The sequence below is a fragment of the Legionella cardiaca genome, from assembly GCF_029026145.1.
Classification (GTDB): Bacteria; Pseudomonadota; Gammaproteobacteria; order Legionellales; family Legionellaceae; genus Tatlockia; species Tatlockia cardiaca.
The window spans coordinates 2,642,501-2,699,057 of sequence record NZ_CP119078.1 but is presented as its reverse complement, the minus strand read 5'-3'; the positions used below and the strand labels follow the sequence as shown (position 1 = coordinate 2,699,057).

Here is a 56,557-nt window from a genome sequence, read left to right as displayed (position 1 = left end):
TTCGCCAAATAATAAGGCAAATTTTTCGCGATCTGACCCGAGCTATCTTAACGGCATTAGGTGTTAAGAAAAAACGTTAATGGCTTCAGGCGCGTTCCACGACCCGCGTCATCCTGAGGAGTTTACGACGAAGGATCCCCTGAATGTGGCATTATCTTTGGGTAAAATACCTATGCCATATTCAGGGGATCCTTCGCTTCGCTCTGGATGACGTGAGTCGTGAACGGTGCCAACAATCAACCACCTCTATTAGGTTAACGCACAAGCAATAATTTTAGCGTTGATGCTAAAACGTCGGCGATGTGTTTAACAGATTGACTATCACCCATCAGTGCTTGGTTATTCTCTACTTCAAATCCTAAATAATCATGTTCATTAAATTGCATGCGCAAGAAACTGGTAAAGCCATCAGTAATTCCGCGATAGGGATAATTCAGTCGAATACGCAAGTCTGGATGTTGTTGTTTAAGATGCAACTGCCATTGTTTCGCTAGCTGCCTCTCACCAAGGCGTCTGGGATCATAAAGCAAACCGATGTCTGCATTACGAATAAGATTATTCATAATAGGAGTGAAGCTATGAATGGATAAATGCCAGACTTGATATCCTTCCTTGATATATTTGCTGATGAGGTTGATTACCTTTTCACGAAAAGGAACATAATAGGCCTGGATAATGGCCTGCTTCACGGTGATTGATAAAGGAGAAGTAATTTCTGAAAAACAATCGGGATTTGTGAGGCGACGATTACAGTCAATTAATAATCTAGTTGCCTGTGCTTGCACAAAATCACAATTAAACACGGTGCTTAAGTGTTTAGCAACGGCTTGTGCCCCGAAATCAATTCCACGGTGAGTATGTAATAATTCCTCATGCCCTTGAAAATATTTTCTATAAACTGGCGGGACGGTGTTTACAGCATGTTCACAACTTAAAACAAGCACCCAAGGTTTCATGCTGGATTAAACATCTGGTTAGTCAATAAACAATGGGAAAGCTGTCGGTAAACATGGAGCAATGTAGATTGCTGAATATCATTACCGCAAGCACTTAAGAGACGTTCACTTAAACTCCCCTGACTTAAAATAAATTCCAATACCCGCTGCGTGTCACGATCAAGCTCGCTACTTACTCTTTCAAGCAGGGATGACCAAACATCGCGACTGGTCATTGTACGTCTGGGCAGCTGCCACTGTTTACATAATTCACTATCGTCAATGGGTACGGTGAAACCGCTCTTAACAACTTGATCATACACGCCCTTTAAGCGTTGAGTTTCACAAGGATTATCTAAGTAATAAGCAGAATTATTTTGCCAATATTTTAAGATAGCATGAATGGCCAAGGCGATAGCAATGTCTGCCTGGACACATTCTTGAGAATCAAGAATACGAATTTCAATGGCTTTGTATTCAAATTTGGGTATCGCTGCTCTGGAGTTGAGCCATTCATACTGCAAAATTCCCTGTGGATCGAAAGCGCTAATTGCTTGATACATTGGCGCCAAAATATCCTGGCGATATTGGGCTTCGCTGCGAATAAATTCGGGGATAATATCACCACTGATAAGCGGAATACTTTGCTGATTTTTCCCGTAATAATATAAACGAGAATCCTTCAGGCCTGTTTTTTTACCATCCAGAAAGGGCGTGCTAGCGGCTAAAGCCGGCAATAGTGGCAAAATTAAACGAATAGCATTGTGTAACTGGCTAAATTCCTCATCATTAGCAAAAGGCAAATTAACGTGCATACTCTGTAAATTTGCCCAGCCATGACCTTGGCAATTAAAAATAGTATCAAATTGCTGATAAATATCACGATTACCATGCGGCCAGCGTTTTGTTTCTTTAAGTGGATCCATCCACGGATGTGCCCCCGTTGGTAGCAACTGTAGGTCATGAGCATTCAGTATAGGCTGAAGTTGTTCTATGGCATGTTGAAATTGCTTGGCAATTGGGGCATTGGGTGGTTTGGGACCGTTATTTTTTAATTCAAGTACATGCATTACCAATTCATTACTGATAGCAATGTCTTCCAATACTATCTCATTTGCGAGTTGACCACCTAAGGCCTGTAGAATCAGATCACTTCGTGGTTGCACGTTTAAATGATGGCGATCCACCAGCATGTATTCAATTTCAATTCCAAGTACAGAAAAAATAGGGTAATTAGACATAGCCATGCTTCCTGCGAATACGTTGCAAAAATACACTCATGACATGTTGATAGAGGGATTCGCCTAGAATTTTATCTTCAATACCAAAGTCAATATTGGGATTATCATTGACTTCAATTACATAATGCTTATCACCTTGGCTTTTTATATCAACCCCATATAATCCATCACCAATCAAGCGAGTACATTTTAAGGCTGTTTTTATTATGGCTTCAGGAACATCGTGAAGAGGAATGGTTTCTGTTGCTCCTTCGCGTTTATCTTTTATGGCATCCCAATTGTAAATTTGCCAATGGTTTTTCGCCATATAGTAGCGACAGGCAAAAATTGGTTTGTTATCTAGAATGCCAATACGCCAATCGTATTCAGTTGGAATAAACGGTTGAATTAAAACTAAATCAGAAATTTTAAAAAATTGTGTCAGTGATTTTTGTAGTGCCTTACTGTCGTCAAGTTTAATAACACCGTGAGAGAAAGCACTATCAGGTCTTTTTAGCACACAAGGGAATTTAACATCAGGTATTTCTTTGTCAAACTTGCTAATAAAGATTGTTTCTGGAGTTAAGATTTGATGACTACGCATCAATTCAGCCAAGTATACCTTATTACTGCATTTGATAATTGATTGAGGGTCATCGATAACCACTAGATTTTCTTGTGCGGCACGTCTTGCCATGCGATAAGTATAATGATTCACAGAAGTTGTGGCTCGAATAAACAGGGCGTCATATTCAGCAAGTGATTTCGTGTCACATTTTTCAATGAAATCAACATTCAACCCCATTGCTTCCCCCGTATTTGCAAAGATATCCAATGCTTTCTTATTCGAGGGCGCATTAGGTTCGCCTGGATCAATTAAAATAGCCAGATCATGGAAGCGTTGTTTTTTACGCCATTGATGGAAGCGTTTTTTAGATAGGTAACTTTCGGCCGCTTGTTGCATGAATTCCCGATGATGCTCAGGAATTTCAGTTAGGGACAAAACGTGTAATGTTTTGATTCGCCATTGTTTTTTCTTTTCTAGAGTAAACCGCATTAAAGGTAAAGGAAATAAACCATGCAGTTTTTTGGCGAGGTTTGAGTGGCATTTCGCCATATTTTGTCCGAAATATAAGCTTAAAACAAATTCTTCCGCTTTAATATCATTCAGACTATGTTGAATTTCTTCATCGACATCCTGAGAAATAAATTTAGACAATTCTGCATTAAGTGCATCTTGAATGCTGTGTACCGATGGAATAGCTTTATGATCTCTGGCATGTGCAAGTAAGGATACATAATAGCCAATTGTTTGGTGATTATAAGATTGACAAAGGTTAATAACTCGGATGGATTTGCTCTGATAGTAATTTTCATTTGATAAGTACTCTGAGGCCTGGACAATGGCGGCAAGAGGACTTAAAAATTCCCAGCCAGAGGGATCATCCGTAACAATTAATGTTTCCATTCAGCGCTCTTTTGGTTGAATTATTATTAAATTGGCATCATAGGTTAAGACTCCAACCATGATGGCGTTAATTAAACGATTACTGCTTACCTTATAATAATTATCTTGAGAAATTGGGTTTTCTCGATGTGGGTCTGCAACAACGACTAGTCGTTTTTTATCATCATAGCCACATAACACAACAAAATGTCCGCAAGGGGTACCGCGAATATCATCATAAATTGCTTCGCTATTCACATAGCGCTCACGAGAGCTACGGTAAAGATAGGTGGCACTTAGTCCTGTTAAAATAGGAATCTTCTGTGAAAAATAGTCTTTGAGTAGTTGCACACTCAAAGTCCGGAAGCGTACTTCTCCCCCTAATTCAAGAAAATCCAGATAAGCTTGGCTTGCCTGCAGAATACCTTTGGTTTTTTTATGTTTCATTTGAGCATTTAATTTAATGCGCAGTAAATGTTGACAAGCCTTTCCTTGTTCGAAGTCAAACCAAGTTGGATCAAAGATATTTAGATTATTGATGTAAAGAATCACTTGAAACCCATTCAGTAAGGCATGCTTTCCTAGCATAGGAGCCAGTGTGCCGCCAGAAAGCGAGCGCTCTACATTTTTTATTACATCAGGAAGATCCAGATTCAACCCATAATAACGATAAATTGCATGTAAACTGGTAGGACCACAGGTTTCATCGTCTGGCTGGGTATGAATGGTCAAATCAATCATGGTTAGCTTAAGTTGAACAAAAGTAATTATCTGCTATGGGTTTAACGTTAGACCTCGAACAGAGATTTGTCAATCATCATTTTAGAGTATAAAATTAAAAAATTATTTGTTTTCAATAGGTTAATTAGACCAGTCAATATCAAAAAGTCGGCCGATAAAACTAAGAATGGGAACTAAAAGCCCAAAACCAAAAATAATGCTAATAATCGGTAAATAGTTGAAGTTTGTATGGCGTGGGGATTTCCTTTGCATTTGAGTTGCTTTTTGAGTGCCAAGAAGGTAGAGATGAATGAATAATCCATAGAAATAAAATGAATTTAAAAAGAGCTTGCTACTTAACGTTAACATTTTTTTGCTTGAAAGATAGTCCATAGGAAAATTAAGTAGAAATAAACTCATGAGCCATAATAGTTTGGCCTTATTGTTCCCCTCTTCACTAAAAATAATACTCCAAGTAAATGCCAGCGAAAAAATTAAGAGTGAAAAATAATAAAGCCAACCAAAAGGGCTTAGAAATAACATCATGGCTAAAGTTAAAGCAAAAGACTGTTTAACCATAACTGGGGTTTTAATAAGGGTTTTTAAGTACCACAAAAGAAAAACAATAAATAAAACGCCATAAAGTAAGTTAAGCCATAGATGACTTTGCATTTTATCGTTAGCGTCCATAAATACACGAAAGAGAAAGCCATAGAGCGATGCGTTCCAACTATCGCCATACCACATTACTTCAGCCATCATTGAAAAATAATCTTGATAAATAGCTTTACCGTAGAGCAATAAAGGAAAAATCGACAGCAACAACGTAATGAATAACGTGAATGCAAAAACTTTATAGCGTTTTTGATGCAGCGCGTAAAGAAATAATAATGCTGGGAAAAGTTTCATCGCGATGATTATTCCCCATAGTAATCCTGCCAAATAATCGTTTTTTCTAAGATAGAAATGATAGCCGAGCATAATACAGAAGAATAGTAATGCGCCGAGTTGTGTAATAGCTGTATCCATCATCGTGGCAAAAAAGGATAGATAGAGAAGATAAAGAGTAGCCCGATTTTTTTTTAAAAAATCCGGTGAAAAAACATGTTTGAACGTAAAATGAGCAGCAATTAATCCTAAAAATAAGGAAACCAGCCACCAAATTGTTAGGGCAGTGTTATAGTCAAATTGTACTAAGGGATTAAATAAAATTAATACAATTGGAGGATTTAAATTAGCTGCAAGTTTTTTAGCGACAGGTAAATAAGTGGCAAATAAAGTCTGATAAGGGTTATTCCCTATTGTTAGTGTTTGCGAGGCTGAGTAAAAGGAAGCGAAATCAATCCCTTGTTGAAAGGTCAAAATAAAATAAAATAACAGACTGTAGGTAAACAGCAGAAATAAAAAGGCAGCACGTTGCCAATAGCCCAAATTCATTATTAAATTCTTTATAAATCAGAATCTCATTTTATTTATAAATTAATCATGATTGCAAATTTATGATTATTAATTAATAGAGAGCAATGAATGTGCTTCAACTTTAACTTGATCATTTCTGGAGGTCGCGAGCCGCGGCACGTAGGCGACGAGAATAAATTGTCAACCCGTCCTAATCGTAATCGCAGACTATAACTTCAATTTGCGCGTCAGCACTACCTGTAGGCTTAATAGAAAGAAGACAGCTTATTTCCTCTCCAGTATTACTAAGTGTTAATAATAGACTACTGGATGTTTTCGATTCGGCATTTATACGCACTTTGTAATTATATGGGTTTGGCGTTTTTCCTAAAGCATTGCCAACACATCGCGACAAATCAGCATTGAGTTCTTTTTCTTGATCATAGCATTGTTTAAGCACTTTTTTTATGGAATCAATATAATCATTAGCCCGTGAATTAACAAAAGAATGGGCGAGTACATAGCTAAAAGGAGTAATAATCAATGTGACTGCCAAAATATGTCTTAAAATAAACATATTTTTTCCTTAATTATTGATGGCGTAAATATAGTTTAATCCATTCTGGTAATTTTGAATGCAAGACCGTCTGTAAGCGTATGTTATCCGCGAAAGCAAAGCGCTGATTTTTTTGTTCTAGATAACTTTTACAGAGAGTTCCAGAATAAAATTGGCTACCTCTTCAGGATTGTCGGAGTAATGAATAACCGCTTTAATTTCTATTGGTTTATTAACGCGTTGTCCTGTCGCTTTTGATTCCTCAATCATTGCTTTTACAAGTTCTCCTTGAGCACAAATAAAATAAACATCTGTTTCTGGGCGACGTAAAAATTGAGCCTGAAATGATTTAAAAGCAACAGATACCTTTAAATTAGCCTGTTCTGCATGATAAAAACTATGCATGCCACCTGCAAGGTCGGCACCTACTGCCAAGGCGCCAAAATACATCGAGTTAAGATGGTTTTTGCTGCGTCGACTTAAAGGAAGTTTTACGACAATTTCCTGCGCGTCAAGTTTAATTAATTTTGGTCTTAAATGGCCAATCAGAGGCACTTTAAAATGTCCAAAAGACCAGAGAAATAACTTAAAGCGCGTGAGAGTTTTCATGAGGCTTCCTTGTCAACTTGTAACCTTGAAATAATTTTTTTAACGCCACGGATTGCCGTTACTCTTTTTATAATGGCACTGATGGCTTTTTCTTTCTTAAGATTACCAGATAAAGTTACAGTTCCATTGCTGGTTGTGGCATTAATACCGACTAAGGGAATTGATTCATCATCAAAGACTTTTGCCTTTAATACAGCCGCCTCTACTTTAGCGGTAATGTAGGCATCTGTAAAAGCAGTATTCACTTGTTTAATGATTAATTCATCCGCATCGACTTCTTTAACTCCCTTCGTCATTTTGGCAAGTCGCAATGCATCGACAAAGGCTTGACGATCTTTTACATGACCTTTTAAAGTCACGGTTCCATCTTTAGTCGATACATAAATTTTTAGCGGATTCAGATTACGATTTTTAGTAAATTTAGCAGTAATTTTAGTGGTGATAACAGAGTCACTAAATTCTTGCTCAAAGTCTTTTAAATTACTCTCAGCGTGAGCACAGGCAACCGCTATTGTAAGAAAGATACTGATAAAAAAATTAAGTATTGCTTGCATGCTAAGTTTACGTTAAAAAAACATGGCAAGAGTATATCATTTTAATTTTGTGTACCAAGATTTTTGCCGATCAATTTACAGAATCTTGAAAATTGGAGAGTAGGATGCCCCATTTAACGCTGGAATATAGTTCCAATATCGGTGAAAAAAAATCACTAAGTGTTTTTTTCGCACAATGTCATGCTATTTTGGCGTCAGCTTTACCGACAAATTTGGCAAGTTGCAAAAGTCGTGCGATTTGTCACGATATTTACTACATTGGCAATGGTCATGTGGCCAATGCTTTTATTCATCTTGATATAAAAATAATGACAGGAAGAAGTGATAATGTGTTACAAAAAGCGAGTGAACAAATCTTTCAACTTCTAGATAGCTATTTCTCTGAGTCTAAGAAGAATCTTTCTCTCCAACTTTCAGTCGATCTTCACGAATTAGGTAAACATTATCTTAAAACATCAAATTCCATGATGACTTGAATTGTATAAGCTTTTTATTTTAGAAAGTTATCGATTAATTTCTTATCATACTTAAACTTTGTATGAGATAGGGAGGATCATTTCCCTTAATCACCAGAACGACAATATTTAAGGTAGAATTTAACTCAGGAATAATAAAAATCTGGTTCACTCGCCAATATTGAATACCAGATGTAACACCTTGCTCAATCAATATAGGCTGAGTAAAGGGTTGAGGATGTAAAACCAGTTTCTTATTCTTTACGTCCGTAATTTTGTCGCTAAAAAAAGTCTCTAGTGCTCCCCAGGCATTCAAGGTATAGCGCTTTCGCATAAGAGCAAAATCATTGGGAGTGGTTTTATAGCTAATAGCTAAAGTAGACAACAGGGTTTCTTGAGTCCACGACAAGACATTTAACTCCTTATCATCTGCATAATGAGTTGAGGGTAAGAAAAAACAGATGAAAAGAATAAAAGGGAGTAAGCGATCGTGCTTCATGACAGTTCCTTGTCTCTTATCACCTTATGATGGGTGATGTCCCTAAAGAATCGTTTGTTTAAAAAGTATAGCAGAGCTATAATTTGGTTTTTTTTGAATCAAATGGCCCATGCACTACATCAGTATTCGCGGCGCGAAAACGCACAATTTAAAAAATATTGACGTTGAGATTCCTCGTAATCAATTAACTGTGATTACCGGACTTTCAGGTTCTGGTAAATCCTCTTTAGCATTCGATACCTTGTATGCTGAAGGACAACGTCGTTATGTTGAGTCGTTATCGGCCTATGCACGTCAATTTTTATCGATGATGGAAAAACCTGAGGTGGATTCTATCGAGGGTTTATCTCCGGCAATATCCATTGAACAAAAAGCAACCTCGCATAATCCGCGCTCGACAGTAGGTACGATTACTGAAATTTATGATTATTTACGTCTTTTATTTGCTCGGGTTGGCGAACCTCGTTGCCCTAATCATGGTATAAGTCTCCATGCACAAACAATTAGTCAAATGGTCGATCAGGTTTTAGCCTTGCCTGAGGGTGCTAAAGCCATGATTCTTGCTCCTGTCATTCGCGAACGTAAAGGGGAGCATGTGCAACTGCTACAACAATTGCAGGCACAGGGCTATGTACGAGCGCGTATTGATGGTGAAATTTACGAATTGGATGAACCGCCGAAGCTAAGTTTACGACAAAAACATACGATTGAAGTGGTTATTGATCGCTTTAAAGTTCGCAAGGATTTAGCTCAGCGTCTGAGTGAGTCGTTTGAAAATGCTTTAAATCTCGCCGATGGGTTAGTAATTGTTTCTGCGGTAGATAATGATTTTAGCGAGCTTGTTTTTTCATCGAAGTTTGCCTGCTCTGAATGTGGCTATAGTTTAAGCGAATTAGAACCAAGACTCTTCTCTTTTAATAATCCGATGGGAGCTTGTCCTTCTTGTGATGGTTTAGGGGTTAATCAATTTTTTGATCCGGAGCGAGTTGTTCATGATGCAACAGCAAGTTTAGCCAATGGTGCTATTCGGGGTTGGGATAAAAAAACAACCTATTATTATCCCATGTTAGAGTCTTTAGCTCGTCATTTCAATTTTGATATAGAAACCCCATTTTGTGATTTACCAGATGCTATTCAGAAAATTATTCTCTATGGTAGCGATCAAGAAGTAATCGAGTTTCATTATCAGCGGCCGCATGGCGGCTTTATGTCAAAAAGACATAGTTTTGAAGGCGTTATTCCCAATATGCAACGACGCTACCGCGAATCGGATTCATCGATGGTGCGGGAAGAATTAGCAAAATACCTCTCGTCACGCCCTTGCGAAGCCTGTCAGGGTACAAGGCTTAGAGAAGAAGCGCGTCATGTTTTTGTCGCTGATAAAAATTTACCTGAGATTACTGCCTATCCCATCGAACAAGCGCATGATTTTTTTAAAAATTTACAATTAACCGGTTACCGGGGTGAAATAGCTGCCAAGATTAATAAGGAAATTGTTGAGCGTTTGGGCTTTTTAGTTAATGTGGGACTGGATTACTTATCGCTTACACGAAGCGCCGAAACCTTATCAGGAGGAGAGGCTCAACGTATTCGCTTGGCTAGTCAGATAGGTTCAGGTTTAGTGGGGGTCATGTATATTCTTGATGAGCCTTCAATAGGTTTACACCAACGAGATAATGATAGGCTGTTAAGAACTTTGTTGCATCTTCGTAATCTAGGCAATACTGTCATTGTGGTCGAACACGATGAAGATGCAATTCGCGCTGCTGATTTTGTGTTGGATATTGGTCCTGGTGCTGGCATTCATGGTGGGCAGATTGTGGCTCAAGGAGCGCCCAAGGAAATTATGGCAAATAAACAATCATTAACAGGTCAATACTTAGCCGGTATTCAATCGATTCCTGTGCCAGAAAATCGTTTTCCTGTAGATAAAGAGCGTTTACTTCATTTGATTGGAGTAAGGTGTAATAACCTACACAATGTTACGGTAAGTATTCCTTTAGGGTTGATTACCTGTGTTACCGGCGTTTCTGGTTCTGGGAAATCCAGTTTAATTAATGATACGCTTTATCCAATTGCGGCTAATAAATTAAACCGTGCAAGCCTTCTTACCCCTGGTGCTCTGCAGGAAATTAAGGGATTAGAACTTTGTGATAAAGTGATTGATATTGATCAAAGTCCAATTGGACGAACACCCCGTTCAAATCCTGCAACCTATACAGGTCTTTTTACCCCTATTCGCGAGTTATTTTCAGGTACACCCGAGGCAAGGGCACGTGGTTATCAACCCGGACGCTTTAGTTTTAATGTGCGAGGTGGACGTTGTGAAGCATGCCAAGGAGATGGTCTGATTAAAGTGGAAATGCATTTTCTTCCAGATATTTATGTAGCTTGTGATGTCTGTAAAGGAAAACGCTACAACAGAGAGACTTTAGAAATTCAATATAAGGGTAAAAATATTCACGAAATTCTAGATATGACTGTTGAAGATGCACGTGTTTTTTTCGATGCAATCCCTATTTTGGCGAGAAAATGCCAAACGTTAATAGACGTCGGACTTTCTTACATTCGCTTGGGGCAGAGTGCAACAACGCTATCTGGCGGTGAGGCGCAACGTATAAAACTAGCTCGAGAGTTATCTAAAAGAGATACAGGCAATACGCTTTATATTCTAGATGAACCAACAACAGGCCTCCATTTCCATGACACTAAACAGTTATTGAGTGTTTTATTCCGCTTACGTGATCAAGGGAACACGATTATTATCATTGAGCATAATCTTGATGTTATCAAAACAGCCGATTGGATCATTGATCTGGGTCCTGAAGGAGGTAGCAAGGGCGGGCAAATCATTGCAACGGGAACGCCGGAAGAGGTTGCACGTTGTCAGAACTCCTATACGGGGCAATTTTTAAAGCCGCTCCTTGCGAAATCATGATGCTAATACTATTTAGGAAGCTTGCGAAAACCAACTGCCAAACGATTCCAGCCATTTATGGTGACAATTGCCAGGGTTAAGTCAACCGCTTCTTTTTCAGAAAAATGTCTTATAACATCTTGGTATAGTTCATCGGGAGCATGCGTTTGAGAGAGTAGGGTAACAGCCTCTGTCCATGCCAATGCTGCCCGTTCTCGTTCGTCAAAAAAAGGTGTTTCTTGCCATACTGCGATGGCGTTGATACGTCTTTCCGTTTCCCCCGCTTTGAGAGCTTCCTGTGCATGCAGGTCAACACAATAAGCGCATCCATTAATCTGGGAGGCCCGAAGTTTCACAAGATTTAACAAGGTATTACCTAAACCTGAACTCTTAATAAACCGTTCAAGCCCCATCATGGCATTAACCGCATCCGGCGATGCTTTATAAAAATCGACACGAGTGCTAGACATAAAAGTCCCTTTAAAATAGCTGAGTCTATAATGTATCGCTTATTTTTTTAAATTCATAGCGATGGCTGGGTTATCTATTCTTTATAGGCAACATATCAATCATGTAGGAGATGTGGGCACATCTTGGTACGGCAAAGCAAATCAATCTTAGCTAACTAACATTCATGTTAATAAAAGGGTAATAATTATTAAGTATAATTGTATTAATTTAGTAGAAAATGGAAATTAAAATGGCTAATTTTACAGTTAAAAAACCACATCAATCTGGTCAAGGGTTACGAATTGCTGCACGTATCTTATTCCCTCCGATTTTACTTTGGGATCTTTTAAAGTTTGGAACGAATAAGTTAGCAGGACAATTATTAAGTAAGATGGTTCTTCCAGCTTCGCAATCTGACTTTATAACTACAAGTACATTTGATGGTGGTGGCTTAACGCATGAACATCACACAATTCAAACGCATGATGGTGCAAAGTTAGACACTCTTGAAATAACTCATGATTCACAAAAAGATCTAAAAAAAGAGCATCAAAAATACATTATCAATTTTGTTGGTAATGGGATGTCTTATCATCAAATTGTCGATGAAATGCAAGACGATGCCAGAGAATTAGGGGTTAATGTCATTGGTTTTGATTTGAGGGGAGTTAATCGCAGCACAGCAGAAGATGAGAGCATTGAATTCATTAATGAAGGTGAACCAAAACCGAAAAAAGTGGCACAGTCTAAGGATGAGTTAGTAACAGATGGTATTGCGCAAGTTCAACGTTTACTAGATGAAGGGGTTTCCCCAGAAAACATTACCTTAAAAGCGCATTCTCTTGGCGCAGGTATTGCCTCGTTAGTTGCCCTGCATTTTCATGAACAAGGTATACGAATTAATTTGTTCCATGGCCGCTCCTTCTCCTCAATAACTAATAATGTTGTAGGCTGGCTTCGTACGGGTCTAGAAACTGGTCATCTTGAGTCAACCGGCGGGAAGGTATTAGGGTGGATAGCCAAGCCTTTCATTAAATTAGCCCTTACCCTGGCAAATTGGGAAATTAATGCAGGTGATGCTTATAGAGCGATTCCAGAGGCCTATAAGGATTATATGCTGGTTAGAACTGCAAAAGCTGATAGAACTGAAAACGTGCCCGATGATCCTGTAATTCCCCATTACGCCTCTCTTCATGCATTCCTGAAGAGTGATCGTCAGGCTAAAAAGGCTGAACTGGACCGCCACATAGAAATTGCTGAAAAGCTTGGTGAACCTGTGGAGGTTTTGAAAGAAGAGCGTGAACATTTCAAGAATAGAAAAATGCATACCAGCTGGCAAAGCAATGGTCACGTTGAGCCTATGAACTATTTAGAAAATGGCAGAGGAACAAGTGGACTAAATTTCTTTAGGAATTTTGTTAAAAGAGCCGACATGGATCATGGTGTAACTGCAGAAAAAAACACTAAACATGGTGTAATGGAAGAAACAAACCCTATGGAAAAAAATGCTATTACTAAGTAAGTATATAGTCGCAAGGGTATAAATGGTTTTTGCCTCAAGCAAAAACCATTTATATTTGAACTTATAATGCCTTCATAAACGTCGTTAAATCGTCCTTTTCTTGCTGTGTGAGTTGCAATTGCAAAATTAAATTGAAGAATTCAACCGTATCAGCCAAAGTCAACAGGCGGCCATCATGAAGATAGGGAGGAGAGTCTTTAATTCCACGCAAGGGGAACGTTTTGATGGAACCATCACCGATAGCCTTCATGTTATTGATCATAACAGGATTAAAGAAGCGCTCTGTTTTTAGATTATGCATGGTGTTATCGGTATAGTAAGGAGGCGTATGGCAGGTGGAACATTTTGCCTTACCAAAAAATAGTGCCTCACCCCGTAACTCGGCCTCAGTTGCCTTTGCTGGATCTAAGTGGCCATCGATAGCTAATTTAGGTGCTGGCGGAAAATCCAATAACTCCTGGAATTCTGCCATAAAATGAACCTGGCTACCGCGTTCAAGAATATTCACCCCTTTTTTTGTAGCAATCACGGGATCTCCATCAAAATAGGCTGCACGTTGCTCAAATTCGGTAAAATCCTCGACATTTTTCAGCGCGCGTTGTGACCCAAATAAACGTTGAATATTAACGCCTCGTAAGCTTGGTGTATCAATACGATGGCGAATTTCCTGAGGTCTGATATCACCAACAAGATGGGTTGCTGCATTTGTATGACCATTTGCATGACAATCAAAACATGCAACACCGCGGCTTGGGGTTTTGGTACGTCGATCATCTGTCTGATTAAATTGTTGTTGTGGGAAAGGAGTGACCAGTAATCGTAAACCTTCCAATTGTTTTGGGTTAAGAATGCCATTAAAGAGTTCGAAATAATTGTTAATAGTTACCAATTTCCCTTGCGAAACATCGCCAAGATCAGGTCTGGTTGTTAAAAAAATTGGTGCAGGGAAAGGTGGAAGGAAGTGGTCCGGTAAATCAAAATCCAGGTCAAAGCGAGTTAAATCGCGATTTTCCTGCTTATTAATTTCATCAATGGCAAATTTTGGAAAAAGCATTCCCCCCTCCGGATGATTAGGATGAGGTAATGGTAAAAATCCTTGGGGATAGAGTCCTTTTTGTTTGATTTCGTCAGGTGACATCTTGCCTAACTCTTCCCAGGTTACACCATTTGGTAATTTAACACGCACGCCTTCTTGTACAGCTTTGCCGTTTGACATTTTAGTATCGGTAGAGGGTTTATTACTTAAGTCATAGCGTTGGTTTAATAAATCTTTTTGGCGATTATTAATAGCATCTTTTTCGCCCATCATTCGTTCCATAATAGTCTGAAATGTCTCTTTAATAACGACGGGCATATAGCTGGAGGGAGGTGGTGTTGTCGCTGATTTTGCTGCGGGTGATGCGTCGGTTGCATTTGCAAGTGAGGCAGCGCTGCAGGAAAAAACGGCGAGCCAGAGGGCTTTTTTAAGCATGATAAAGTCCATTTTTTAAAATGATAGTCACTGTCATCATAAAATAACTGCCGGGATCATTTCAATATACAAAAATGCTTGTTTCTCCATCATTTTTCCTGAAAATCAAGGCTTTTGCGTAGAACTTTGCGATACCCGCCGATAATTTAAATACTCTCTTCAGCCGCGTTCATTAGGGGTATTTTTGTTTTCTATCTAAAACTATTCTACTCTTATTCATAATGGCTAACTCAATGTCTTTCTTATAGTTTTTCCTGTGAGGAAAACATGAATAATTATAATAAACATTCATTCTTTTCAAAGAAAATTGTCATGATAGGGTTTGGCAGCGTGGGACAGGCTGTTCTACCTTTGCTATTTCGTCATATTAAACTTGAGCCATCACAAATAATCATTTTAACGAAAAACGATAATGGTGCGGAAATAGCGCAAGAATTTAATCTTAGTTTAAAGATTGCAACGATAAACAAAGAGAATTATGCCCATATAGTAGGTGATCTTCTCAATGAAGGGGATTTTTTATTAAATTTATCTGTTGATGTTGCAAGTGTGGACCTTATTAAATTGTGTCAGGAAAGGGGGGCTCTTTATCTGGATGCGAGTACAGAACCCTGGAAAGGTGGTTATACTGATAGTGCTTTGTCACCCTCATTGCGCTCAAACTATGCGTTGCGGGCAGAAGTTTTAAAACTTAAAACAAAAAAAAGTCCAACCGCGGTCATCACTCATGGTGCTAATCCTGGTTTGGTCTCTCATTTTGTTAAAAAAGCATTGTGGAATATGGCTGGTGATATGAAATTAAGTTTGCAGCCTCCTGAAAATGCCGTTGAATGGGCCGCACTTGCGAAATTACTTAACATTAGAGCGATTCATATTGCTGAACACGATACACAAGTAACAGAAAGAGTAAAATTGCCTGGGGAATTTGTAAATACTTGGTCAGTAGACGGTTTTATTGCTGAAGGAGGACAGCCTGCTGAGCTAAGTTGGGGGACTCATGAGCGTTATTGGCCCGATGATGCTCATCATCATAGCTTTGGTAGTCATAGTGCTATCTATTTAAATCGTCCAGGAGCAAGTACTAAAGTACGCTCATGGACGCCAGACTTAGGTTCATATCACGGTTATTTAATTACGCATGCAGAATCAATTTCTATCGGTCACTATTTAACTTTAAATGGGGAGGACCTTTATCGGCCTACGGTGCATTATGCCTATCTTCCTTGTCCCGATGCGACGCTTTCTTTGCATGAATTTCAGGGAAATGAATGGTATGAGCAGGAAAAAAAACGGCTTCTTTTTACTGAGATTTTAGATGGTAAAGACGAGCTTGGTGTCTTGCTAATGGGCAATAAAAAAGGAGCTTATTGGTACGGTTCGCAACTTTCAATTCATGAAGCTCGTAAAATGGCTCCGCATAACAATGCAACTAGTCTTCAAGTGGCGGCCGGTATTTTAGGGGGGATCCTTTGGGCTCTGCAAAATAGCGAAGCTAGTATTGTGGAGCCGGAAGAAATGGATTACCAAATGGTTTTAGGCGTCGCTTTGCCTTATTTAGGACAGGTTGTTGGTTGTTATACTGATTGGACTCCTCTTAAAAATAGAGAGCGATTGTTTAAAGAAAAATTAGATTTGGATGACCCTTGGCAATTTTTAAATATTCGCGTCTAGTTATGAAAGACTTAATTGTTTCTGGCTATAATTAAAAATGGATGGATTAGGGAGTGTGTTATGAAGAATAAAAATGTTGGAATCTCCACCTTGATAATTATTATCCTTGTGACCATTATAGGCTTTGTTTATTATCATCATGTCTCAACCCCAGTTACAAAAGCAATCGATTCTACCCCTGATATACCCGTCGAGGTTCCGGAACCTAATACAAATCCACAGCAATAATTGTCTGAAAATTTTTCACTGTTTAATTTAAATATTGAGTCTCCTGACGTACCGCGGCTTGTCTGCGGTTCTAAGCAGTTGGAGTGGTGTGCCAGTATCTTTCTAAACCACAACACGTAGGCATCTATCTCACCAGTAAACAGCAGCCTAATATTTTAAAGGCGCTATTTATATCTTTTTAATAAATCAAAGAAACTTAGCTTGAAAATTGCTAAGATTAGCTGCTTGTAGCCAATGATTTACTAAATATGAAATATAAGACGCTTTCTATTGCAGGGTTTGATGGTTCTGGAGGAGCTGGTATTCAAGCTGATCTGAAGACTTTCTCTGCGTTGGGTTGCTATGGAATGACTGTATTAACGGCGTTACCCATACAAAATACTTGTGGTGTTAAATCTTGCTATGAAATACCGGTAAAGGTTGTACAAGAGCAATTAGAAGTAATTTTTGCTGATATAAGGCCAGACAGTATTAAAATCGGTATGCTCTATAGTGCGGAGATTGTGGAACTGGTAGCTCATTTTTTAAGTCAATATGCTAAAGATATTCCTGTTGTTCTTGATCCTGTCATCATTGCGAAAAGCGGTGCGCCCTTACTTTTACCTGAGGCAATCAGTGTTTTAAAAGAAAAGCTAATGCCATTAATAAAAATTATCACGCCCAATTTGCCAGAAGCAGAAACTTTATTGGGTTCAAAAATCAGTACTGTCGCCGATATGCCAGTATTAGCAAATAAATTGTTAGCCTTAGGGAGCGAAAATGTTTTATTGAAAGGTGGTCATTTACAAAATGACCATTCAAATGATTATTTGCTTGAAGGCACAGGAAATTATCATTGGCTTGAAAGCCCGAGAATAAGCTCTAAAAATACCCATGGAACAGGGTGTACTTTATCGGCGGCCATCACGGCAGGTCTTGCTTTGGGGCTTCAATTAAAGGAGGCTTGCCAACTTGCCAAACGCTATGTGTTCCAGGCAATTGCAGCGGCAAAAAATGAAAAATTGGGTTTAGGCCATGGGCCTGTTCATCACTTTTATCATTTATGGCCAACGATAGATAAACTCGCTTAAAAAGTACTTGAATGATTTGCATTTTTCTCCAATTTAGGACTATAAATTAGAGGAAAACTAACAACAGGGAATAGAAAATGAGTACCTTTCTCATTACCATTTTAATCATCGCTGCACTGATCTTTTTCTGGTCAATCGGTATCTTCAATACTTTAATTGGAATGATTGAAGCTGTTAACAATAATAAGCGGCAGATTGATATTCAGTTAGATCGCCGTTTTAAAGTATTTGAGTCATTGATTGAGACGGTTAAAAAATACATGGATTATGAGCAAACTACGCTTAAGGATGTTGTTGCACTTCGTAACCAAGCACAAGCTGCAAAAGCCGCTGGTGATGAGAAGGCTCGTATTGCTGCAGAGAATGGAATTTCGCAGATTGCTTCTGGTTTAAATGTGGTTTTTGAACAATATCCTGATTTAAAGGCCAACACTAACGCGTTGCAATTACAAGAAGAAATAGTCAATACTGAAAACAAATTGTCCTATGCTAAACAAGCATACAATGATAGCGTTGAGCGTTATTATGCGAAGAAGAAATCTTTCTTTGAAGCCTTTATTGTTCGCTTATTTCCGGGTCAACTAGATAAAGCATTCGAATACTGGTCTTTACCCGAGGAACAGATCAAGGCACGTGAAGACTATACGGTTAAATTCTGAGTTCTATTATGGCCCTAAGCGATTATCATGCATCAGTTGGCAATTGGCGAGAACAATTGCAGCGGAATGAGCGAAAAACACGTATAGTCATTGGGATTTTTTTATGGCTATATTTTTGTGGTGGTTTATTAGCCGATACCGTTATCTTGGATTATTTAAACCCTCAGGCATCAATTGAGCAATGTTTCTTAGCACTTATCACGCTTAAGGTGGTGCCTTATGCAACACTTTTTATGGTTGGTATTGCTATCCTTTCACTACTCATTACCTACAGTCTGTATGACCGGATTATGCTATTGGGAACTGACTATCGTGAAATAACACCAGAAATGGCAAAAAATCTTGAAGAAAAGCAGCTCTATAATGTGATTGAGGAAATGAAAGTGGCGGCGGGTTTGAAGTATATGCCGAAAGTTTTTTTGATAGAAGCCAATTATATGAATGCTTTTGCTAGTGGATATAGCGAAAAGTCAGCAATGGTAGCGATTACCCGTGGTTTAATGGAGAAATTAAATCGCGCCGAATTGCAGGCGGTTATGTCTCATGAGCTAAGCCATATTCGCCATCATGATATTAAATTAACCCTTACTGTAGCCGTATTGAGTAATATTCTTCTAATTATGATTGATATCTTATTTTATTCCATGCTTTATAGACGTGATCGTCGTAATGATAACAATCGTTTGTTTATGGTTATTATGCTTTTGCGTTACCTTTTGCCTTTAATTACGGTTGTTCTAGCCCTTTTCCTAAGTCGGACTCGTGAATACATGGCCGATGCAGGTGCTGTTGAACTAATGCGAGATAATGAACCTATGGCGCGAGCGTTATTGAAGATTAGTGAAGACCATCAACAACATGCTGAGCAATATATGCAGGAATATGGCGAGACCCCCCATGAGCAAGTAAGACAGGCATCTTATTTATTCGATCCTTCAAGTATCGATCCCATCAAATCACTGCATAATGCATTTTCTACGCATCCTAGCCTGGATGAACGGTTACGTTCTTTAGGGTTTAAACGCAAAGGAAAATCTTAATTTATTGGATTCAAAAAAATTCTCCTATTACTTAGGCTGTAAAAGATTGGCTTCGCGTTCCGTAGGTGGGGCGGAGCTAAGTATCGTTCCGAATAACATCACTATAAAAATAGTGATGGATACGTAAAAGATAAGTTTGGCAATATAGACAAGCGTGGAGGGAGGCCTCCTAAAGGCAAAGATTGCAGCTACAGCGGCTATGATTAAAAAAATTAGACTCCATATTAACATTTATTTTTCCTTAAGCGTGATAACCATTTTCTTATCACAGTAAATGCAAATAGGTTATACTTATAACATTTACAATCACTGAGAATAGCTATGTCAATTTTTCAGCGGTTAAAAAAATTTTATAATGCTTCCTCAGAAAACAAAACACAGATTCGTGTGTTTCTTGGTTTTGTCATTGTTCCTGTTATAGGAATGACCCTGTTGTATATTTATGTAAATATTTTTTGGTTATAACTTCTTTGATTAGGCGACACGGGTGTTGCCACAGCGAAAAATGCTACTTATAACCATTTCTTATATTTAAAAAATTTATAAGGTAATAAGGCCGATAACAGCATCGCAAAAATTACTATCCAGTATCCCCATTTATAATCCAGTTCAGGCATCCATTTAAAATTCATCCCATAGATGCTTGCAATTAAAGTAGGTGGCAGAAAAATAACTGCAGCAACAGAAAAGATTTTAATAATGGCATTTTGTTCAATATTAATCATTCCTAAGGTTGCATCGAGAAGAAAATTGACTTTACTGGAGATAAAACTTGCATGATCACTTAAAGAATTAATATCTTTACTTTGTGTAGCTAGTCTTGCCTGGTCATCTGCGTCAAGTTGCGAACCAGCTGATTGACCAAAAAAAGTAATTAAACGACTGAAGGTCACGAGGCATTCTCGCGTATTGGTATTCAAATCCGCATGAATCCCTACATTTTGAATAAGTTGTTGGTAATTTGGTTTTTCCCCTGTTGGTGAATTTTGCTCCGAGTGAAAAATAATTTTTGATAATTTTTCAAGATTATGGGCAACTGTTTCAAGAATATCAGCGAGTCTATCCACCGTTGCTTCCAACAAGGAGATGAGTAAAACGGCAGGATTACCTTGCTCAAAATCAAATTGATGTAGTTGCTTAATAAATAATTTAAATGCTGAGGGTTCAATATAGCGAATAGTAATTAGTTTTTCTTTAGTAAGCACAAAACTGACTGCCTCGTGTTTAGGATCAGGTGAGTCAGATTGCGCTATCATATTCGCTGTCATAAAAAGGGCGCCTTTCTTTTTATAAAGGCGGCTGGAGAGTTCGATTTCAAGCATTTCTTCGCGTGTAGGAATATTTAATCCTAACTTATGCTCGAGCATTTTTTCTTCATCCTCTGTAGGACAAAGTAAATCTATCCAAATTGCCTGCTCTACCAAAGAAAGATTAGCTTCTGTAATTACATGAGCTTGTAAAGTCGCATGATCCAAGTAAGCGGTTATCATCCCCAGCCTCATATTGCCATCAATGACTTAAAGTAACTTACTTGGCGCCGATAATCTAGAGCAAGTTTCCTCGCCTTGGTAACGCAGAGTGAGTTGAATATTCAAAGCTTGCCTTATTTTTTAATAATCTCAGTAAGCGAACAATTTTTAGCAATAGCCTCGTGTACCCACTGGCCCACTTGATGATGAGCATCTCGAAAAGGGATACCTTGTAGTACCAGGGATTCAAGAACATAAGTTGCATCCAGGTAACCACTATTCGCCTTTTCTTGCATACGTTCTGTATTAAAACGAAGACTTTGCAAAAAAGGAGTAATGATGCCAAGGCATGCATGCAGGTTATTTACCGTATCAAAAAAACCCTCCTTATCCTCTTGCATATCTTTATTGTAAGCGAGAGGTAAGGCTTTCATAACGGTTAAAATACTCATTAAGTGCCCATATACGCGCCCTGTTTTGCCGCGAATAAGTTCTAGCACATCTGGATTTTTTTTATTGGGCATAAGTGAGGAACCCGTTGCAAAGGCATCATCAAGTGTCAAAAAATTAAATTCTTGCGTTGCCCAAAGAATAAGATCTTCACATAATCGTGATAAATGCATCATGATTATTGAAGCGATACCGCAAAACTCAATAACAAAATCCCTATCGCTGACGGCATCAAGTGTATTTTCAATAATTCCTTTAAAACCCAGGGTTTGAGCAACCCAATTTCTATCCAAAGGCAAACGGCTACCAGCCAACGCTCCAGCCCCAAGAGGGGAGTAATTCATTCGTTCCTGCCAATCGCTGATACGGCTTATATCCCGCTTAAACATGGATAAATAAGCATTAAAAAACCAGCTTAATAGAATAGGTTGCGCCTGCTGTAAATGAGTATAACCAGGAAGACTATTCTCCTCATGTTTCTCTGCAAGAACTTGTAACGTAGCAGTAAGTTTTACCAGCAAAGTATTTGTCTGCGTAGCAGCATCCCGTGCATAAAGTCTAAGATCAAGGGCAACCTGATCATTACGGCTTCTACCCGTGTGTAATTTTTTACCGGTCTCGCCAATTTTTTCGATGAGCAATTGCTCAATAAACATGTGGATGTCTTCACTTGCATTGTCGAAAGAATGTTGACCTTGTTGCAGTTCGAAAGCAATTTCTGCCAAGCCATCATGAATCGTTTTCTCCTCCTCCCTGCTGATTAATCCTTGGCGCGCAAGCATCTTTGCATGAGCTTGACTCCCACTAATATCATATTGATAAAGGACATGATCAAACGCTAAAGAGGCATTGAATGCCATCACTTCTGGAGCAAGTGGTTTTTTAAATCGGCCTCCCCATGTTTTATTACTCATAATTTTCTCCATGGACCATGCCATAGACTTTGGCTGATAAAGAAAAAAGATTAATGAAGCCTTCAGCATCTTGTTGATTGTAAACGCTATCCTCTTCAAAGGTGGCTAATGCTGGATCATGTAAACTAAATGGAGAATGCATGCCACAAGGAATAAGATTTCCTTTAAACAATTTTAATGTAACAGTCCCTGTTACATAAGTTTGGGTAACATTAATAAACGCATCAAGCGCTTCTTTCGCTTGTGAAAACCAACGTCCTTCGTAAATAAGATTTGCATAAGCCTGTTGCATAGATTGCTTAAGGTGCAATAGTTGGCGATCAAGACATAAACTTTCTAACATTTGATGTGCTTTATAAAGTACGGCTGCAGCTGGCGCCTCATAAATACCCCTTATTTTCATGCCCACCAGGCGATTTTCAACGATATCACAAACACCTATTCCATGAGCTCCTGCTTTTTGATTGAGTTGCTTTAGCAATTCTATCGCTGTTAAAGGTGTCTCATTGATTGCTACGGGAACCCCTTTTTCAAAATGAATGCTTATTTCCTCAGCGAGATCAGGTGTTTGCTCAAGTGGTGTTGTCATTAATAAAACATTCGTTGGACATTTATTGGCTGGGTTCTCAATGGCCCCGCCTTCATGTGAGATATACCACATATTGTGATCCCTTGAGTAGGGAGATTTGGGGGTGACAGGAACTTCTATGCCATGCTGCTTCGCATAATTAATGGCCTCTTGACGCGATTTAATTTGCCAGGTTCGCCATGGAGCAATAATTTTTAATTCTGGAGCCAAGGCTTTGATTGTATATTCAAAACGTACTTGATCATTGCCTTTTCCTGTCGCGCCATGAGCGACTGCTTCGGCTTTTTCCGCAAGCGCTATTTCAACTAATTTTTGAGCGATAAGGGGGCGTGAGATAGTTCCCAGGACATATTGATTTTCATAAAGAGCACCTGATTTCACTAATTGCCATAAATAGTGGGTGGCGAACTCTTCCTGCACATTGATAACATAAGCTTTTGCTGCACCGCTACGAATAGCTTTTTGCTGGATGGTTTCTAAGTCTTCCTGTTGTCCTACATCGCAAATGACAGCAACAATTTCGGCTTGGTAATTTTCTCGCAGCCAGGGAATCATGACTGAGGTGTCAAGACCACCTGAATAGGCTAGAGCTATTTTGGTGATAGATTTGCTCATTAAAAAGTCTCCTGATAATAATTTTTCAACTCTTGAATTGGATGAATTAAATTTTGCGGTTTGACATCAGCAACTAATTGTCCACGCTTGAGAATAAGCAAGCGATCCGCCAATTTTGTAAGGAAATTCAAATCATGCGAGGCGATAACCATAGTTACACCTAGAGCTTTAACTGAATTTAATAAGGCAATTACTTCATCAATGGAGGCGAGATCTAAACCGGAAGTCGGTTCATCGCAAAGCAAAAGAGAAGGATTCATCATTAAGGTACGCGCCAAGGCAACTCGTTGTTTTTGTCCTCCTGATAATTGATGCGGATAAGACTCTTCTTTCTCGTGTAGGCCTAATGTTCTTAATAAGTGTTTTGCCTTCAACTCATGATTCGCTGTTTTATTTTTTAATCGAGGGGCATAGACAAGATTTTCTAATACTGTCAGGTGAGGAAATAATTGAAAATCCTGGAACATAAACCCACTTGTTCCCTTAAATTTAATTCCACCGGAATTCAAACTATCTAATTTTTGAATGCACCTTAGCAGGGTTGACTTTCCACTTCCTGATGGTCCAGCAAGACCAATGATCTGATGGGGTTCAATGGTTAAATTAATATTGGTTAATACTTGCAATGGGCCAAACGTTTTGCAGGCATTATTAATTTGCAGCATAATGACCTCCTTCAAATTTTTTACCTAAGTATTCAATTAATAAAACAAGACCATAGTAATAACAGCCTGCAATGCAAAGTGGTAAGAAATAGGTAAATTGCTCGGCAGCAACCGATTGCGCCTTACGCATTAAATCCATGCCGCCAATGGTTGATATTAAAGCAGTTTCTTTAAGAAGTGCTATCATTTCATTAGTCAATGCAGGCAAAATATTTTTGAAAACCTGTGGCAGTATAATATCTTTCCATAGATAAAAATCAGGAATTTGTAGTGTTTTTGCGGCTTCAAATTGTCCTTTAGGTATACTTTCAATACCTGCCCTTAAAATCTCAGCAATATAAGCAGAACTATTAAGTCCAAAGGTAAAGATTCCTGCAACTAAAATATTTGCTCTTAAACCAAGTAGTGCTGGAACGGCAAAATAAATAAAGCTAAGTTGCAAAATTAAAGGGGTACCGCGCATAACAGAAATGAAGCGGTTAATAATTATTTTAGCCATCTTTTTATGACGTAAAATGGCGAGGACCATCCCTAGCAATAGGCCGATGAATAAGCCACCGGCTAAGAGTTCCAGAGTAAGAACAATACCCTGAGCAATAAATAAAAGCATTTTTGATAACTCTGTCATTTTGCACCTATTAACCATTTCTTTTTAAGTCGTTCAATTTCGCCATTCGCTTTGAGCGAATTCAGTGCGCGATTAATTTTAGCTATATCAGGGGAGTGTTTTTTAAAGGCAATGCCGTAACCATCTTTCGATTTGGTGATAATGGCATAGTCAAGAGTAGGATTTTTTTCGCTGAAAATCGCACCTTGAGGTCCGTCCATTAATACAACCTCAACATGACCGGCTTTTAAGGCTTCTATGGCTTGATTATTATTATCCATGGCAGTGATGATTGCTAATTCAGGGTAATTATTTTTTAACCAGATTTCCATAGTGCTCCCCAATTGACAGGCTATTTTTTTTCCTCGCAAGCCGGTCGTTGTCGTTATAGGCGTATTTTTGGGAAATACCGCGGCCATAGTTTCAAAGTAATAGGGAGTGGTGAAATCAAAATTTCGTTGGCGTTCCTCAGTAATCGTAATAGTTGAGATTGCTGCATCGACTTGCCCTGTGGTTAACGCAGGTAAAATAGTACTGAATTGCATATTATGGAATACCGCTTTCTTTCCTAAATGCTGAGCAATTAAATTGGCTAAATCAATATCAAAACCTTTAAGTTTACCCTGTTCTTGATATTCAAAAGGTGGATATTCCCCGGCGGTAGCAAAATGAATTTCATTGTTCTTTTTTTCTTGACTGCAGCCACCTATCGCAAGTAACAAAATGAAAAAAAGTGTGAGCATGAGTCTGTTCATGGTTTTGTATCCAAAATTTATGCATTTTTAGAATATATTAAATTTGCATAATTAATGTCAACCATGAATGGATTTAATTTCAAAAAAATAATTTTATATTCATTTGGACTCTTCATACTCCGCAGACATGTAGATTAGCATAGCCTGAGTAGACGAAGTGAACCTGGCTTGGTCCCAGGGACCTGCACCCACGTTACTTCGAGCATGACAGATAGCAGGATAAAAGGCTGCTTTGGTGAAAATTAAACGACTTGCAGTATTGTGACAATGAACTTTTTAAGCTGTTTATCAAGATGTTCATCGACGGTGAGCTTCATTTCATCAAAAAGCCAATACAAATATTTCAAAGATAATATTTCATCTTTTTTAGGAGAGCTGGTCTGTTTTTGCGCAAAATAAGAATAAAGCCTGTATTGTTGATAAGCTTCAGAATTAATTTCCTGGGTCAATATTTGTTGATAAAAATTCTTAACCCAAGAGGATGATTCTTGCCATTGTTTTGCGGATTGACGAGCCTGGCGAAGTGTTTTAGTGACCTGGGAATTCCAGTCTTTAATTGTGTCACAAGCCTTGATAAATTCGAAATGGGAGATTAGCTCTACACCATAAGAAAGCCAACAACAAAAAAGCAATAAATTAACATTCACCCCAGTGGTGTTTTGTAAACTTAAACATTGCTCTTTTATTTCTTGATGTTGATAGACTGTTAGTGAAAATTGCCATAAAGGATTGTCCAATGGATCGGCTGTTGTTTCATGTGGTAAATAATTTTCTTTCATGATGCAAGGCTGTTATTAAATGAGATGGTTACCACTATCCTCTTAGATGCTATTGATTAATTGTCCACCGGATAAACCACCATCAATAACAAGTTCGCTGGCTGTCATAAAGCGTGATTCATCTGAAGCAAGATAAAGGATAGCATAGGCAATATCATCAGGTTGTCCCATGTAGCCAAGTGGTTGGATTTTATCGTGTTGAGCACGAAACGCTTCATATCCTAAAGCTGAGTTTTGCGCGACGTTTTCAAGTAAAGGTGTCCAAATGTAGCCTGGATGAATTGAATTAACACGAATGTTATCTTTAGCATAAAGCATGGCATCTGTTTTGGTCATTAAACGTACGGCTGCTTTTGAGGCATGATTTGCTGGGTAATCAGGTGTACCCAGTAAACCATGAACAGAGGAGATATTGATAATATTGCCAGCCCCCATCTTTTTAAAATGAGGAATAATATATTTAGTACAAAATAAAACGCTTTTTACGTTAATATTCATGACCTTATCCCATTCTTGCTCACTAAGTTCATGGGTTGGCTTGTTATCACCTATGATACCAACATTATTTACAAGTACGTGAATTTGTCCCCATTTGGCAATAACTTGCTCAATAGCTAAATGCACTTCACCTTCATGACTGGCATTTACCAACCAAAAGGCAGCGTGTCCTCCTTGGGCATTAATGGTAGCAACGATGGCCTCTCCCTTCTCTTGATTAATATCAAATAATGCAATCCTTGCTCCTTCTTTAGAAAGCAAATAACAAGCTGCTTCACCAATGCCTGAAGCGCCTCCTGTAATAATAATAACTTTATTGCTTAACCGATTCATAAATTCCTAAAAATACGTTGCCTTGTAATGATTAAGAGCGTTTGCTTGCGCTTAACTATTTATGATACAACTATTTCTAAACAAAAATAGGGGTAATGCTTCTTCCCGCTAGTAAAAGTTCATACTCAGACGTTATTTTGTTTAACAGTTTCTTTAATTTCACAATCTCGTCAAGATTATTCTGTAGAGCGAATTTGGCAGGATCTTCAGAAAAAAGAAAACTGAGTGGTACCTGATTTGCTGAATGTTTACGTAACTCGGTCAAGGTTTTCCTTTCCTTTACTTGTAGTAGCTCTTGAAAATGAGCGATCATCTCCCCTTGGTCAACAAAAACGGCATAATTGACTGTAGATAGAAATGGCAGAAAGCCATTTTCGCGTGCCCATGTGCAATTCTTACAAGCAATTTCTAACAATTCTTTCTGATTGTCATTTTTTGCTAACTCTTTGGTAAGGGCAAGCAAATTTTTTCCATCTGCCAGTAAGGCAAGAATGACGGGTTTATTTGCCTCCCATGCAACCTTTCTCTTAGGAGAGCTTGTGTTTTCATAACTTTGATAGGTTTTTCTCAAATCACCAAGAATGCGCTCATCGTTAAAGGGCTTTTTAGGATTTAAACCTCCAATTACCCAGAAAAGAAGCTTTTCATAAGCTTGCGTACCTTGAAGTAACTCTATCTTGGACATTTTTTGATGGAGCTTTGGGGTTTGCATTTCCCTCAGAAAATTTTCTAAATTGTCCCTTTTTTCTCCTACTTGCTCTTCGGAGAATAAATATAAATGCCGCATACAGGTGGATAAAATCAGTGGATTGAAGTCCTTTTTTAGGTTTGATAAGGGGTCAAGGTTACCAGCAGTTGTTTTTTGATAATCATAAAGATGAAGTAAATATAAGGCAGATAGATTCATAAACTCCCCGGCTAGATAAATATGTGGTGACTTTGCTTAAATAAAACTCATTATTTCTAAATTTCTATAAAATTGCTACTTTTTTCAAATAATGGATAGAAATGAAAAATTAATCATATCCTCTAACGAGTTATGCCTATTAATGTCACCAATCTGCCCAAGTGCGTAATATTTCAATGTAATTACTACTCCATTATCCCTGGTTTGTTTGTTAACAAGAAAGAAATTTAAATTTCATAAAGATTATGTTTTTGTTAATATGTATAATTTTTAATACTAATTAAATCATGAAAGATATAATTTTTACACAAGAAGACGCTAATATTATTTTTCCGCAGTTCAGCGAGATTATTCAACGTGTCAATAAACTATTGAATGAAATACCTACGTTCGATCCCGATAATCGATGGCATCAGCATTATATTAAATGGCAATGGGATAACTGTGTCACCGAACATGCTCTACTTCTAAAAAAAATATCGGAAAAGTTTCCTAATAGCTCATTAACCAAGGCGTTACAGGAAAAAAAACAAAACTGCTGTAAGACAATAAGGGACTATTTAGAATTAGCTGAAAAGAAAGTCAATGAAGCGCTGACATTGAGAAGACAATCACTTAGTCAACAAGCAGCGATGACTCCTGTTATTGCTCTGCCATCGTCACCTCTACCTAAGCCTTTCTGGAATAGTGAGTTAGATTACCAACCGGAACCGCCCCCACTTCTTTCAGCTACAGAACTCTACGAATATAGACAATTTTATTGCGACTAAAGTTTTTGTTTTTATTTAGAGGTTAAGTTTCGCTTAACCTCTGCCTCATTAGTCATGTAAATTATTATCGGCGAGCCAGTGTGCTAAATTAATATTATTCCATACCCATAGTTTTTTACTGCTTAAGTAAAAAATGAAACGCCGAAGGGTTTTATGAAGATATCTACCCAATTAACCAAACTTGCTAACTTTAAAAAAGATTTAGTGCTTAAGGATATTATTGATAAATTTAGTGAAAAAAATTCCCTTGTTTTAATTATTTTATTTGCTTTACCGCCTGCCACCCCTCTTTCTTTTATACCAGGGTTTTCTGTATTTTTTGGGGTTTCTATAGCGTTGGTTGCCGCACATTTACTAAGTGGAAGAAAAAAGATATGGCTTCCTAAAAAATTATCGCAGCATAAAATAGGACATAAAAAAATTAGTGAGGCAATTAATAAAGCGTTACCTTACATCAGGACGGCCGAAAAAGTTTTAAAAAAAAGATGGTTGTTTTTGACTCGTGGATGGGTAAAAAAGTTAATTATTGGTTTTATTTTCATTTTTAGCATTTTTTTAATGTTGCCAATTCCTTATGTTGATTTTGTCTTTTCCTCTGTAATTATTCTATTAAGTTTGAGCCTTATTGCCCGAGACGGGATGGTACTAATTGGGGTGCTATGTTTTTCATTCTTTTATTTATTTCTCCTTCTTTTTGTTTTTAGAATATTAATTGGGTTCTTTATTAAATTACTCCTCTAAGCGTCTTGCTTGTGCGGGCGCGTGCTAAATATGGCAAGACCTTGAGTGCGAAACCAATGTTTATCTTCTGCGAAGAAATAATTCTCTAGACCTGGGATGGTTTGAACGTTCTCATAGCCTGTAGTTACAAAATAGCGTTTACCAGTGAAATAAAACTCTTTTTCATCTCTTGAAGGGTTAACTAAAACGTGACCCTCTGGAACCAAGCGCAGCATTTGTTTAATGAAATCCACGATTGCTTCTTTTTTCTCGATGCCATTTTTAACCCCTAGCAAATAAGGGACAAAAGCGGTATCAAAAACTTGTTTGTTAGCATGCAGTTGATTTATTTCACCGACATGGAACTGGATATTTTTATTCAACTCAAAATTTTGTTGGTGTTTCAATTGAATGGCTTGACGCACGAGTGACAACATGTAAAAAATATAAGTTCGGCGCAATAATTGTGGATTAAGCAACCAAAATAAACAGTTAGTGAATTTTCCAGAAGGTAGCGAAATGAGTGGTGGGTACCAGCAAGTTAGCGCCGTAAATAATTCACCAATTGAGGGATAAGGTTTGCCCTGAGCATCATGCTCGCAATAATGATAATATTTTTTAAAAGCTTTCAACCACGCTATAGTGACAGGATCTTTATCATAGGCAGTAATTGATTTTGCACCTGCCATCGCAAACAAAAAAGCGGTGTTTCCATATCCAGGGATCACTAAAACAGTCTTGTCTTTAATTTCAGCCTTGAGATTATATCGCTCTGGTTTATCACCAAATAAAACGGATGATAAATACCTCTCAGCGCCCATGGGATAGATTAAAACCTCCTGATTATCAGTCGCCCTCGTTACGCGTTGTTCCATAATCCATTTCTTTTCTTGTTTGCTTAAAACTGTTTGATAATCAGACATGGAGTATTTCCTTGTTAGAGAGGGCTGGATAAAAGAAGGTTGCTTCGTGCTTGTTGTAAAACAGATTTGTAATATAGGAGCCGGGTATAGCTTGAAAAGGCTTAATGGAAGCTAAATCAGTTTTACCCTGTAATTTAATGGTGAAAATCATTTGTCTAGCTTTGCCAGATGCTATCCATTTGTTGATGAGAGTATAAGCTCTGTCAGGATAACAAGCGACATCTGATAACACCCAATCATAAGTGTGTTCTAATCTTTCTGGTTCTAATGCAAAGGCGCTTTGTTGTAAAAAGTGTATACGTGGAAGTTTGGCAATATGGGGTGCTAATAATGCTTTATCCACTGCAGTAACGGTTGCGCCAAGTGACTGCATGACATAAGTCCATCCACCGGGTGAGGCACCTAAATCCAGGGCAGTGTCACCAGCTTGGGGATATTTTTCGAGAAGAGTAAGGGCTTCCCATAATTTTAAATAGGCACGATTAGGCGGATTAATTTTATCTTCAATAAAGAAACATTTTCCTTGTGGCCATTTTTTTAAGCGGCGCGTACTGTAGAGCAATGTATTTTGATCAAGAAGACTAAAGCTGCCTATCTGTGGCAGCTCGGTGACAGGAAAATGACGTTCAAGTGGTGGATATTTACGTAATTGTTCGGCAATTAAATGTGAACGTCTTATATGGGAGATAGGATGTAAGTACCAAAATTTACCCGCTTGACGAAGAATTTTTACTGCTTCTGAAATAGATTGAAATGTTACAAACTGCGGGTCAAGCCAAATATCTTGAGCAAAGCAAACGTCAAGGTTTGTATGCGGTGAGAAAACCAAATCATCAATAACTCCAGAAATCTCTTCTAACTCTTCGCAAAGCTCAGTAAGAAACTCGGGTTTTGCAACATAGATGGCAGTGGTTTGCTTTTGTAATTCCATAAAGACCTGTTTGTCGGAAGGTTAATTTACACGTTTTTGCGGCGAGGTTGTTGCCAACTTAACTACAAATGCACAATTATAAGTATGCGATTTTATATCAACAATTGCCTGCTATTCAAAGGCTGTCGCTTAATAGCCATCGCGTTAATATATGTTCTATAGTAATTTTGAGATATTAATAAAAAATGTAAAAAGAAGACAATGCTAAGGATAAATAATGACCAAAAATCTTTTTGAACTGCAGGAAATTGTGAATCATGGTGGTGTTGCATCGAAGATGTCTAGGTTTAATTATCCGCCTCCTATTGCTAAAACATTGGGTTTTAACTTAATAGCAGTCGAGTTAGGTACAGCGACCATTGAATTGCTGACAGACCCGGCAATTCACGCTAATCCGATGGGGACCATCCATGGTGGCGTGCTCTGTGATATTGCTGATGCAGCTATTGGAACAGCACATGCTACGACTCTTGATGAAGGCGAAAGTTTTACAAGCCTTGATCTGCAAATTAATTTTTTTCGTCCGATCTGGCAAGATAAGTTAGTGGCGGTGGCAAAACCAATTAATCTAGGGAAAACAGTAAGCCGTTATACTTGTGATTTGTTACGTAGCGATGGAAAACTGGTTGCCCAAGTCACCAGTACAGTAATGACTCTTCGCGGCGATGGTGCTCATGGACGTTAGTTTTATAGGGGGATTTTTTTTAAGATTGCATCACAAATCTCACCAATACTAATAGTTTCTGTATTGATGAGTAGATCACAATCATCTTGATAATCAAATTGCTTTAGCCAATGAATAGCAGAACCTTTTAGCCTATCGCCTCTAGCTTCTTCTCGCTTTGTAATCACCCTGTCAGGAGCATAGAGGTAGACAAAGAAAAGCCCAAAGTTCCTTAAAACAGCTTGGTAATGCTTTAAATCTTCTTTTGTTGTAATGAAAGAGTCGACAATGATATTAAAATCTTGAGCTGCGAGGACTTCTAAAGCCTGGGGTATGGTTGCGAAAAGTTTGGAGCACCATTTTCCGGGCATAATTTCATAAGTGCCATCGGCGTGTTGCCTGGCATAACAAATGTCATTAGGTTCGGTGACTTTTGTATTTTCTGGATGTAAGTCAAAGAGTTTATTACCTAACATTCCTAAATAACCGTCAGTACTAAAATTTAGCCAGCTATTTCCGAGTCTATTTTGTAATTCAAGACAAACGGATGATTTTCCTGAAGAAGAAGTACCACTAATGATAATAATCATTTTTATCCTGGCTTAATTTAGTACCCAGTTGTTAAAAATTATTTTTCTCTTAACTCAATAACGGTTACATGAAGCACATTCTCACCTACATTTAAGTCCTGATGGGATTCTTGCCCTTGAGCTTTGCTTAAAAAAATAGGAATTTGTTTTTCCAGATTGAGCATGACTTCGCGACCTGAAGCATAAGTTACTTTTAAACTTCCTGCTTCTTCAGGAATAACAACACGAGCATAATCATGCGTGTGAAAAGGAAGCTGCTGATGTGGGCAAAGGGTTGTTTTCCAAACTTTAGTTGCCGTATTTTCAATAAATAACTCACGTTTGGTTTCACAAGCTTCTGCTATTGCCAGTTGGCTCAGCAATAACAAGCATAAACTAAGAAATTTGGCCATTCTAATCCTTGAAAGATATTTCAACGAGCAAACCATAGCAAGATGATTTAAAAATTACAATTTCTCTAAAATATTACGCAACTTATTTCTTGAGGTTTATCACGTACAGGGGTAGGTGTATGCATCTCTCGGTAAAGAATTAGAGCGGTCTGTAGTAAATCATTTGCCAATACTTGCATGCCATTGTAATGATCGTAGTTTTTGGCATTGTCCTCCAAAAGTTTAAGGCAAGTCGCATGATTGGCATTTAATGGGCGCTCTCTTTTAAAAGTGCCAACTGTGGCATAGCAAGAAGTTTCGGTTGCAGGGATGTCAGCTAAATAATCAAGTGTTGCCTGTAAACTAGATGAGTCTAAATAAGTAAGCAAACTTTGCGAACGGCTATAAAAAAGAAAGCCTGTATCTGCAAAAATCTCCAGGAGTAAGTCGTGTAAAGGTTTAATTTTTTCCTTAAATTGCAATTTAGGAAAATTAGCAGAAAGCTTTTCTTCTCCTTCGATAAGCTTATTTACATACACAGTCCATTCTTGAATTTGTGCAAATAATTTGGGTGCTGGTTGAAGATTCTGTTCCTTTAGGCTACTTGTAAGAATCTGGGATAATTGGTGAGCTGTTGCAACATGTTGCAAGTGGTGAATTAACTGAGTTGCTATTTGTTTGATTTGGCTATTTTCTTCTTGTTTTATATACCTTTGTAGCCAGCTAATATAGCTATCGATTAAAACCATCTTAACCTCTATTAATCGCGCAAACCTATCCCTTTTTTCAATAAAATCATGTTTAAGGCTGCTAATAAAACTACAATTATGCAAATAATGATCATGGCGGTCAAGATGTTTACTTCTTGCTGGCCAATCATGGCATAGCGCAGAGCATTTACCATATAGAGGATTGGATTAAGATGAGAGATGGTTTGCCAGAAAGGTGTGAGCATATTTGTTGCATAGAATACCCCTCCCAAATAAGTCAAAGGCGCAAGAACGAAGGTCGGAATAATCATCACATCATCAAAATTACGAGCAACCATGGCATTGGTGAATCCAGCTAAGGAGAAAAGAGCCGATACCAATAAAATAACGAATATACTAAGAATCAGATTGGTAAATTCAATTTTTAAAAAGAAACATGAGACTATGAAAACCAATACAGCAACGATGAACCCTCGTAAGACACCGCCTAAAACATAACCTAATAGAAGGAGCCCATCATGCATGGGGCTAATTAGCATTTCTTCAATACTTTTTTGAAAACGCACGCTAAATAACGAGGTGGAAACATTACTGTATGCGTTGGTAATCACCGCCATCATAATAAGGCCAGGTGCTATAAATTGCGGGTAGCTTACGCCTTGAATAGGACCTATTCGCTCACCAATTAAGCTGCCAAAAATTAAAAAATATAAGGCAGTCGTAATAACTGGAGGCAAGAATACTTGGCTTGCAATGCGAAACATTCTAACTAACTCTCGTCTTACTACCGTATTCAATGCAATGAGTTGTTCTTTAATTGCCATGATTAATCAAGTCCAGAAAAAGTTCTTCCAAGCGATTCGTCTTATTGCGCATACTATGGATGATAAGACCATGTTTCGTTAACTCTGCAAACACGTCATTTAAGGTCCATTGGTTGTCGACGCGTAATTCAAACGTATTACTATCAATTAAAGTAACGACAAAAGGCGCCATAGACGGTAGTTCAACGATAGGTTTTATTGTATTAAAAATAAAAGTTTGGTGGTTTAAGGTTTTCAAGAGGGATTTCATGGAGGTATTTTCCACAATACTACCTTGATCAATGATAGCAATATGTTTGCAAAGTTGCTCCGCTTCCTCAAGATAATGAGTCGTTAAAATAATCGTTGTGCCTTCTTTATTAGTGCGTGTTAGAAAATCCCACATGCTATGGCGAATTTCAATATCCACACCAGCCGTTGGCTCATCGAGTATCAAAACTTTGGGTTGATGAATTAAAGCCCGGGCAATCATGAGACGGCGCTTCATTCCACCCGATAAGTGTCTTACAATGGTGCGACGCTTTTCCCATAATCCTAATTGATGGAGTAATGAGTCTGCTCGTGGAGCTGCTTCTTTCCGACTAATACCGTAAAAACCTGCCTGACTTATAAGAATCTGTTCACAAGTTTCAAAAATATTAAGATTAAATTCCTGAGGAACCAGACCTAAGCACGATTTTGCTAATTCTGGATTCTTATCAAGAGAGTAGCCGTAAATGTAGATATGGCCTGAGGTTTTGGTTAATAGCGTAGTAATCAAACCAATTGTGGTAGATTTACCTGCCCCATTAGCACCCAGTAAAGCAAAAAAGTCGCCCTTTTTAACTGCTAAGTCAATGCCTTTAAGCGCTTGAGTACCATTACTATAAATTTTGCTTAACTGTTTAATTTCCAGGGCATACATAAGGTTTGTTTTTGCCGAAAAACTTTCATTATACATGATAAATTACATTTGTGGCTGTGAAAACCAAAGCTTCAATAAAGTTCACTTTCTTTATAGGTAGTTGTAAAACTTAATGGAACATCTAGAATTTAAGAGAAGCGTTTATAAATGCGAATAATAGGCTGCCATTGGCAAGGAAGAGCACCATGAACAAGCACAATGAACAAAATGTCGCCCAGTTAATGGTAAGATGTTTAGAAGATGAGGGCGTTGAATACATTTTTGGTCTACCTGGCGAAGAGAATATTGATTTTATAGAAGCGCTAACAAGTTCAAAAAAAATTCGATTTATTTTAACTCGCCATGAACAAGCTGCTTCTTTCATGGCTGATATCTATGGCAGGCTCACAGGGAAAGCAGGCGTTTGTCTTGCAACATTGGGACCTGGGGCAATTAATCTTTTATTAGGCACGGCGGATGCGAATTTAGATAGCTCGCCATTAGTGGCTATTGCTGCTCAAGCCTCATTGGATCGCTTAAATAAAGAATCACATCAAATTATAGATTTGAATCGTTTGTTTGCACCGGTTACTAAGTGGAACGCAATGATTTCTTTACCTTCAGTGACTTCAGAATTGGTGCGAAAGGCATTTAAATTAGCTCAAGCGGAGCGCAGCGGGGCTGTTGCTCTGATTCTTCCAGAGGATGTTGCTAAGCTAAAAACAGAGAGTTTTCCCTTAAAGCCCCAATCTCCTAAACAAACCATGCCTAACCAGGAGCAAATTAAGCGTGCAGCTGCCTGTATTAATGAGGCAAAAAAAGTCATTATTCTTGCTGGTGCCGGTGTTTATCGCCATCAAGCAGAAGCAGCGTTAACGCGTTTTGTGGAGCAAACTAAAATTCCAGTGGCAATGACTTTTATGGCGAAGGGGGTTGTTTCAGCAGATAATCCATTGGTCATTGGTACAATTGGTTTCATGCGTCATGATTATAGTAATTTTGGCTTTGATGAGGCGGATGTTGTCATTACCGTGGGTTATGATTTGGTCGAGTATTCACCGAAATCCTGGAATCCTGCCCATGATAAAAAAATTATTCATATTCATGGTACGGTTGCAGAAGTAGATACCAATTATATTTTGGAGGTAGGTATTGAGGGCAGTATTGCAGCTTCTTTGGATGCGCTGGCAAAAGAGATAAAGCCGCATGAGCATTTATCTAAAGAGGCACGCACGCTGCGTGCTATGTTAGAGAAAGAAATTACTGATCATGCAAAGGATGATTCATTCCCTCTCAAACCTCAACGAATTATTGCCGATTTACGAGAAGCGATGGGCGAATCGGATATTGTACTTTGCGATACGGGGGCATTAAAAATGTGGATGGCACGTCTTTACCCTTGTTATCAATCAAATACCTGTATCATTTCCAATAGCCTTGCAACTATGGGCTTTACATTGCCAGGAGCAATTGCTGCAAAATTAGTGCATCCGGAAAGAAAAGTTGTTGCTGCTATGGGGGATGGTTCATTTCTAATGAATTCACAAGAAATTGAAACAGCAAAGCGCGAAAAGATTCCGTTTGTAATTTTGATTTGGCGTGATGAGGCTTATGGACTTATTCAATGGAAACAAAACTTGGAGTTTGGTCATGCTGCACATGTCACCTTTACAAATCCGGATTTTGTAAAATATGCCCAAAGTTTTGGTATTCAGGCTCATAGCATTAAATCAGCAAACGAGTTATTACCTACATTAAAATCAGCCTTGGCAAGCAATGAACTTGTGCTAATTGATTGCCCTGTGGATTATTCTGAAAATGTCAAACTAACTGATAAATTGGGTAACCTAACCGGCACAATTTAATAAGACTGACCGCTCTCATATAGAAGATTATGTTAGCGGTCTTGTTTTTATCCAGCCGGTAAGGCTATAACGTGTTTTTTGAGTTTGACAAACTTCATGAGGCAAATCACTACTAAAACAGATGAAGCGATTACCTAGCGGGTTAATGCTGGAAAGGTAGTTATCATTGCGATCGAAAAGTGTTAATTGACCTGCAAAAGATTCGTCCCATGTTTCATTTAAATAATAAACACAGGAAATGCGTCTATCTTTCGTTGTTGCAAATTGGTCGATGTGTTTTTTATAAAATGCGCCGGGTTCATAGATTGCAAAATGTGTCTCGAAATCGACAAGGCCCAAAAATAAGGATTGATTAAGTAATGTTTTTATCTCAGTGATTCGCATCATGTAGGCATTGATTGCTGCGTTATTTTGTTTATCGACCCAACAGATTTGATCGGTTCTTACACTGGAATTATGAGTGGCATGTTGGTTCCGGCCTATTTTAGCGCTTCTAAATTGACCTTGGCTGCGCAGCGTTTCAGCTGTGGAGCGCAAAGATTGGCAATGGTGGGAGGGTAAAAAATTATCAATGATATGAAATCCCTGCTGATAAATATCCTCAATCAACTGATTTTCATGATTTGCTATTAATGTACTCATAAAATAGAAGGGTTTGCCGTTAATTATTATGTTTCTAACAAATTTTGTTGTTGTCGCCAATCAGGTAAGAATTTATCCATTAAGGAATAAAATTGTTTATTATGATTGGCCTCCAGAAGATGTATCATTTCATGAACAAGCACATACTCCAGGCACGATAACGGTTTTTTCATTAAACGTAAATTTAGCCAGATACGGTGTGCGCGAATATTACACGAACCCCAGCGAGTTTTCATTGTTTTTATGCCCCAGGCATAAACACGAACATTAATAATAGGTTCCCATTTGCTGATAAGAGGAGGCAATAGCTTTTTCATTTCCTGGCGATACCAGGCCTGTAGAAGTTGATTCCTTTCTTCGAAGGTTGAATTTTCTTTGATATGGCAACGAATAACATGTTTCTCAATGGAAACACTGGCACGAGATGTTCCTTCAACAACTAATAAAGTATAAGCGTTTCCCAGAAAATGGCATATTTCTCCTGTCTTTAGTAGTAGAGGCTGTGTTTTCAAACGCTTTCGTTGGGCATGAATCCAATCAAGTTTTGTTTCAAGTTGTTGACGGATTGTTTCTAAACGAAAGCGTATGGGGGCGCTGACTTTAACTTGTCCATCAGGAGGGTAGACTCGCAGGTGCATGTTTTTTATAGGTTTTCTTAAAATTTCTACGAGAATGCCATCGATTTCAAGTTTATGTTTAACCATAGGAAAAGACGCTGTGTATTATGTGTATTAATTGATGCGTATAATACCATCTATTGCTAATATAAGAATTCTTATAAAAAACGGTAAAAATTTTATGAAATCAAAAGTCATTTTAATTACCGGTTGTTCAAGTGGAATAGGTCATGATGCCGCTTTAGCACTATCGCAGCGCGGGCATTATGTGGTTGCCGCCTGTCGTAAAGAAGAGGATGTTAAAAAATTAAAGGCCTTGGGCCTTGATGCAGTGCAAATGAATATGGATGATACGCATTCAATTACGCTGGCTTTTTACGAAATCATAAAAAAAACTTCAGGTCGTTTAGATGTTTTAATCAATAATGCCGGCTATGGTCAAGCGGGTGCTCTGGAGGATGTTCCACGAGATGCGCTGCGTTCGCAATTTGAAACAAATGTATTTGGTCTTATGGACCTCACACGGCTTGCCATACCGATTATGCGCAAGCAGGGACAAGGTCGTATCATTAATATCAGTTCAATTTTAGGCGTCATTAGCATGCCTTTCCGTGGGGCTTATAATGCATCGAAATATGCTGTAGAGGGTTTAAGTGACACGCTCCGTTTAGAACTCAAACCTTCAGGAATTAAAGTCATTACGATAGAACCTGGGCCAATTGAAAGTCGCTTTAGAGATAATGTTATCGATCATTCACTAAAAAAAATTAATAGCGAAAAGAGTCATTTTCAGGCGCAATATCATTTAATGATGTCAGATTTTCGCCATAGCAAAAATAAGTCGATCTTTACTCAAAAAACTGACTCAGTAATTACGAAATTAGTTCATGCCATAGAAGCAAAAAAGCCGAAGGCTAAATACCGTGTTACTTTCCCTGCACATTTGTTTGCCTTTTTAAAACGTGTTCTGAGTGCAAAAATGCTCGATTCGATGCTTTATTTTTTGTCCAAAAAGGAACTGGGACCTGATAAAGAAATAGCAAATAAGTAAACCAATTAGGAAGATAACTATGTATAGAGCGCTTTTAAATGCATTCAATCTTGTCGCTGATAAAATGTCTTATGAAAATCGGGAGCAAAATTCAACTCGTCTTATTTCCCTCATGTTAAATTTTGTTATGCCGCCTTATTCCACCATAATGAATGTTGAATCTGTTGAGAAGAATCCTTCAGAAGAGTTTACTGAGATGAGTCTGGAAGGATCTGCTGAGATGAGCCTGGAAGAAAATAGTAGTGACTTCAGTTGGCAAATACTTCCTCAATCGGTAAAAGCACATGTCGCCAGTTTTTTAAACAGGCGTGAGGTGACCATGCTTTCACGAATAAATAAGGAGGAAAATAAAAACAAAATGTTGTTTATCTTTGCCAGCTTGGCGAGAAATCCTGAGCAAATTAAAACTAATGATGATTTAACGATGTTTATAGCGCAGTTATTGAAATTAAAACATAAAGACATTAGTCATAGTGAGCGATTTGAAACATTAATGATACAATTTATCCAAAAATTGGAGCCTCAGCAAACACCATTTTTAACTCCCACAATAGATGTCACAAATCAAGCTCATTATATATTTGTGCACGCTAATGATCGAATTGCGTTTCAATATAAGAAATTGAATAAAGGTGAAAATATTGCAATGGCAAAGGTATTGGGGCAATACTTTTCTGAGGCTGATTTGCGTGTAGTCCAATTACAGCAAAATGCTCCTTATCATATTTCTATAGATAAAAAAATTTTTTTACAACAAATATTGCCATGGTTATTCAAAGCGGAAGGAAAGCCCCAGAAGCAAATTCAAAGTTATGAGCCTAAAGTTATTGACTATAAAGAGCCAGGCGAAACAAAGGAATATTATTATATTCGTCGAAAAGATGGGAAACCATTTACAGCAGAAGACAACGAAAAAATTTATAGCATTACTCATCACAAGGGATTATAAAATTTTACTGGTGAAATTAGCTTGCTTGAATCTAAGGAAAGGATAGAAATCGTTCAGCAGGAATACAGGGACTATCAATATATTCGCCATTCACTTTTAATACCATATTAACATTGGCTCGCTGATAACGAGCCAATACCTCATATTCGGCCTGGCTAATATAAAGGCGGGTGTTACCACAATAAACTAAAGAGTATGCGGATGAAGAGGGTTTAACCCGAGCAGGAAGATCGCAGTCCCATCGAAAACGAGTCAAGTCACAATTCGCAAAAGCACTACTAAGTGGCAATAGGAGCAACATTGTGGTGATACTCATTTTTTTCATGATGACCACTCCATGTTATCTTATTTATACTATCGTCATTGGAATAAAATTCTTTAATCATAGGGAGATACCATGCATACAGAAATTTATCTAGATGCATTACGAAAAGGAGATTATCTACAAGCCCTCCAATGGTTAGAGTTTCTTGTTACTCATTACTCCGTACCCGAAGGAGATGCTGATACTATTTTGCAGCTTGCTATTTTTGAATTAATTCATCATGGATTTACGCCAGATGATTTTTGCCATATTGAAATTCTCTATATGTTGCTTTATGACCAATTACCACCTTTTGTTGAAAGGGTATCCTATAACGCTACGGTATTATGCAATGCCGCCATGCAATACATGGTTTTGCATGAGCATGAGTTATTAGAATTTTATAAAACCGAGGAATCTTTGCATGCAAAGGCTATCCATAAATGGATGAAGCGCAGTCCCCCAGAGCTTCCACCTGAAAAAAATAATGATGAATTAATGAAAAAATATACGGCTTTAAATAAATCCAGTCTCAAATTTCAAAAGCAAGCACAAATGATTCGCGACAAAGTTAATTATATTATCGACTGTCAGGTTCTTCTTAAAGAATACTGCGAAGAGTTAGCCAAATATCAAGATAAGGAAGACTTCGCAGCAGTACGTCTTGGAGTAATTAAGTCGTTATATGATTATTTAATGAAGCAGACTATTACTTCACCTGAAGTGCTGGCAACCGTTACTGATTTTGTTAATACAATTGAAAAAATGAAGCCTTATCCCTGGGAAGTAACGGTGTTATCGAAACTGTCAGTTAAGAATCCGAAGCCGTTCATTTCCTGGTTCTTTGATAAATCAGCTGAGCAATTTCAATTTTTTGCTGTCAAAGTCATAGGCACTATCTTGCCTTCAGTACCTGCTACAGAAGACTCTGTGAGACAAGAGCCAAAATAAATTTAAATAGCACCTTCATGAGACAGTAAATTAGTTTTATAGCATAGCGCTTCTGGACGTCCCATGTAGCCACCTTGATCATGTTTCCCTACTACTCGATGACAAGGAATGAAGAGTGTAATTGGGTTCTTTTTGCAAGCTTGCCCAATGGCTCGAGGACTGGTTTGCAATTTTTTTGCAAGCTCACCATAAGTGAGTGTCCGGCCAACAGGAATAACCATTAAAGCATTCCAAACGAGTTGTTGATAAGGAGAGCCCTGAGGTTTCAGTGACAGCTGAAAGCGATAATGAGGGTCACTAAAGTAATTTTCTAATTCTTGTTTAATTGTTTGGGTTAATTGATTCGGAGGGCTATCTTGTTGTAGCAGCGGTGGATCAATAAAGATTGCATGATGAATATAATGCTCATCGTACGTAATTTCAAGCCAACCTACAGGGGTGTTGAATGCAGTAACGATGAGCATAAATTAGAAATTAATCTTCTTTTTTACCAGTCGATAATTTTTCTTTAATACGTGCTGCACGACCAGCTAAATCACGTAGGTAATAAAGTTTTGCACGACGTACATCGCCACGACGTTTAACAATAATGCTGTCAACTATTGGGCTATAAGTTTGGAAAACACGCTCAACTCCAACGCTATGAGAAATTTTGCGCACGGTAAAAGCTGAGTTCAAGCCACGATTTCTTTTAGCAATGACAACACCTTCAAATGCTTGCAAACGCTCGCGAGTACCTTCTTTTACTTTTACTTGTACTAAAACGGTGTCGCCTGGGCTGAAATCAGGAATGTTTTTGCCTTGCATTTGCTCAGCATTTAATTGATCAATAATGTTGCTCATGGTCACTCCTCAAATTGGTATTCCTTCAGCAGGAATTACCCTGTTCGCTTTTAAACTCGATAAGTAATTGCTTATCGATATCACTTAATTGTATTTTCTCTAATAAATCCGGGCGCTTAAGCCAGGTTTTTCCGAGGCTTTGTTTTCGGCGCCAGCGTTCAATGTCACGGTGATTACCACCCAACAGCACTGATGGTACATCCAAGCCGTGAATGCTTCCTGGTCTTGTGTAATGGGGACAGTCCAGAAGGCCATTCATAAACGAATCTTGCTCGGCCGACCTCAAATGTCCCAGGCTGCCAGGTATGAGACGAATAATCGCATCAATAAATACCAGGGCTGCCAATTCACCACCACTTAAAACAAAATCTCCTAACGACCATTCTTCATCAACATGATGAACAATGATTCGTTCATCTATTCCTTCGTACCGTCCTGCTATGAAAAGCAGTGGGGTTCGTTCTTTGGCCACCTGATTTAAATCAGACTGGCGAATTACTTTGCCTTGCGGGCTTAAATAAATAGTCTTACAAGCAGATGGCATTTTTGTTTTTGCATGATTAATTGCGCCATGCAAGGGTTCATACATCATGACCATGCCTGGACCACCGCCATAAGGTTTGTCATCAACTTGCCGATATGGTCTTGGTGCCCATTCGCGAGGATTCCAACAATCAACTCTCGCTAAATTTTGCTCAATTGCCCGACCAACTACACCATGCTTAAGTACATCAAACATTTCGGGCATTAGGGTTATTACACCCAAATGTAACATCATTTAAAAATCCGCATCCCAGTCAACGGTAATGATACGTTGGCTGCTATTAATGTCAGCAACAAATTGTCCGGGTAAATACGGAACCAGGTGTCGCTTTTCACCTTCAATAACTAAAACATCATTGGCGCCTGTTGGCATAATTTCTACAACCTCGCCAAGAAGAACGCCTTGTTGGTTAACCACTTGCATACCAATAAGATCATGCCAGTAGTATTCACCTTCTGCTAATATTGGTAATTGTTCGCGACTGACAGCAATGTCCACATTAGTCAGAGCTGCCACTTGTTCTCGCTCGTTATAACCCTCAACTTGCGCAAGAATAGATTTTTCATTCATTTCTACATGCAGCAGTTTAAGCGGTTGCCATTGCTTATTAATATAGGCATGCCAATCGGTATAACGCAGAATGTTATCGCGTGGTTCTGTAAAAGAATGAACCGTTACAAACCCTTTAATCCCATGTGGGCGACCAAAGCGACCGATAACGATTCTATCAGTAACCTTTTCCACAGTTATTAAGCTTCAGTGTTCTTCTTATTGTATTCTTTAATCAATGCGCGAACACGATCAGAAAGTTGTGCGCCAACACTTTGCCAGTGAGCTAATTTATCCACTTCCAAGTGCAAACGAGGCTCTTGACCACGTGCAACTGGGTTAAAGTAGCCAATGCGCTCGATGTAATTACCATCGCGACGTTTGCGGCTATCCGTAACAACCATATTGTAAAAAGGACGCTTTTTAGCGCCAGCTCGTGATAAACGTATAACTACCATTATTTCCTCTACTTTAAGAGTGTTTACGTAAAAATGCCGTGTATTGTACGAAAATTACCTCGGCATTGGAAGTCATTATTGGAATTATTTATGGTCATTCGTCAGGGAACAAACCTTTTAACCCCGTCATCCCACCCATTCCGCGCATCATTTGCTTGATGCCGCCTGGTTTGGTAAATTTTTTCATCATTTTTTGCATTTGTTCAAATTGTTTTAATAAACGATTAACGTCTTGTATCTGAGTACCTGACCCCATGGCAATACGTTTTTTGCGGGAACCGACAATAATCTTGGGTATACGTCGCTCTTTGGGTGTCATTGAATTAATAATTGCAACGGTTTGGGCCATGGCTTTGTCATTGACCTGACTCATTGCCTTTTGTGGCAATTGTCCCATACCTGGCAGTTTACTCATCATGCCTGAAATTCCACCCATTTTATCCATTTGCAGTAATTGCTGTTTAAAATCCTCTAAATCAAATCCTTTTCCTTTTTTTAATTTCTTGGCTAATTTTTCGCTGGCTTGTTTATCTGCTTTACGTTCAACTTCTTCAATTAAAGTTAGGATGTCACCCATCCCTAAAATACGTGAAGCAATTCTGTCGGGATGGAAGGGTTCAAGAGCCTCGATTTTTTCGCCACTTCCAAGAAACTTAATGGGCTGTCCTGTTATGTATTTAACTGATAAAGCTGCACCACCGCGTGCATCGCCATCTGTTTTCGTGAGAATCACGCCAGTTAGAGCAAGAGCCTCATGAAATGCTTTAGCAGTATTGGCCGCGTCTTGCCCAGTCATACTGTCTACGACAAAGAGCGTTTCTACAGGATTAACTGCTTTGTGAATGTCTTTAATTTCCGCCATCATTTCTGCATCGACATGCAAACGACCTGCGGTGTCGAAAATAATGACATCAATAAATTGTTTTTTGGCGCTCTCTAAAGCTTTTTGAGCAATAGCGAGAGGTTGTTCATGAGTTTCCGCAGGATAAAAAGCAACGTCAAGTTGAGCGGCTAATAATTTTAATTGTTCAATCGCAGCGGGTCTATACACGTCTAAACTGACGAGCATGACTTTTTTATTTTCGGTTTCTTTTAGGTAGAGGGCTAGTTTTGCGCTGCTGGTGGTTTTACCTGAGCCTTGTAAGCCTGCCATTAAGAAGACTGCAGGTGGTTGGGTTTTAAAATTCAACTCTGCTCGAGTATCGCCGAGCACATGAACCAATTCATCATGAACAATTTTAACCAAGGCTTGTTCAGGTTTTAAATTGAGATCTACTTCTTGACCTAATGCTTTTTGTTTTACCTCTTCAATAAAATCTTTCACAACAGGAAAAGCTACATCCGCTTCAAGAAGGGATAAGCGGACTTCTCTCAGTGCGTCGTGAACATTGTCTTCGGTTAAGCGCGCTTGGCCACTTAAAGTTTTAAAGGCACGTGTTAGGCGGTCAGTTAAATTTTCAAACATGACGATTACTCGAATGCAAAATGATTACTATAGCATAGTTGCCAGAGTTGCTAAAACTGCTAAGCAGTAGAAATGCATTAATTTGCTTGTTTTGGTCTTTCACACCACCAAAATAGTCTCAAATCTTATCTGTCTTAATATTTCTTAATGTAAAAGATAAAGATTTGCATAAATTATCTTACTCTTTTAGAGTGCGATACTGGTTATGTTTTTCTTGGCATTAAAATGCTATCTGAAAAAGAATTTTTAGCAACAGATTATGAGATAGTTGAATTTACTAATCAAATTCATTCGCGTATTCAAGTCCGCCCTATATATTTTGAGCAGGGTTTTAGTCCTTACCCATTAATTTTTGGAAGACGCGCAGTACTTGATGCGCTTTTGCAAGCATTGAACAAGTTACCTGCCAGCTATGGTTTTTTAATTTGGGATGTTTATAGACCACGAGAAGTTCAGCAAAAACTTTTTAATTGGATGAGCGAGGAAATTCGTAAGAAACTTCCTCATTTAACTTTGCAAGAACATGAAGCTGAGGTTTTAAAATATGTCGCAGCACCTGCAAGTGTTGGTGATAGTTATTGTTCGCCTCATTTAAGCGGTGGTGCTATTGATCTGACACTCTATGACCTCTCTTCAGGTGAAGTTTTGGATATGGGTACCCCGTTCGATGATTGTAGCGAGCAAGCTCACCGCGATTATTTTAATTTAAAACCAGAATTATTGTCTTCAGAAAAAATTATAAAAGAACGACGGGATTGCTTACGAGCCGCGATGGAAAGTGCTCATTTTACTTCTTACCGTTATGAATGGTGGCATTTTGATATCGGCAATCTATTTTGGGCAAATATTATGGAGCAAGAAGCGGTGTTTGGTCCGCTTTTTGGCGATGAAGAATGGCCCTCTTTGGTAGGAGAATAAGGTACAGTTTGTTATGATGGAGTTTCTTGACTACCTGAGGGAGGCACGGTGCAGTTTTCTTTGACAACGTTATCTCTGACGTTATTAGCATTAGTAATTATTTCAGCCTTTTTTTCAGGTTCAGAAATCGGAATGATGTCTTTAAATCGATACCGATTACGTTATTTAGTCAAAAAAAATCATAAGCAGGCAATTCGCGTAAACCAGATGCTAACAAGGCCGGATAGGTTGCTGAGCGTTATTTTAATTGGAAATACTTTTGCCAATATCGTTGCGTCTATGGTCGCAACTTTAATAGGCCAACGCTTATATGGGGATGCAGGGGTTGCTATTGCAACCATATTATTAACACTCGTCATATTAGTATTCTCCGAAATGACGCCGAAGACATTGGCCGCCCTTCACCCTCAACAGGTTGCTTTTGCGGCCTCATTGCCGTTGAAAATTATGCAAACAATGTTTGCACCTATTGTCCAAATTATTAGTTGGATCACCACAATCATCCTTCGCTTGTTTGGTGTCACTATAGAGAGAAATCAAAGAGAAGCTTTATCTGGTGAGGAATTGCGCTCGGTAGTACACGAAGCAGGTGGTTTGTTACCCGTTGAACATAAAAGTATGTTGCTAAGCTTATTGGATTTAGAGCAAGCCACAGTTGAGGATATCATGATACCTAAAGCCGATATTGTGGGACTTGATTTAGAGCAACCTTGGCATAAAATTCTAGAAGAATTAGAAACAGCACAGCATACAAGACTTCCTCTTTATCGCGATACAATTGATAATTTAGTAGGACTTGTGCATGTAAGAAGTGTTTTAAATTTGGTTCTTGAAGAGCGGTTGGACATGGATAATCTCCTAAAAATTGCCGATACTCCCTATTTTATTCCTGAAGCTACACCTCTTAATGTACAGATTTTAAATTTTCAAAAAATTAAAAAACGTAGTTGTTTTGTGGTTGACGAGTATGGTGACTTGCTAGGATTAGTAACCATGGAAGACATTCTCGAGGAAGTGGTAGGCGAATTCACAACCGATGTAGCTGACCTAAGTAAAGATGTCATCCAACAAGAAGATGGTTCAGTAATTGTGGATGCTAGTATAACACTTCGTCATTTAAAGCGCTTACTAAGCTGGCAACTTCCGGCAATTGGTCCGCGAACTCTTAGTGGTTTAATTATTGAACATTTGGGATATATTCCGCCGCCAGATTGCTGTTTACAAATTGAAAATTTTCAAATTGAAATTTTGAAGGTGGGAGAAAATATGGTTAAAACCGTGCGTATGCTTAAAGTAGGTAAACGAAAATAAGCACTGTTTAATTATTTAGTTTATTCACTGCCTTCTTTGATAGTTAAAACTCGGGCAGTGAATAAATAACCGCCATTTCTAATGGTTTTGATAAGAGCTGGTTTTTTTGCATCCGTTTCTATCTTTTGCCGTAATCGACTTATTTGAACATCAATACGCCTATCAAAAGGCGCCAAATCACTATTTTTAGTGAGTTGTAACAAAAAATCTCGACCTAAAACACGCTGAGGCTGGCGAACAAAGGCTAAGAGTAAATCGTATTCTCCTGCACTAAGTAGTAATTCTTCATGATTATTGTCAAAAACTTGACGAGATGCGGGATATAAACGCCAATCGGCAAAGAGCAAGACTTCTTTTTCCTGTTCAACTTCCTTTGTGGCACGTTGAACTCTTCTCGATATGGCACTTATCCGCGCATGAAGTTCACGAGGATGAAGGGGTTTTATTAAAAAATCATCCGCCCCGGCTTCTAACATGCGAACACAAATATTCTCATCTTTTGTATTACTAATAACGATCAAAGGAACTGGATAGCGGTGATATAGCTCATCGATTGTTGTGGGGCTTGCTTGAATAATAGACCAATTAATAAGGAGGGCCGTTGGGGCTTCAACTTCTTTATTTAATTGTGTCAAATCTGGGTATTGCACAATGTCATAATCAAATTTAGCAAAATATTCGCTAAGCTTTTCGTCTAAGGGTGCATCGTCAATAATGAGCAGATATTTACGATGCAATGACATTGGTATTCTCCTCTACCTAACTGAGTAAAATTTAAAAAATAAAATTATATACTGCTTATGGAATAATTTGCATTGAAGATAGTATATTTTTTAATAATAACTGTCAGCACGTATAAATGATATTGATCTTGTCCCATACTGATAGCTGACAGAAATTGATGCTCGCAAGTTGTCAATATAACCGTTGCCTAAGTTTATCTTTTTATCTTACTGGTAATACGAGATGCTAATTTGTAGAATAGAGCAGATTTTTTATCCAATCCCTCATGAAAATATTAACCAGGAGATAAATAAAAATGAATAAACTGTTTTATGCGCTGGGAATTGCACTGTGTTTGGTTTTAGGCGGCTGCTCTAAAGATGCGCCTCCAGGAGATTATGATGTTAATGAAGTTGGCAAGTTAAAAAAAGTTGCTTCAGGCGTTATTATTTCTAAACGTCCAGTCAAATTTCACAGCAAAGCAGCAACAGGTAAAACCGATAAGGCGCCTGGCAGTGAATATCTGGATGGTGGTCACGGCTATGTTTATGTTATCAAATTAAATAGCGGTGCGATCGTATCTGTAGCGCAAGCAGAAGATTTAAAATTGAAAGTTAAGCAAAAAGTATTAGTCGTTTATGGTAAAACCACGCGAATATTGCCAGATAGCGGTACTGATATGTAATTTTTTAGAAGGAGATATCACCCTGATATCTCCTTTTTCTCTTTAATAAAAAATATTCTTACTATCAAAACGAGTCAATGGTATCCATATATTTCATATAGTGGCAAAAATAGAGGCAGCATGCTTAAATTAATATTACTAAAAATAGTATGTTTCTTATTTATGTCATTCTGAGCATAAATGCCTAAGAATGATGCGTCCTAAGCAAGGATGGCTTTAAGTACGCGCAAGCACGAAATGGGGGCGAGTAGGCTCTAATCATGTAAAGCGCTCCAGCTTTAGGATAATAGTTGGAGATACTTATGACTAATATTAATCATTTTAAAATACAACAGCTGGTTAATGAGCGCTGTCGAGCCAAGGCCTTAATTAAGTATGAGATTAAACAAATCGAAAATCGTTTACAGAAAGCAATGGGCGATGGCAAAAGCGCACGACTACGAATTCAGGATGCGGCACAGTTTTGTTCAGAGTTATCCCTGAAATATGAAAATCTTTTATATTTACTAAAGCCTGATTACCAAGAGTCAGATATAGCAGTTTCTATCTCAGAAAATAGTCCTTCTCGTTGCTATGTAATGATCCAGACGCTGAAGCAACAAATTTGCTTACCAATGGAATTGGCTGAGGAAACAAAAATAGTTCGTAAATTAAAATATTATTATAAATACTTACAAGAGCAATTAAATGGTCTCCATCCGCAATCAGTTGAATATATTCAACGCTCGCTAACAGGACAACTTAAAACTTTAGTAGAAGCAAAGTCTAGTGCTGATTGGTTGTATGCTATTGTCGCTTTTGCAAATAATGCGGGAGAAAATATTCTTTCTTCATTGGCATTAGTTGCTCAAGTAGATGATAAAGAAATGTTAATGTTGGCATCTTTATTTGAACGTCCGGAAATTACACTCATTATTAATCATATCTTTTTCTATAAGTTAAACCCTCACCAACTCTTCAAACAAGCATTACATCCTGAAAAATTACTATCTGTGAAAGCTCGACTGTCAATGCTTCATCAGTTCATTGAAAGTATTCATCAAACAGTTTTGCAAGCTTTAAAACAACGGGGAATAGGTGAACTTCATGATTATTTATTTCATGGAGAGGAGGAATTACCTCAGGGCATTACTATTAATATAGAAAATGAAACACAGCATTTAATTATTACTGCTTTAAAGGAATGGCGGTTGCCTAATATTGTTTTATCTGAAGAAATAATAACAAAAAGTAAATTAAATGATTTTTTTCGTGCTTATAAGTTTTGGTTTAATCCAAATCGACTCATTGATACCGCTATGGCATTGCGGCAACAACTAGGACATTGTAGTGAATCCCATGAAAGCTATAAGAAATTTTTTCAGGATATGCAGGATTTATTCAAACAACTAGCGACAACGGAATGTCTCGATCTGTATGGTTATTTTGCGAATAAAGATAGTTGTTATTTGATGCGTACTTTAGCCGCCATGCTAGAAGATCAAAAAATTGCGGCCCTTCCTCTGGCTACACCCCAGCAAAAAGACACTATTGCTCGAGTTTACCAGGTGCTGGATTGTGTAATGGAAGCAGTTCGCGAAGAGTTAAGTAATCGCTCAATAACCACAACCCCCTACGCGCGACATAGCACCCATAAACCGTTAAAGCCCGGGCGCAGAAATATTAACGCGATTACAAGAATCATGAATCTTTATTCAGGCTCTATTGTTTTAGAGAATCAAACGCTTGAACAATTATTCAAGGAGGTTGGGGGTAACCTTTGATTTAGGATAGGAAGATAATTCCTTTTGATAAAATTCTAGCAATTGCTTGAGCATTGGCCCCACAGGAGAAGATTTAGCGAAAGAAGAGTTTAAATCATCAGTCCATTGGCCATCATTTAAATTAAGAATTACCGTAATATATTTTGAATCATCGGGATATAATGCAACAAGCCACTCGCCCTCTAAAATGCCATAAAGTTTAAGAGCATCAAGTAGTGGGAGTCGCTCTTTTCTAATCTGCAGTTGGTTATTCTGAAAATTTACTTCATAGAGTAATTTTCCTAAAACCCTGGCTCGTTCACGAGAAACAATCTGATTGGGAAGTTCCCCGCTTTCTAAAATAAAAATACGTTTTTCTGGAAGTGGTTGTTTATTAAGAATGGCATCAAACAGGGAAATGCCATCAAAATTGGGGCGTAATGGAAGGTTAAGAAAGGAAAAGATGGTTGGTGCAAGGTCAATTAATGCCACTCTTGTCCCAATTTCTTGTTTCGGATTGATTTGCTGATTTTTATTATAGATATTAAAGGCTAACAAACAGTGAAATTGAGAGGGGCTTAGTAAGTCAGAGCCATGACCAGCACTCATTTCAAGTTCTGTAGATGTTTTGCGTTTAAAGTAATCAACAAGATGGCTTTTTTGTGTTCCTTGATATTTTTGGGGATTTGTTTTGCGACTCCCGGATTCGTATAAGGATTCGCCATGGTCGCTTAATATGATTACCATGCTATTTTCAAGAAGCCCTGCTTGTCGTAAATAATTTAACAGAAGACCCACTTGTTTATCGGCTTCATGAATCGCAGCGAAATAAAGCCCTTCTCGTTCCTTAACACTATAGATGTCACCTACTTCGGCAGGAGATGAGGCTGCCCAAGCATAGGGCCAGTGAGGGATAGCAAAGTGCACAGCAAGAAAAAGTGGTTTTTGCGGATTACTTTGAGCAATGGAGTTTTCCAAGGCTTGACTAAAGCTGTTGGGATAATAAGAAAAATGACTGGCACGATTTAAGTAATTATAAGGAAATAACCAGCGACTTATAGGAAGATTAATAAGGAAATTACTTAAAGGAAAGTCATAAAAGGTGCCTAGCAAAATATCATTGACGCCTAATTGCGGACCAACGATTGTTTGGAAGCCAAAATCTTTATCAATAGTACTGAAACGACGTTCATCGGTCGCAAATATTGTTTGATATCCCATATTTTGCATCGTCCATGCAATGCTTTTTGAACTTTTTACTAACTCGGCAGGCATTAAATTATAGCGAGCTTGATGGTGTAGAGGATAAAGGCCTGTAAGAATACTTGCCCAAGCGGAATAAGTTCGTGCCAGTGGGCTGATAGCTTCTTTGAAATGCGCACTGTTACTAATAAATTGATTAAGATTAGGTGTATCTGTTTTATTAATGCGTTCAGGACTTAACGAATCAACGCCAATAATAATAATATTAGGTTGCGTGCTTTGCCGATTACTATCAATTGGTATTTGGCGATAAGTCATGAAGAATAATAAAGATATTGCTCCTAACAACGCACTAATAGAAACTGGAGCCAATAAGTAAGCTTTTAAAAGAGCTTTAAGCATAAGTAAACTGATGCCTAGTAAACAGGCAATCATGACGAGCTGAATCACGTGGATTGAGATCTCTGGTAAGAATAAACGGCTAAATAAGCTTAAAGGAAAGAAATAACAATTCAGACTAAGTATTGTCAGAAGAGAAAGAAAATAGATGATAAGTAGCCAAAATTCCAAGGATGGCTTTTCAAGGTAGCTATCTTTTAATCCCCAAAGCCAAAAAGTTTGTAATATTGTTAAGCAAAGATAAAGACCGAGTTGAATCAATGCGGCCATTGCTATTTGTAGATGAACTGCAAATGGAAGTGGAATAGCTTTTAAAAAACTGCCCCCCTGAGCAAGAACATAAATAAATTGTAAAATTAAAAAAATAAGATTAAAAAGAGCAAAGTGAGTAAATGCATGGCGAAAGAAATTTGTCTTCACGATTTGGGAACAATAGTACTATTTAAATGCCAATTATAGACGTATCCATCGATAGTATTGATATGTTTTAATTGACTACGCAATGGTTCTTTAGCAAATTGCTTAAGATGCGTGATGATATCAGCCTTAGAACCACCAAAATCTTCGTTATACCATTCATAAATTTTAGACACAATTAGTTCACCCTCTATGACCTGTACGCCACGAAGAGAATTAATATATTCAGAGGCTGCGTCATTAAGGGAGGTTTCAATGGTACTTCCCTTGTAAGCCTTTTTATTAAGGTTAGCGGCGCCTATTGACCCATTGTTAATTGCATAATGAGTACGTGGGTCGTTCCAAACAGGACGAATAATACGGTTATCGATTTCATCAAGTGATAAAGGGGTGCCATTGATAGTCACTAGCTTTGCGCCCCAGGGTCCGACGCTAAATAGCCCTGGAGAAATATTAATTTCTTCAATACTACCTACTGGGTAATAGTCAGCAACAATTTGTACAGTGAGCGCGTTATAAAGATTTAACCAAAAGGCAAGTTGTTCATCACGATTATAGGCATCAATGTCAATATGGCTCATTTTGGTAATATAACTTTTAAGTAAGTCATAATCTGCATCAGTCAAGTTGGCATAATCAACTAAGTTGATACCTTCCTCATTGGTAATAACCCGTCTATTTAAAAACTCTTGCCATTCATCATGGGAGATAGTCGCTTGAGATAGAGGATTATTAGTTTCCCAAATAGGCCAAAGGCTCTTATTAAAGGATGCACTGACGATATGGCTAATAAAGAGTAGGATAAAAAAACTACAACCCTGTAGTAATCGATTCATTTTATACATTCACAATAGCTCGATTTCGCAATGCATTGCCTATAGTATTACCATCTAAAAACTCTAATTCGCCTCCAGAAGGAATACCATGCGCCAGTTGGCTAACTCGCACAGGGTAATCCTTTAGTAAGTCATGAATGAAATGAACCGTTGTTTGCCCCTCCACAGTTGGGCTTAATGCTAGAATCACTTCTTGAATTTTTTCATCAATAACGAGATTACGTAATCGTGGCAAACCTATATCATCAGGACCCATCCCATCAAGTGGTGAAATTTTTCCCATTAATACATAGTAACTACCACTGAAAGCATTACTTTGTTCAACGGCTGCAACATCGGCGGGCGTTTCAACTACACAAAGAACCTGGGCGTTGCGAGCGGGATTTTGGCAAAGCTTACATAATTCTAATTCAGTATAATTATTGCAGCGTCTGCAATGATGAATACTTTGCATGGCTTCTTCTAGGCAAGAAGCCAAATGCAAGCCGCGTTGGCGTTGGTGTTGCAATAGATGAAACACCATACGTTGTGCTGACTTGGGACCAATTCCAGGTAGACAACGCAAAGCATCCACCAAGCGACTCAATGCATCCATCAGTTATCTTATTCCTTATCCTCGTCCTTCATAAAATCAGTAGGAATATTAAGACCCGCAGTCAATTCACTGATTTTTTGTTTGGATGCTTGCTCAACTTTGCGTGCAGCGTCATTGAAGGCAGAAGTTACTAAATCTTCCATCATTTCAACATCTTCTTCCATTAATGTTTGGCTGATCTTAACTTTATTTACTTCGTGGCGGCCATTCATTTCCACTTCAACCAAACCTCCACCAGAGACGCCTTTTACAACTAATTGACTTAATTGTTTTTGGGCTTCTTGCATGCGCTGTTGCATCTTTTGCGCTTCTTTCATTATGTTACCAAGATTTTGATTAATATCCATGTTGACCTCGCAGTAGGATTTATTGAGTTAATTATAATTCATCTTTAATAGGTGCAATAGAATTTTTGACCACTTCGGCTGAAAACTCTTGTTTTAACTGTTGAAAAAAGACATCCTGTTGTAACGAAAGTTCAGCTTCCTGTTGGCGTTGATTTTGCACAATTTGCTTTTGTTGAGCGGGGGATGATTGCACTGCATCGTCACTCGTTAATGTAATTTTAACAGTTTCCTTATAATAAGTCGCTAAGGCCTGCTCAATACGACTAATTACCATAGGTGTAAACAATGATTGGTGGCCCTTTGCTACCCGAAAGACGATATCGCGTCCGGATTTTTCTACAAATTCGGCATTCTCAGCGGCATTTAACGTCAAGCCAGTCAATTGAAGTTGATTTAATATTGCTCCCCAATTCTCAGCCGTTGTCATTGGCATTGCTGTTGGTTCTGCTTGAGTGGATGTTACAAGTGCTTCTTGAATAATTGTTATAGGTTTTTCCTGAATAACTGTTACAGATTCTTCTTGAATGACTGTTAGCGATTCCTCCTGAAGAATAGAAAGAGGATCTGTTTTGGTGTCTTCAGGTACTTCCGGAAATGATTCTTCTATTATGGGAGAAGCATCAATGGCTACTGAAGGTAGTGATTCTGATGCAACCGATGCAGCAGTTGCATCATTAACAATAATTTCATAAGCAAGCTTAGGCGGCAGTGTTGGTGGAGCAGGTCTAAAGGTCAGCATTCGCAACAATACCATTTCAAAACCAATAGCAAGTGTTGGCGCCAAATACATTTCTTCTGAACCTTTAATGCCAATTTGATAAAATAATTGCAGATCTTCGGGGCTTAGTTGCTTAGCCAAAGCTTGAATTTTAGGTTCTGAAATGATGAAAGAACTATCGCCGGAAAGGTTCTGGCAAATTGTAATATGATGCAGGTAATGCAAAAGCTCATCGAGTACATAACGAAAATGACCGCCTTCTACAGCAATTTGTCGGCTAATGTAAATAAGTTGTTGTGGATCTAAAGTTGCTAATGCATGGAGGAGCTGCATAGCATAATCCTGCCGTGTATAGCCTAAAATTGTTTTTACTTCTGACGCAGTTAACTGTGTACCACAACATGCAATGGCTTGATCTAATAAACTTAAGGCGTCTCGCATACTGCCTTTTGCTGCTTTTGCTAAGATTTCTAAAGCCTCTGTTTCAAAATTCAAATTTTCTTCTCGAAGAATATATTGCAAATGCTGAGCAATTAATTCGTCGGCTAAATGTTTAAGATGGAATTGCAGGCAGCGTGAGAGGACTGTTACTGGCAATTTTTGAGGATCAGTTGTTGCTAATAAAAACTTAACATGCGCAGGTGGCTCTTCTAATGTTTTCAATAAGGCATTGAAACTATGCTGGGAGAGCATGTGTACTTCATCAATTAAATAAATTTTAAAGCGACCATTTGTTGGTGTGTACTGCACATTGTCCAAGAGCTCGCGAGTATCTTCAACACGTGTTCTCGAGGCGCCATCAATTTCAATCAAATCTAAAAAACGGCCTTGCTCTATCGCAATACAAGCTTCGCATTGAAGACAAGGCTCAGCACTGATACCTTGCTCACAATTAAGTGCTTTTGCTAAAAGACGTGCGACACTGGTTTTACCCACACCGCGGGTCCCAGTAAAAAGATAAGCATGATGCAGTCGCTGTTGGTTTAGCGAATTAACCAATGCTTTATTAATATGCTCCTGGCCAACCAGTTGGGAAA

At 38.2% G+C, this 56,557-nt stretch carries 63 protein-coding genes (2 of these 63 cut by a window edge); 20 read left to right on the top strand and 43 right to left on the bottom strand.

Annotated elements, in window-relative coordinates; translation table 11 throughout:
* Positions 1–80: the final stretch of a helicase HerA-like domain-containing protein gene (locus tag PXX05_RS11730; protein ID WP_275090507.1), read on the top strand. Its footprint begins 1,438 nt before the window's first position; 80 of the gene's 1,518 nt are visible here — the last part of the coding sequence; the start codon falls outside the window, past its left edge; it ends in the stop codon at positions 78–80.
* A gap of 174 nt (positions 81–254) precedes the next feature.
* Here PXX05_RS11730 and PXX05_RS11725 read toward each other — a convergent pair whose 3' ends face one another.
* The 8 genes from PXX05_RS11725 to PXX05_RS11690 form a co-directional block, all read right to left on the bottom strand.
* Entirely contained in the window at positions 255–956 is a 702-nt protein-coding gene (locus PXX05_RS11725; protein ID WP_275088395.1) for an N-formylglutamate amidohydrolase, read from the bottom strand.
* Complete coding sequence (locus tag PXX05_RS11720; RefSeq protein WP_275088394.1) at positions 953–2,176, bottom strand: glutamate-cysteine ligase family protein; 1,224 nt, start codon at positions 2,174–2,176, stop codon at positions 953–955. Before PXX05_RS11720 ends, PXX05_RS11725 begins: the two co-directional genes overlap by 4 nt.
* The gene (locus PXX05_RS11715; protein WP_275088393.1) at positions 2,169–3,623 is read right to left on the bottom strand and encodes a RimK family protein; all 1,455 of its coding nucleotides are present in this window, start codon (positions 3,621–3,623) and stop codon (positions 2,169–2,171) included. Before PXX05_RS11715 ends, PXX05_RS11720 begins: the two co-directional genes overlap by 8 nt.
* The gene (locus PXX05_RS11710; protein WP_275088392.1) at positions 3,624–4,343 is read right to left on the bottom strand and encodes a C39 family peptidase; all 720 of its coding nucleotides are present in this window, start codon (positions 4,341–4,343) and stop codon (positions 3,624–3,626) included.
* A gap of 120 nt (positions 4,344–4,463) precedes the next feature.
* A complete protein-coding gene (locus PXX05_RS11705) occupies positions 4,464–5,759 on the bottom strand; it encodes a glycosyltransferase family 87 protein (protein ID WP_275088391.1) in 1,296 nt (431 codons plus the stop codon).
* 172 nt (positions 5,760–5,931) lie between these two features.
* Complete coding sequence (locus PXX05_RS11700; protein WP_275088390.1) at positions 5,932–6,297, bottom strand: hypothetical protein; 366 nt, start codon at positions 6,295–6,297, stop codon at positions 5,932–5,934.
* Positions 6,298–6,414: 117 nt separating this feature from the next.
* The gene (locus PXX05_RS11695) at positions 6,415–6,885 is read right to left on the bottom strand and encodes a PaaI family thioesterase (protein WP_275088389.1); all 471 of its coding nucleotides are present in this window, start codon (positions 6,883–6,885) and stop codon (positions 6,415–6,417) included.
* Complete coding sequence (locus PXX05_RS11690) at positions 6,882–7,439, bottom strand: BON domain-containing protein (RefSeq protein ID WP_275088388.1); 558 nt, start codon at positions 7,437–7,439, stop codon at positions 6,882–6,884. The genes PXX05_RS11695 and PXX05_RS11690 overlap by 4 nt, the downstream gene beginning before the upstream one ends.
* 104 nt (positions 7,440–7,543) lie before the next feature.
* On the opposite strand from PXX05_RS11690, the gene PXX05_RS11685 reads away from it, so the two are divergent.
* Positions 7,544–7,915: a 5-carboxymethyl-2-hydroxymuconate Delta-isomerase gene (locus tag PXX05_RS11685; protein WP_275088387.1), complete on the top strand. Its 372-nt coding sequence runs from the start codon at positions 7,544–7,546 to the stop codon at positions 7,913–7,915.
* A gap of 34 nt (positions 7,916–7,949) precedes the next feature.
* On the opposite strand, the gene PXX05_RS11680 is transcribed toward PXX05_RS11685, so the two are convergent.
* Positions 7,950–8,393 carry a hypothetical protein gene (locus tag PXX05_RS11680; protein ID WP_275088386.1) on the bottom strand — a complete coding sequence of 148 codons (444 nt, stop codon included), beginning with the start codon at positions 8,391–8,393 and terminating at the stop codon, positions 7,950–7,952.
* 109 nt (positions 8,394–8,502) lie between these two features.
* Here PXX05_RS11680 and uvrA point away from each other — a divergent pair, with 109 nt between their 5' ends.
* Positions 8,503–11,331 (top strand): excinuclease ABC subunit UvrA, encoded by a 2,829-nt coding sequence (gene uvrA, locus PXX05_RS11675; RefSeq protein WP_275088385.1) that lies wholly within the window; start codon positions 8,503–8,505, stop codon positions 11,329–11,331.
* Positions 11,332–11,339: 8 nt separating this feature from the next.
* Here uvrA and PXX05_RS11670 read toward each other — a convergent pair whose 3' ends face one another.
* Positions 11,340–11,780 (bottom strand): carboxymuconolactone decarboxylase family protein, encoded by a 441-nt coding sequence (locus PXX05_RS11670; RefSeq protein ID WP_275088384.1) that lies wholly within the window; start codon positions 11,778–11,780, stop codon positions 11,340–11,342.
* 230 nt (positions 11,781–12,010) lie between these two features.
* On the opposite strand from PXX05_RS11670, the gene PXX05_RS11665 reads away from it, so the two are divergent.
* A complete protein-coding gene (locus tag PXX05_RS11665; protein ID WP_275088383.1) occupies positions 12,011–13,282 on the top strand; it encodes an alpha/beta hydrolase family protein in 1,272 nt (423 codons plus the stop codon).
* 61 nt (positions 13,283–13,343) lie between these two features.
* Here the strand turns inward: PXX05_RS11665 and PXX05_RS11660 are convergent, their stop codons facing one another.
* Positions 13,344–14,753, bottom strand: a complete 1,410-nt coding sequence (locus tag PXX05_RS11660; protein WP_275088382.1) for a cytochrome B6 — start codon at positions 14,751–14,753, stop codon at positions 13,344–13,346.
* Positions 14,754–15,020: 267 nt separating this feature from the next.
* Between PXX05_RS11660 and PXX05_RS11655 the strand changes: the two genes are divergently transcribed.
* The 5 genes from PXX05_RS11655 to htpX all read left to right on the top strand — a co-directional run bounded on the left by PXX05_RS11655 (position 15,021) and on the right by htpX (position 19,421).
* On the top strand, positions 15,021–16,424 hold the full coding sequence (locus PXX05_RS11655) for a homospermidine synthase (RefSeq protein ID WP_275088381.1): 1,404 nt from the start codon (positions 15,021–15,023) through the stop codon (positions 16,422–16,424).
* A gap of 60 nt (positions 16,425–16,484) precedes the next feature.
* Entirely contained in the window at positions 16,485–16,652 is a 168-nt protein-coding gene (locus PXX05_RS11650; protein WP_275088380.1) for a hypothetical protein, read from the top strand.
* Between the two features lie 248 nt (positions 16,653–16,900).
* Complete coding sequence (thiD, locus tag PXX05_RS11645) at positions 16,901–17,722, top strand: bifunctional hydroxymethylpyrimidine kinase/phosphomethylpyrimidine kinase (RefSeq protein ID WP_275088379.1); 822 nt, start codon at positions 16,901–16,903, stop codon at positions 17,720–17,722.
* A 77-nt stretch (positions 17,723–17,799) separates the two neighbouring features.
* Positions 17,800–18,381 carry a LemA family protein gene (locus PXX05_RS11640; protein ID WP_275088378.1) on the top strand — a complete coding sequence of 194 codons (582 nt, stop codon included), beginning with the start codon at positions 17,800–17,802 and terminating at the stop codon, positions 18,379–18,381.
* A gap of 8 nt (positions 18,382–18,389) precedes the next feature.
* Positions 18,390–19,421 carry a zinc metalloprotease HtpX gene (gene htpX, locus PXX05_RS11635; protein WP_275088377.1) on the top strand — a complete coding sequence of 344 codons (1,032 nt, stop codon included), beginning with the start codon at positions 18,390–18,392 and terminating at the stop codon, positions 19,419–19,421.
* A 27-nt stretch (positions 19,422–19,448) separates the two neighbouring features.
* On the opposite strand, the gene PXX05_RS11630 is transcribed toward htpX, so the two are convergent.
* The 10 genes from PXX05_RS11630 to PXX05_RS11585 form a co-directional block, all read right to left on the bottom strand.
* A complete protein-coding gene (locus tag PXX05_RS11630) occupies positions 19,449–19,652 on the bottom strand; it encodes a DUF1328 family protein (protein WP_275088376.1) in 204 nt (67 codons plus the stop codon).
* A gap of 281 nt (positions 19,653–19,933) precedes the next feature.
* Positions 19,934–20,911, bottom strand: a complete 978-nt coding sequence (corA, locus tag PXX05_RS11625; protein WP_275088375.1) for a magnesium/cobalt transporter CorA — start codon at positions 20,909–20,911, stop codon at positions 19,934–19,936.
* 113 nt (positions 20,912–21,024) lie between these two features.
* Entirely contained in the window at positions 21,025–22,254 is a 1,230-nt protein-coding gene (gene argH, locus PXX05_RS11620) for an argininosuccinate lyase (protein ID WP_275088374.1), read from the bottom strand.
* Positions 22,247–23,458 carry an argininosuccinate synthase gene (locus tag PXX05_RS11615; RefSeq protein WP_275088373.1) on the bottom strand — a complete coding sequence of 404 codons (1,212 nt, stop codon included), beginning with the start codon at positions 23,456–23,458 and terminating at the stop codon, positions 22,247–22,249. Before PXX05_RS11615 ends, argH begins: the two co-directional genes overlap by 8 nt.
* Positions 23,458–24,123: an amino acid ABC transporter ATP-binding protein gene (locus tag PXX05_RS11610; RefSeq protein WP_275088372.1), complete on the bottom strand. Its 666-nt coding sequence runs from the start codon at positions 24,121–24,123 to the stop codon at positions 23,458–23,460. The genes PXX05_RS11615 and PXX05_RS11610 overlap by 1 nt, the downstream gene beginning before the upstream one ends.
* On the bottom strand, positions 24,110–24,751 hold the full coding sequence (locus PXX05_RS11605; RefSeq protein WP_275088371.1) for an amino acid ABC transporter permease: 642 nt from the start codon (positions 24,749–24,751) through the stop codon (positions 24,110–24,112). Before PXX05_RS11605 ends, PXX05_RS11610 begins: the two co-directional genes overlap by 14 nt.
* Positions 24,748–25,485, bottom strand: coding sequence for a substrate-binding periplasmic protein (locus tag PXX05_RS11600; RefSeq protein WP_275088370.1), 738 nt, complete (start codon positions 25,483–25,485; stop codon positions 24,748–24,750). The genes PXX05_RS11605 and PXX05_RS11600 overlap by 4 nt, the downstream gene beginning before the upstream one ends.
* Positions 25,486–25,727: 242 nt before the next feature.
* Positions 25,728–26,264: a TIGR02444 family protein gene (locus PXX05_RS11595; RefSeq protein ID WP_275088369.1), complete on the bottom strand. Its 537-nt coding sequence runs from the start codon at positions 26,262–26,264 to the stop codon at positions 25,728–25,730.
* A gap of 42 nt (positions 26,265–26,306) precedes the next feature.
* Complete coding sequence (locus PXX05_RS11590; RefSeq protein ID WP_275088368.1) at positions 26,307–27,095, bottom strand: SDR family NAD(P)-dependent oxidoreductase; 789 nt, start codon at positions 27,093–27,095, stop codon at positions 26,307–26,309.
* A 76-nt stretch (positions 27,096–27,171) separates the two neighbouring features.
* Entirely contained in the window at positions 27,172–28,002 is an 831-nt protein-coding gene (locus PXX05_RS11585) for a hypothetical protein (RefSeq protein WP_275088367.1), read from the bottom strand.
* 287 nt (positions 28,003–28,289) lie between these two features.
* On the opposite strand from PXX05_RS11585, the gene PXX05_RS11580 reads away from it, so the two are divergent.
* Both PXX05_RS11580 and PXX05_RS11575 read left to right on the top strand, forming a co-directional pair.
* On the top strand, positions 28,290–28,772 hold the full coding sequence (locus tag PXX05_RS11580; protein ID WP_275088366.1) for a hypothetical protein: 483 nt from the start codon (positions 28,290–28,292) through the stop codon (positions 28,770–28,772).
* Positions 28,773–28,925: 153 nt separating this feature from the next.
* On the top strand, positions 28,926–29,513 hold the full coding sequence (locus PXX05_RS11575) for an exopolysaccharide biosynthesis protein (RefSeq protein ID WP_275088365.1): 588 nt from the start codon (positions 28,926–28,928) through the stop codon (positions 29,511–29,513).
* Here the strand turns inward: PXX05_RS11575 and PXX05_RS11570 are convergent.
* Positions 29,510–30,415, bottom strand: a complete 906-nt coding sequence (locus PXX05_RS11570) for an ABC transporter permease (RefSeq protein WP_275088364.1) — start codon at positions 30,413–30,415, stop codon at positions 29,510–29,512. The two genes, PXX05_RS11575 and PXX05_RS11570, sit on opposite strands and share 4 nt — an antisense overlap.
* On the bottom strand, positions 30,408–31,346 hold the full coding sequence (locus PXX05_RS11565; RefSeq protein WP_275088363.1) for an SAM-dependent methyltransferase: 939 nt from the start codon (positions 31,344–31,346) through the stop codon (positions 30,408–30,410). Before PXX05_RS11565 ends, PXX05_RS11570 begins: the two co-directional genes overlap by 8 nt.
* A gap of 217 nt (positions 31,347–31,563) precedes the next feature.
* On the opposite strand from PXX05_RS11565, the gene PXX05_RS11560 reads away from it, so the two are divergent.
* Positions 31,564–32,031 carry a PaaI family thioesterase gene (locus tag PXX05_RS11560; protein ID WP_275088362.1) on the top strand — a complete coding sequence of 156 codons (468 nt, stop codon included), beginning with the start codon at positions 31,564–31,566 and terminating at the stop codon, positions 32,029–32,031.
* A gap of 2 nt (positions 32,032–32,033) precedes the next feature.
* Here the strand turns inward: PXX05_RS11560 and PXX05_RS11555 are convergent, their stop codons facing one another.
* From PXX05_RS11555 to PXX05_RS11535, 5 genes are all read right to left on the bottom strand, one after another.
* A complete protein-coding gene (locus PXX05_RS11555) occupies positions 32,034–32,600 on the bottom strand; it encodes a phosphotransferase-like protein (protein WP_275088361.1) in 567 nt (188 codons plus the stop codon).
* Positions 32,601–32,638: 38 nt separating this feature from the next.
* Complete coding sequence (locus tag PXX05_RS11550; protein ID WP_275088360.1) at positions 32,639–32,992, bottom strand: hypothetical protein; 354 nt, start codon at positions 32,990–32,992, stop codon at positions 32,639–32,641.
* 65 nt (positions 32,993–33,057) lie between these two features.
* A complete protein-coding gene (locus PXX05_RS11545; protein ID WP_275088359.1) occupies positions 33,058–33,720 on the bottom strand; it encodes a hypothetical protein in 663 nt (220 codons plus the stop codon).
* 11 nt (positions 33,721–33,731) lie between these two features.
* On the bottom strand, positions 33,732–34,505 hold the full coding sequence (locus PXX05_RS11540; protein WP_275088358.1) for an ABC transporter permease: 774 nt from the start codon (positions 34,503–34,505) through the stop codon (positions 33,732–33,734).
* Positions 34,495–35,409 (bottom strand): ABC transporter ATP-binding protein, encoded by a 915-nt coding sequence (locus PXX05_RS11535; protein ID WP_275090506.1) that lies wholly within the window; start codon positions 35,407–35,409, stop codon positions 34,495–34,497. Before PXX05_RS11535 ends, PXX05_RS11540 begins: the two co-directional genes overlap by 11 nt.
* Before the next feature lie 185 nt (positions 35,410–35,594).
* Here PXX05_RS11535 and PXX05_RS11530 point away from each other — a divergent pair, with 185 nt between their 5' ends.
* Entirely contained in the window at positions 35,595–37,253 is a 1,659-nt protein-coding gene (locus PXX05_RS11530) for an acetolactate synthase large subunit (RefSeq protein WP_275088357.1), read from the top strand.
* 27 nt (positions 37,254–37,280) lie between these two features.
* Here the strand turns inward: PXX05_RS11530 and PXX05_RS11525 are convergent, their stop codons facing one another.
* On the bottom strand, positions 37,281–37,895 hold the full coding sequence (locus PXX05_RS11525) for a 2OG-Fe(II) oxygenase (protein ID WP_275088356.1): 615 nt from the start codon (positions 37,893–37,895) through the stop codon (positions 37,281–37,283).
* Positions 37,896–37,921: 26 nt separating this feature from the next.
* On the bottom strand, positions 37,922–38,599 hold the full coding sequence (locus tag PXX05_RS11520) for a M48 family metallopeptidase (protein ID WP_275088355.1): 678 nt from the start codon (positions 38,597–38,599) through the stop codon (positions 37,922–37,924).
* Between the two features lie 94 nt (positions 38,600–38,693).
* Here PXX05_RS11520 and PXX05_RS11515 point away from each other — a divergent pair, with 94 nt between their 5' ends.
* Both PXX05_RS11515 and PXX05_RS11510 read left to right on the top strand, forming a co-directional pair.
* On the top strand, positions 38,694–39,563 hold the full coding sequence (locus tag PXX05_RS11515; protein WP_275088354.1) for an SDR family NAD(P)-dependent oxidoreductase: 870 nt from the start codon (positions 38,694–38,696) through the stop codon (positions 39,561–39,563).
* 19 nt (positions 39,564–39,582) lie between these two features.
* Positions 39,583–40,512 (top strand): hypothetical protein, encoded by a 930-nt coding sequence (locus PXX05_RS11510; protein WP_275088353.1) that lies wholly within the window; start codon positions 39,583–39,585, stop codon positions 40,510–40,512.
* Between the two features lie 31 nt (positions 40,513–40,543).
* On the opposite strand, the gene PXX05_RS11505 is transcribed toward PXX05_RS11510, so the two are convergent.
* Positions 40,544–40,837, bottom strand: coding sequence for a hypothetical protein (locus PXX05_RS11505; protein WP_420844589.1), 294 nt, complete (start codon positions 40,835–40,837; stop codon positions 40,544–40,546).
* A 72-nt stretch (positions 40,838–40,909) separates the two neighbouring features.
* Here PXX05_RS11505 and PXX05_RS11500 point away from each other — a divergent pair, with 72 nt between their 5' ends.
* Positions 40,910–41,767, top strand: a complete 858-nt coding sequence (locus PXX05_RS11500) for a helical bundle domain-containing protein (protein ID WP_275088352.1) — start codon at positions 40,910–40,912, stop codon at positions 41,765–41,767.
* A gap of 2 nt (positions 41,768–41,769) precedes the next feature.
* Here the strand turns inward: PXX05_RS11500 and PXX05_RS11495 are convergent, their stop codons facing one another.
* From PXX05_RS11495 to ffh, 6 genes are all read right to left on the bottom strand, one after another.
* Positions 41,770–42,231: a methylated-DNA--[protein]-cysteine S-methyltransferase gene (locus tag PXX05_RS11495; RefSeq protein ID WP_275088351.1), complete on the bottom strand. Its 462-nt coding sequence runs from the start codon at positions 42,229–42,231 to the stop codon at positions 41,770–41,772.
* A gap of 10 nt (positions 42,232–42,241) precedes the next feature.
* Positions 42,242–42,610, bottom strand: coding sequence for a 50S ribosomal protein L19 (gene rplS, locus PXX05_RS11490; protein ID WP_275088350.1), 369 nt, complete (start codon positions 42,608–42,610; stop codon positions 42,242–42,244).
* Between the two features lie 25 nt (positions 42,611–42,635).
* Entirely contained in the window at positions 42,636–43,388 is a 753-nt protein-coding gene (trmD, locus tag PXX05_RS11485) for a tRNA (guanosine(37)-N1)-methyltransferase TrmD (protein WP_275088349.1), read from the bottom strand.
* Positions 43,389–43,898, bottom strand: coding sequence for a ribosome maturation factor RimM (rimM, locus tag PXX05_RS11480; protein WP_275088348.1), 510 nt, complete (start codon positions 43,896–43,898; stop codon positions 43,389–43,391).
* A gap of 5 nt (positions 43,899–43,903) precedes the next feature.
* Positions 43,904–44,161, bottom strand: coding sequence for a 30S ribosomal protein S16 (gene rpsP / locus PXX05_RS11475; RefSeq protein ID WP_275088347.1), 258 nt, complete (start codon positions 44,159–44,161; stop codon positions 43,904–43,906).
* 94 nt (positions 44,162–44,255) lie between these two features.
* Complete coding sequence (gene ffh, locus PXX05_RS11470; RefSeq protein WP_275088346.1) at positions 44,256–45,626, bottom strand: signal recognition particle protein; 1,371 nt, start codon at positions 45,624–45,626, stop codon at positions 44,256–44,258.
* A gap of 225 nt (positions 45,627–45,851) precedes the next feature.
* Between ffh and PXX05_RS11465 the strand changes: the two genes are divergently transcribed.
* The gene (locus PXX05_RS11465) at positions 45,852–46,544 is read left to right on the top strand and encodes a M15 family metallopeptidase (RefSeq protein WP_275088345.1); all 693 of its coding nucleotides are present in this window, start codon (positions 45,852–45,854) and stop codon (positions 46,542–46,544) included.
* 48 nt (positions 46,545–46,592) lie between these two features.
* Entirely contained in the window at positions 46,593–47,855 is a 1,263-nt protein-coding gene (locus PXX05_RS11460; RefSeq protein ID WP_275088344.1) for an HlyC/CorC family transporter, read from the top strand.
* A 20-nt stretch (positions 47,856–47,875) separates the two neighbouring features.
* Here the strand turns inward: PXX05_RS11460 and PXX05_RS11455 are convergent, their stop codons facing one another.
* Positions 47,876–48,598, bottom strand: a complete 723-nt coding sequence (locus PXX05_RS11455) for a winged helix-turn-helix domain-containing protein (protein WP_275088343.1) — start codon at positions 48,596–48,598, stop codon at positions 47,876–47,878.
* Between the two features lie 296 nt (positions 48,599–48,894).
* Between PXX05_RS11455 and PXX05_RS11450 the strand changes: the two genes are divergently transcribed.
* Positions 48,895–49,263, top strand: coding sequence for a hypothetical protein (locus PXX05_RS11450; protein WP_420844588.1), 369 nt, complete (start codon positions 48,895–48,897; stop codon positions 49,261–49,263).
* A gap of 302 nt (positions 49,264–49,565) precedes the next feature.
* A complete protein-coding gene (locus PXX05_RS11445) occupies positions 49,566–51,026 on the top strand; it encodes a hypothetical protein (RefSeq protein WP_275088342.1) in 1,461 nt (486 codons plus the stop codon).
* Here the strand turns inward: PXX05_RS11445 and PXX05_RS11440 are convergent.
* The 5 genes in view from PXX05_RS11440 to dnaX are tightly spaced (at most 31 nt apart) and all read right to left on the bottom strand, a layout consistent with a single transcriptional unit that may run on beyond the window.
* The gene (locus PXX05_RS11440; RefSeq protein WP_275088341.1) at positions 50,997–53,027 is read right to left on the bottom strand and encodes a sulfatase-like hydrolase/transferase; all 2,031 of its coding nucleotides are present in this window, start codon (positions 53,025–53,027) and stop codon (positions 50,997–50,999) included. The genes PXX05_RS11445 and PXX05_RS11440 overlap by 30 nt on opposite strands.
* On the bottom strand, positions 53,024–53,860 hold the full coding sequence (locus PXX05_RS11435) for a DUF547 domain-containing protein (protein ID WP_420844650.1): 837 nt from the start codon (positions 53,858–53,860) through the stop codon (positions 53,024–53,026). The genes PXX05_RS11440 and PXX05_RS11435 overlap by 4 nt, the downstream gene beginning before the upstream one ends.
* Position 53,861: 1 nt before the next feature.
* Positions 53,862–54,455: a recombination mediator RecR gene (gene recR / locus PXX05_RS11430; RefSeq protein ID WP_275088339.1), complete on the bottom strand. Its 594-nt coding sequence runs from the start codon at positions 54,453–54,455 to the stop codon at positions 53,862–53,864.
* 8 nt (positions 54,456–54,463) lie between these two features.
* Positions 54,464–54,802 (bottom strand): YbaB/EbfC family nucleoid-associated protein, encoded by a 339-nt coding sequence (locus tag PXX05_RS11425; RefSeq protein ID WP_275088338.1) that lies wholly within the window; start codon positions 54,800–54,802, stop codon positions 54,464–54,466.
* A gap of 31 nt (positions 54,803–54,833) precedes the next feature.
* On the bottom strand, positions 54,834–56,557 hold the 3' portion of the coding sequence (gene dnaX, locus PXX05_RS11420; protein WP_275088337.1) for a DNA polymerase III subunit gamma/tau. The gene runs 43 nt beyond the window's last position; 1,724 of the gene's 1,767 nt are visible here — the last part of the coding sequence; its start codon lies off the right edge, out of view — the gene reads right to left on this strand; the stop codon is at positions 54,834–54,836.

Coding starts and splice junctions, on each gene's coding strand:
- argH (WP_275088374.1), bottom strand. CDS start 22,254: ATGAGTAATAAAACATGGGGAGGCCGATTTAAAAAACCACTTGCTCCA.
- PXX05_RS11670 (WP_275088384.1), bottom strand. CDS start 11,780: ATGTCTAGCACTCGTGTCGATTTTTATAAAGCATCGCCGGATGCGGTT.
- PXX05_RS11580 (WP_275088366.1), top strand. CDS start 28,290: ATGAAAGATATAATTTTTACACAAGAAGACGCTAATATTATTTTTCCG.
- PXX05_RS11595 (WP_275088369.1), bottom strand. CDS start 26,264: ATGAAAGAAAATTATTTACCACATGAAACAACAGCCGATCCATTGGAC.
- PXX05_RS11510 (WP_275088353.1), top strand. CDS start 39,583: ATGTATAGAGCGCTTTTAAATGCATTCAATCTTGTCGCTGATAAAATG.
- PXX05_RS11435 (WP_420844650.1), bottom strand. CDS start 53,860: ATGAATCGATTACTACAGGGTTGTAGTTTTTTTATCCTACTCTTTATT.
- PXX05_RS11630 (WP_275088376.1), bottom strand. CDS start 19,652: ATGTTAATATGGAGTCTAATTTTTTTAATCATAGCCGCTGTAGCTGCA.
- PXX05_RS11680 (WP_275088386.1), bottom strand. CDS start 8,393: ATGAAGCACGATCGCTTACTCCCTTTTATTCTTTTCATCTGTTTTTTC.
- PXX05_RS11540 (WP_275088358.1), bottom strand. CDS start 34,505: ATGGCAATTAAAGAACAACTCATTGCATTGAATACGGTAGTAAGACGA.
- corA (WP_275088375.1), bottom strand. CDS start 20,911: ATGATAACCGCTTACTTGGATCATGCGACTTTACAAGCTCATGTAATT.
- PXX05_RS11615 (WP_275088373.1), bottom strand. CDS start 23,458: ATGAGCAAATCTATCACCAAAATAGCTCTAGCCTATTCAGGTGGTCTT.
- ffh (WP_275088346.1), bottom strand. CDS start 45,626: ATGTTTGAAAATTTAACTGACCGCCTAACACGTGCCTTTAAAACTTTA.
- PXX05_RS11695 (WP_275088389.1), bottom strand. CDS start 6,885: ATGAAAACTCTCACGCGCTTTAAGTTATTTCTCTGGTCTTTTGGACAT.
- PXX05_RS11465 (WP_275088345.1), top strand. CDS start 45,852: ATGCTATCTGAAAAAGAATTTTTAGCAACAGATTATGAGATAGTTGAA.
- htpX (WP_275088377.1), top strand. CDS start 18,390: ATGGCCCTAAGCGATTATCATGCATCAGTTGGCAATTGGCGAGAACAA.
- PXX05_RS11590 (WP_275088368.1), bottom strand. CDS start 27,095: ATGAATCGGTTAAGCAATAAAGTTATTATTATTACAGGAGGCGCTTCA.
- PXX05_RS11545 (WP_275088359.1), bottom strand. CDS start 33,720: ATGGTTTTAATCGATAGCTATATTAGCTGGCTACAAAGGTATATAAAA.
- PXX05_RS11710 (WP_275088392.1), bottom strand. CDS start 4,343: ATGATTGATTTGACCATTCATACCCAGCCAGACGATGAAACCTGTGGT.
- PXX05_RS11715 (WP_275088393.1), bottom strand. CDS start 3,623: ATGGAAACATTAATTGTTACGGATGATCCCTCTGGCTGGGAATTTTTA.
- PXX05_RS11575 (WP_275088365.1), top strand. CDS start 28,926: ATGAAGATATCTACCCAATTAACCAAACTTGCTAACTTTAAAAAAGAT.
- PXX05_RS11555 (WP_275088361.1), bottom strand. CDS start 32,600: ATGATTATTATCATTAGTGGTACTTCTTCTTCAGGAAAATCATCCGTT.
- PXX05_RS11700 (WP_275088390.1), bottom strand. CDS start 6,297: ATGTTTATTTTAAGACATATTTTGGCAGTCACATTGATTATTACTCCT.
- rpsP (WP_275088347.1), bottom strand. CDS start 44,161: ATGGTAGTTATACGTTTATCACGAGCTGGCGCTAAAAAGCGTCCTTTT.
- PXX05_RS11610 (WP_275088372.1), bottom strand. CDS start 24,123: ATGCTGCAAATTAATAATGCCTGCAAAACGTTTGGCCCATTGCAAGTA.
- PXX05_RS11690 (WP_275088388.1), bottom strand. CDS start 7,439: ATGCAAGCAATACTTAATTTTTTTATCAGTATCTTTCTTACAATAGCG.
- PXX05_RS11550 (WP_275088360.1), bottom strand. CDS start 32,992: ATGGCCAAATTTCTTAGTTTATGCTTGTTATTGCTGAGCCAACTGGCA.
- PXX05_RS11520 (WP_275088355.1), bottom strand. CDS start 38,599: ATGGTTAAACATAAACTTGAAATCGATGGCATTCTCGTAGAAATTTTA.
- PXX05_RS11665 (WP_275088383.1), top strand. CDS start 12,011: ATGGCTAATTTTACAGTTAAAAAACCACATCAATCTGGTCAAGGGTTA.
- PXX05_RS11585 (WP_275088367.1), bottom strand. CDS start 28,002: ATGAATCTATCTGCCTTATATTTACTTCATCTTTATGATTATCAAAAA.
- PXX05_RS11525 (WP_275088356.1), bottom strand. CDS start 37,895: ATGAGTACATTAATAGCAAATCATGAAAATCAGTTGATTGAGGATATT.
- PXX05_RS11515 (WP_275088354.1), top strand. CDS start 38,694: ATGAAATCAAAAGTCATTTTAATTACCGGTTGTTCAAGTGGAATAGGT.
- PXX05_RS11495 (WP_275088351.1), bottom strand. CDS start 42,231: ATGCTCATCGTTACTGCATTCAACACCCCTGTAGGTTGGCTTGAAATT.
- PXX05_RS11640 (WP_275088378.1), top strand. CDS start 17,800: ATGAGTACCTTTCTCATTACCATTTTAATCATCGCTGCACTGATCTTT.
- PXX05_RS11565 (WP_275088363.1), bottom strand. CDS start 31,346: ATGGAATTACAAAAGCAAACCACTGCCATCTATGTTGCAAAACCCGAG.
- PXX05_RS11720 (WP_275088394.1), bottom strand. CDS start 2,176: ATGTCTAATTACCCTATTTTTTCTGTACTTGGAATTGAAATTGAATAC.
- PXX05_RS11660 (WP_275088382.1), bottom strand. CDS start 14,753: ATGCTTAAAAAAGCCCTCTGGCTCGCCGTTTTTTCCTGCAGCGCTGCC.
- trmD (WP_275088349.1), bottom strand. CDS start 43,388: ATGATGTTACATTTGGGTGTAATAACCCTAATGCCCGAAATGTTTGAT.
- PXX05_RS11685 (WP_275088387.1), top strand. CDS start 7,544: ATGCCCCATTTAACGCTGGAATATAGTTCCAATATCGGTGAAAAAAAA.
- PXX05_RS11505 (WP_420844589.1), bottom strand. CDS start 40,837: ATGAAAAAAATGAGTATCACCACAATGTTGCTCCTATTGCCACTTAGT.
- PXX05_RS11535 (WP_275090506.1), bottom strand. CDS start 35,409: ATGTATGCCCTGGAAATTAAACAGTTAAGCAAAATTTATAGTAATGGT.
- PXX05_RS11600 (WP_275088370.1), bottom strand. CDS start 25,485: ATGAACAGACTCATGCTCACACTTTTTTTCATTTTGTTACTTGCGATA.
- PXX05_RS11530 (WP_275088357.1), top strand. CDS start 35,595: ATGAACAAGCACAATGAACAAAATGTCGCCCAGTTAATGGTAAGATGT.
- rplS (WP_275088350.1), bottom strand. CDS start 42,610: ATGAGCAACATTATTGATCAATTAAATGCTGAGCAAATGCAAGGCAAA.
- PXX05_RS11570 (WP_275088364.1), bottom strand. CDS start 30,415: ATGTCTGATTATCAAACAGTTTTAAGCAAACAAGAAAAGAAATGGATT.
- PXX05_RS11650 (WP_275088380.1), top strand. CDS start 16,485: ATGAAGAATAAAAATGTTGGAATCTCCACCTTGATAATTATTATCCTT.
- PXX05_RS11655 (WP_275088381.1), top strand. CDS start 15,021: ATGAATAATTATAATAAACATTCATTCTTTTCAAAGAAAATTGTCATG.
- PXX05_RS11725 (WP_275088395.1), bottom strand. CDS start 956: ATGAAACCTTGGGTGCTTGTTTTAAGTTGTGAACATGCTGTAAACACC.
- PXX05_RS11455 (WP_275088343.1), bottom strand. CDS start 48,598: ATGTCATTGCATCGTAAATATCTGCTCATTATTGACGATGCACCCTTA.
- uvrA (WP_275088385.1), top strand. CDS start 8,503: ATGCACTACATCAGTATTCGCGGCGCGAAAACGCACAATTTAAAAAAT.
- PXX05_RS11450 (WP_420844588.1), top strand. CDS start 48,895: ATGAATAAACTGTTTTATGCGCTGGGAATTGCACTGTGTTTGGTTTTA.
- PXX05_RS11425 (WP_275088338.1), bottom strand. CDS start 54,802: ATGGATATTAATCAAAATCTTGGTAACATAATGAAAGAAGCGCAAAAG.
- PXX05_RS11445 (WP_275088342.1), top strand. CDS start 49,566: ATGACTAATATTAATCATTTTAAAATACAACAGCTGGTTAATGAGCGC.
- thiD (WP_275088379.1), top strand. CDS start 16,901: ATGAAATATAAGACGCTTTCTATTGCAGGGTTTGATGGTTCTGGAGGA.
- PXX05_RS11705 (WP_275088391.1), bottom strand. CDS start 5,759: ATGAATTTGGGCTATTGGCAACGTGCTGCCTTTTTATTTCTGCTGTTT.
- PXX05_RS11605 (WP_275088371.1), bottom strand. CDS start 24,751: ATGACAGAGTTATCAAAAATGCTTTTATTTATTGCTCAGGGTATTGTT.
- PXX05_RS11500 (WP_275088352.1), top strand. CDS start 40,910: ATGCATACAGAAATTTATCTAGATGCATTACGAAAAGGAGATTATCTA.
- recR (WP_275088339.1), bottom strand. CDS start 54,455: ATGGATGCATTGAGTCGCTTGGTGGATGCTTTGCGTTGTCTACCTGGA.
- PXX05_RS11560 (WP_275088362.1), top strand. CDS start 31,564: ATGACCAAAAATCTTTTTGAACTGCAGGAAATTGTGAATCATGGTGGT.